This window comes from Stenotrophomonas sp. STEN018 (assembly GCF_056760235.1).
The window spans coordinates 1-57,671 of sequence record NZ_JBRREK010000021.1 but is presented as its reverse complement, the minus strand read 5'-3'; the positions used below and the strand labels follow the sequence as shown (position 1 = coordinate 57,671).

Annotated in this window: 48 protein-coding genes (1 of these 48 running past the window's edge); 25 read left to right on the top strand and 23 right to left on the bottom strand. The window is 63.3% G+C overall.

Going from position 1 to position 57,671, the window contains the following annotated elements; all coding sequences use genetic code 11:
• On the top strand, positions 1–501 hold the 3' portion of the coding sequence (gene rlmF / locus ACVOMB_RS10095) for a 23S rRNA (adenine(1618)-N(6))-methyltransferase RlmF (protein ID WP_481531039.1). Its footprint begins 489 nt before the window's first position; the window shows 501 of its 990 coding nt (coding positions 490–990); its start codon lies off the left edge, out of view; its stop codon occupies positions 499–501.
• 7 nt (positions 502–508) lie between these two features.
• Here the strand turns inward: rlmF and ACVOMB_RS10090 are convergent, their stop codons facing one another.
• From ACVOMB_RS10090 to ACVOMB_RS10080, 3 genes are all read right to left on the bottom strand, one after another.
• Positions 509–1,690, bottom strand: a complete 1,182-nt coding sequence (locus ACVOMB_RS10090; protein ID WP_481531038.1) for a DUF3667 domain-containing protein — start codon at positions 1,688–1,690, stop codon at positions 509–511.
• 176 nt (positions 1,691–1,866) lie between these two features.
• The gene (locus tag ACVOMB_RS10085; protein WP_481531037.1) at positions 1,867–1,974 is read right to left on the bottom strand and encodes a nuclear transport factor 2 family protein; all 108 of its coding nucleotides are present in this window, start codon (positions 1,972–1,974) and stop codon (positions 1,867–1,869) included.
• Positions 1,946–2,197, bottom strand: coding sequence for a nuclear transport factor 2 family protein (locus ACVOMB_RS10080; protein ID WP_481531036.1), 252 nt, complete (start codon positions 2,195–2,197; stop codon positions 1,946–1,948). The genes ACVOMB_RS10085 and ACVOMB_RS10080 overlap by 29 nt, the downstream gene beginning before the upstream one ends.
• Positions 2,198–2,513: 316 nt before the next feature.
• On the opposite strand from ACVOMB_RS10080, the gene ACVOMB_RS10075 reads away from it, so the two are divergent.
• A complete protein-coding gene (locus tag ACVOMB_RS10075; RefSeq protein ID WP_481531035.1) occupies positions 2,514–3,281 on the top strand; it encodes a PIN domain-containing protein in 768 nt (255 codons plus the stop codon).
• Positions 3,282–3,420: 139 nt separating this feature from the next.
• Here the strand turns inward: ACVOMB_RS10075 and ACVOMB_RS10070 are convergent, their stop codons facing one another.
• The 4 genes from ACVOMB_RS10070 to ACVOMB_RS10055 form a co-directional block, all read right to left on the bottom strand.
• Positions 3,421–4,842 carry a short-chain fatty acid transporter gene (locus tag ACVOMB_RS10070; protein WP_481531034.1) on the bottom strand — a complete coding sequence of 474 codons (1,422 nt, stop codon included), beginning with the start codon at positions 4,840–4,842 and terminating at the stop codon, positions 3,421–3,423.
• A gap of 201 nt (positions 4,843–5,043) precedes the next feature.
• Complete coding sequence (locus tag ACVOMB_RS10065) at positions 5,044–5,685, bottom strand: hydrolase (RefSeq protein ID WP_481531033.1); 642 nt, start codon at positions 5,683–5,685, stop codon at positions 5,044–5,046.
• Positions 5,686–5,942: 257 nt separating this feature from the next.
• Positions 5,943–6,632 (bottom strand): isochorismatase family protein, encoded by a 690-nt coding sequence (locus ACVOMB_RS10060; RefSeq protein ID WP_481531032.1) that lies wholly within the window; start codon positions 6,630–6,632, stop codon positions 5,943–5,945.
• A gap of 172 nt (positions 6,633–6,804) precedes the next feature.
• Positions 6,805–7,671 carry a pirin family protein gene (locus ACVOMB_RS10055; protein WP_481531031.1) on the bottom strand — a complete coding sequence of 289 codons (867 nt, stop codon included), beginning with the start codon at positions 7,669–7,671 and terminating at the stop codon, positions 6,805–6,807.
• A gap of 124 nt (positions 7,672–7,795) precedes the next feature.
• Here ACVOMB_RS10055 and ACVOMB_RS10050 point away from each other — a divergent pair, with 124 nt between their 5' ends.
• The 3 genes from ACVOMB_RS10050 (at position 7,796) to ACVOMB_RS10040 (ending at position 12,123) form a co-directional block, all read left to right on the top strand.
• Positions 7,796–8,701, top strand: a complete 906-nt coding sequence (locus tag ACVOMB_RS10050; protein WP_481531030.1) for a LysR family transcriptional regulator — start codon at positions 7,796–7,798, stop codon at positions 8,699–8,701.
• Between the two features lie 87 nt (positions 8,702–8,788).
• The gene (locus ACVOMB_RS10045; protein ID WP_481531029.1) at positions 8,789–9,967 is read left to right on the top strand and encodes an OmpA family protein; all 1,179 of its coding nucleotides are present in this window, start codon (positions 8,789–8,791) and stop codon (positions 9,965–9,967) included.
• A 236-nt stretch (positions 9,968–10,203) separates the two neighbouring features.
• A complete protein-coding gene (locus ACVOMB_RS10040) occupies positions 10,204–12,123 on the top strand; it encodes a M61 family metallopeptidase (RefSeq protein ID WP_481531028.1) in 1,920 nt (639 codons plus the stop codon).
• Positions 12,124–12,538: 415 nt separating this feature from the next.
• On the opposite strand, the gene ACVOMB_RS10035 is transcribed toward ACVOMB_RS10040, so the two are convergent.
• The 10 genes from ACVOMB_RS10035 to ACVOMB_RS09990 form a co-directional block, all read right to left on the bottom strand.
• Positions 12,539–14,476, bottom strand: coding sequence for an N-acetylmuramoyl-L-alanine amidase (locus tag ACVOMB_RS10035; protein WP_481531027.1), 1,938 nt, complete (start codon positions 14,474–14,476; stop codon positions 12,539–12,541).
• 238 nt (positions 14,477–14,714) lie between these two features.
• Positions 14,715–16,442, bottom strand: coding sequence for a carboxypeptidase regulatory-like domain-containing protein (locus ACVOMB_RS10030; RefSeq protein WP_481531026.1), 1,728 nt, complete (start codon positions 16,440–16,442; stop codon positions 14,715–14,717).
• A complete protein-coding gene (locus ACVOMB_RS10025) occupies positions 16,442–18,595 on the bottom strand; it encodes a hypothetical protein (protein WP_481531025.1) in 2,154 nt (717 codons plus the stop codon). The genes ACVOMB_RS10030 and ACVOMB_RS10025 overlap by 1 nt, the downstream gene beginning before the upstream one ends.
• Positions 18,592–19,740, bottom strand: a complete 1,149-nt coding sequence (locus ACVOMB_RS10020) for a BatA domain-containing protein (RefSeq protein WP_481531024.1) — start codon at positions 19,738–19,740, stop codon at positions 18,592–18,594. The genes ACVOMB_RS10025 and ACVOMB_RS10020 overlap by 4 nt, the downstream gene beginning before the upstream one ends.
• Positions 19,737–20,639, bottom strand: a complete 903-nt coding sequence (locus tag ACVOMB_RS10015) for a DUF58 domain-containing protein (protein ID WP_481531023.1) — start codon at positions 20,637–20,639, stop codon at positions 19,737–19,739. Before ACVOMB_RS10015 ends, ACVOMB_RS10020 begins: the two co-directional genes overlap by 4 nt.
• An 18-nt stretch (positions 20,640–20,657) precedes the next feature.
• The gene (locus ACVOMB_RS10010) at positions 20,658–21,653 is read right to left on the bottom strand and encodes an AAA family ATPase (protein ID WP_481531022.1); all 996 of its coding nucleotides are present in this window, start codon (positions 21,651–21,653) and stop codon (positions 20,658–20,660) included.
• Positions 21,654–21,669: 16 nt separating this feature from the next.
• On the bottom strand, positions 21,670–22,308 hold the full coding sequence (locus ACVOMB_RS10005) for a DUF4159 domain-containing protein (protein ID WP_481531055.1): 639 nt from the start codon (positions 22,306–22,308) through the stop codon (positions 21,670–21,672).
• A gap of 349 nt (positions 22,309–22,657) precedes the next feature.
• The gene (locus tag ACVOMB_RS10000) at positions 22,658–23,992 is read right to left on the bottom strand and encodes a TldD/PmbA family protein (protein WP_481531021.1); all 1,335 of its coding nucleotides are present in this window, start codon (positions 23,990–23,992) and stop codon (positions 22,658–22,660) included.
• A gap of 21 nt (positions 23,993–24,013) precedes the next feature.
• Positions 24,014–25,648 (bottom strand): TldD/PmbA family protein, encoded by a 1,635-nt coding sequence (locus tag ACVOMB_RS09995; protein ID WP_481531020.1) that lies wholly within the window; start codon positions 25,646–25,648, stop codon positions 24,014–24,016.
• Between the two features lie 468 nt (positions 25,649–26,116).
• Positions 26,117–27,745, bottom strand: a complete 1,629-nt coding sequence (locus tag ACVOMB_RS09990) for a TldD/PmbA family protein (protein ID WP_481531019.1) — start codon at positions 27,743–27,745, stop codon at positions 26,117–26,119.
• A gap of 154 nt (positions 27,746–27,899) precedes the next feature.
• Here ACVOMB_RS09990 and ACVOMB_RS09985 point away from each other — a divergent pair, with 154 nt between their 5' ends.
• Positions 27,900–28,535, top strand: coding sequence for a DUF938 domain-containing protein (locus ACVOMB_RS09985; RefSeq protein ID WP_481531018.1), 636 nt, complete (start codon positions 27,900–27,902; stop codon positions 28,533–28,535).
• A gap of 48 nt (positions 28,536–28,583) precedes the next feature.
• A complete protein-coding gene (locus tag ACVOMB_RS09980; protein WP_481531017.1) occupies positions 28,584–30,485 on the top strand; it encodes a M61 family metallopeptidase in 1,902 nt (633 codons plus the stop codon).
• A 203-nt stretch (positions 30,486–30,688) separates the two neighbouring features.
• Here ACVOMB_RS09980 and ACVOMB_RS09975 read toward each other — a convergent pair whose 3' ends face one another.
• The gene (locus ACVOMB_RS09975; protein ID WP_481531016.1) at positions 30,689–30,871 is read right to left on the bottom strand and encodes a hypothetical protein; all 183 of its coding nucleotides are present in this window, start codon (positions 30,869–30,871) and stop codon (positions 30,689–30,691) included.
• Between the two features lie 583 nt (positions 30,872–31,454).
• On the opposite strand from ACVOMB_RS09975, the gene ACVOMB_RS09970 reads away from it, so the two are divergent.
• Complete coding sequence (locus tag ACVOMB_RS09970; RefSeq protein WP_481531015.1) at positions 31,455–31,721, top strand: hypothetical protein; 267 nt, start codon at positions 31,455–31,457, stop codon at positions 31,719–31,721.
• Between the two features lie 196 nt (positions 31,722–31,917).
• Positions 31,918–32,541 (top strand): hypothetical protein, encoded by a 624-nt coding sequence (locus ACVOMB_RS09965; RefSeq protein WP_481531014.1) that lies wholly within the window; start codon positions 31,918–31,920, stop codon positions 32,539–32,541.
• Positions 32,542–32,670: 129 nt separating this feature from the next.
• On the opposite strand, the gene ACVOMB_RS09960 is transcribed toward ACVOMB_RS09965, so the two are convergent.
• Positions 32,671–33,564, bottom strand: coding sequence for an NAD-dependent epimerase/dehydratase family protein (locus ACVOMB_RS09960; protein WP_481531013.1), 894 nt, complete (start codon positions 33,562–33,564; stop codon positions 32,671–32,673).
• 680 nt (positions 33,565–34,244) lie between these two features.
• Here ACVOMB_RS09960 and ACVOMB_RS09955 point away from each other — a divergent pair.
• From ACVOMB_RS09955 to ACVOMB_RS09940, 4 genes are all read left to right on the top strand, one after another.
• A complete protein-coding gene (locus tag ACVOMB_RS09955; RefSeq protein ID WP_481531012.1) occupies positions 34,245–34,742 on the top strand; it encodes a hypothetical protein in 498 nt (165 codons plus the stop codon).
• Between the two features lie 453 nt (positions 34,743–35,195).
• On the top strand, positions 35,196–35,498 hold the full coding sequence (locus tag ACVOMB_RS09950; RefSeq protein ID WP_481531011.1) for a hypothetical protein: 303 nt from the start codon (positions 35,196–35,198) through the stop codon (positions 35,496–35,498).
• Positions 35,499–35,590: 92 nt separating this feature from the next.
• A complete protein-coding gene (locus ACVOMB_RS09945) occupies positions 35,591–36,151 on the top strand; it encodes a HEAT repeat domain-containing protein (protein WP_481531010.1) in 561 nt (186 codons plus the stop codon).
• A gap of 173 nt (positions 36,152–36,324) precedes the next feature.
• Positions 36,325–36,729 carry a hypothetical protein gene (locus tag ACVOMB_RS09940; protein ID WP_481531009.1) on the top strand — a complete coding sequence of 135 codons (405 nt, stop codon included), beginning with the start codon at positions 36,325–36,327 and terminating at the stop codon, positions 36,727–36,729.
• Positions 36,730–36,840: 111 nt separating this feature from the next.
• Here ACVOMB_RS09940 and ACVOMB_RS09935 read toward each other — a convergent pair whose 3' ends face one another.
• The gene (locus ACVOMB_RS09935) at positions 36,841–40,551 is read right to left on the bottom strand and encodes an indolepyruvate ferredoxin oxidoreductase family protein (RefSeq protein ID WP_481531008.1); all 3,711 of its coding nucleotides are present in this window, start codon (positions 40,549–40,551) and stop codon (positions 36,841–36,843) included.
• A 169-nt stretch (positions 40,552–40,720) separates the two neighbouring features.
• Between ACVOMB_RS09935 and ACVOMB_RS09930 the strand changes: the two genes are divergently transcribed.
• The 3 genes from ACVOMB_RS09930 (at position 40,721) to ACVOMB_RS09920 (ending at position 43,475) form a co-directional block, all read left to right on the top strand.
• On the top strand, positions 40,721–41,359 hold the full coding sequence (locus ACVOMB_RS09930; RefSeq protein ID WP_481531007.1) for a tetratricopeptide repeat protein: 639 nt from the start codon (positions 40,721–40,723) through the stop codon (positions 41,357–41,359).
• Positions 41,360–41,465: 106 nt separating this feature from the next.
• On the top strand, positions 41,466–42,380 hold the full coding sequence (locus tag ACVOMB_RS09925) for an AEC family transporter (protein ID WP_481531006.1): 915 nt from the start codon (positions 41,466–41,468) through the stop codon (positions 42,378–42,380).
• 42 nt (positions 42,381–42,422) lie between these two features.
• On the top strand, positions 42,423–43,475 hold the full coding sequence (locus tag ACVOMB_RS09920) for a hypothetical protein (protein WP_481531005.1): 1,053 nt from the start codon (positions 42,423–42,425) through the stop codon (positions 43,473–43,475).
• Between the two features lie 168 nt (positions 43,476–43,643).
• On the opposite strand, the gene ACVOMB_RS09915 is transcribed toward ACVOMB_RS09920, so the two are convergent.
• Both ACVOMB_RS09915 and ACVOMB_RS09910 read right to left on the bottom strand, forming a co-directional pair.
• Positions 43,644–44,186 carry a hypothetical protein gene (locus tag ACVOMB_RS09915; RefSeq protein ID WP_481531004.1) on the bottom strand — a complete coding sequence of 181 codons (543 nt, stop codon included), beginning with the start codon at positions 44,184–44,186 and terminating at the stop codon, positions 43,644–43,646.
• Positions 44,187–44,265: 79 nt separating this feature from the next.
• Positions 44,266–45,747 carry an AAA family ATPase gene (locus ACVOMB_RS09910; RefSeq protein WP_481531003.1) on the bottom strand — a complete coding sequence of 494 codons (1,482 nt, stop codon included), beginning with the start codon at positions 45,745–45,747 and terminating at the stop codon, positions 44,266–44,268.
• Between the two features lie 134 nt (positions 45,748–45,881).
• On the opposite strand from ACVOMB_RS09910, the gene ACVOMB_RS09905 reads away from it, so the two are divergent.
• From ACVOMB_RS09905 to ACVOMB_RS09885, 5 genes are read left to right on the top strand one after another with little or no spacing between them, the layout of a single operon-like run.
• Positions 45,882–46,514, top strand: coding sequence for a nucleotide-binding protein (locus ACVOMB_RS09905; protein ID WP_481516977.1), 633 nt, complete (start codon positions 45,882–45,884; stop codon positions 46,512–46,514).
• Positions 46,515–46,533: 19 nt separating this feature from the next.
• Positions 46,534–47,010, top strand: a complete 477-nt coding sequence (locus ACVOMB_RS09900) for a SixA phosphatase family protein (RefSeq protein WP_481531002.1) — start codon at positions 46,534–46,536, stop codon at positions 47,008–47,010.
• Positions 47,011–47,014: 4 nt separating this feature from the next.
• The gene (locus ACVOMB_RS09895) at positions 47,015–47,584 is read left to right on the top strand and encodes a YceI family protein (protein ID WP_481531001.1); all 570 of its coding nucleotides are present in this window, start codon (positions 47,015–47,017) and stop codon (positions 47,582–47,584) included.
• 5 nt (positions 47,585–47,589) lie between these two features.
• On the top strand, positions 47,590–49,557 hold the full coding sequence (locus tag ACVOMB_RS09890; RefSeq protein WP_481531000.1) for a phospholipase D family protein: 1,968 nt from the start codon (positions 47,590–47,592) through the stop codon (positions 49,555–49,557).
• Positions 49,558–49,586: 29 nt separating this feature from the next.
• Complete coding sequence (locus ACVOMB_RS09885; RefSeq protein WP_481530999.1) at positions 49,587–50,015, top strand: hotdog fold thioesterase; 429 nt, start codon at positions 49,587–49,589, stop codon at positions 50,013–50,015.
• A 186-nt stretch (positions 50,016–50,201) separates the two neighbouring features.
• On the opposite strand, the gene ACVOMB_RS09880 is transcribed toward ACVOMB_RS09885, so the two are convergent.
• On the bottom strand, positions 50,202–52,775 hold the full coding sequence (locus tag ACVOMB_RS09880) for an EAL domain-containing protein (RefSeq protein WP_481530998.1): 2,574 nt from the start codon (positions 52,773–52,775) through the stop codon (positions 50,202–50,204).
• A 197-nt stretch (positions 52,776–52,972) separates the two neighbouring features.
• Between ACVOMB_RS09880 and ACVOMB_RS09875 the strand changes: the two genes are divergently transcribed.
• From ACVOMB_RS09875 to ACVOMB_RS09860, 4 genes are read left to right on the top strand one after another with little or no spacing between them, the layout of a single operon-like run.
• Positions 52,973–53,764 (top strand): lysophospholipid acyltransferase family protein, encoded by a 792-nt coding sequence (locus tag ACVOMB_RS09875; RefSeq protein WP_481530997.1) that lies wholly within the window; start codon positions 52,973–52,975, stop codon positions 53,762–53,764.
• 57 nt (positions 53,765–53,821) lie between these two features.
• Complete coding sequence (locus ACVOMB_RS09870) at positions 53,822–54,808, top strand: YheT family hydrolase (RefSeq protein ID WP_481531054.1); 987 nt, start codon at positions 53,822–53,824, stop codon at positions 54,806–54,808.
• Positions 54,809–54,866: 58 nt separating this feature from the next.
• On the top strand, positions 54,867–56,936 hold the full coding sequence (locus ACVOMB_RS09865; protein WP_481530996.1) for a tetratricopeptide repeat protein: 2,070 nt from the start codon (positions 54,867–54,869) through the stop codon (positions 56,934–56,936).
• Positions 56,937–56,949: 13 nt separating this feature from the next.
• A complete protein-coding gene (locus ACVOMB_RS09860; protein WP_481530995.1) occupies positions 56,950–57,561 on the top strand; it encodes a YbhB/YbcL family Raf kinase inhibitor-like protein in 612 nt (203 codons plus the stop codon).
• Positions 57,562–57,671: the final 110 nt, after the last annotated feature.

Below are 57,671 nucleotides of genomic sequence, written 5' to 3'. Positions count from 1 at the left end.
CAGGCCAATGGGCTGGGCCAGATCATCGAGCTGCGCCAGCAGCATGCGCGCGGCAACCTGTTCGCTGGCCTGCTGCAGGCCGATGAGCGTTTCCATCTGACCCTGTGCAACCCGCCGTTCCATGCCTCGGCCAAGGAGGCGGCACAGGGCAGCCAGCGCAAGCTGCGCAACCTTGGTGGCGCGCAAGCACGCACCAGCAAGGTGCCAGCGCTCAACTTCGGCGGCCAGGCCAACGAACTCTGGTGCACCGGTGGTGAAGCGTCGTTCCTGCGCCGGATGATCCGCGAGAGCGTGGATATCCAGAGTCAGGTGCTGTGGTTCAGTTCGCTGGTGGCCAAGAGCGAGCACCTGGCCGATATCCACAAGCAGTTGGCTAAGGTCGGTGCTGCCGAGGTGCGTGAGGTGGCGATGGCGCAGGGCAACAAGCAGAGCCGCTTTGTTGCCTGGAGCTTCCATTCAGCGGTTGCACGCAAGGGCTGGATGCAGGCAATGCAGGCCTAGGCCGGGTTCAAGCGGACACGCCGGCCATTACCGCGTACATCACCACAAAGTTCACCAGGAAAAAATAGATGCCGCCGATGAAGCTGTAGCGCAGCAGCGTCAGAATCGGGTTGCCACCATATACGCGCTGCTGCATCCAGAACAGGTAGACCGGCACCGCAAGCCACAGCAGCACATACAGCCAGATGCAGATCGAACTGACCACCGCGTTGCCGATCGCGCCGCTGATGCCGGCGATGAGGAAGGTGGTCAACAGCACCAACATCAGCCAGCAGTGGCTGTACAACGCCACCACCAGATGCTCCAGGTAGCCCATCGGCCGCCGCATGATGTAAGCGAGGCGCAACACCAGCGCGAAGATCGGCATCAGGAAGAACAGTGCACCGGGCAGTGAGGTCAGGATGGCCTGCACATACAGATCGGTCTTGCTGCCCATGCGGTCGACGTTGGCTTGCCCATTGGCCAGGCGACGGTTGAGCCAGTTGCTGACGAACTTCGGCCAGCCGTCGAGCACGATCGGGTTGGTCTCCGGGTCCCAGGGCTTGCCATTGATCGGGATGTTGACGAAGACGGCTTTGTTCCCAGTGCTGGCTTGCGCTGCAGCTTCGCCGGCACGCGCCAGCGCCGGGTCCGTTGTGCTGCCAGCAGAAGGCTGGGCCTTTGCTTCGAGCTCGGCGCTGCGCTGCGCAGCCGACGTATTGATCGCTGCCATGGCAAGGGCAAGCGCTGGCGCCGCCGCAGGGTTGGTCTTTTGTTTCTGTTCCATCTGCGCCACCTGGGCGGCGCGCACGGCTTCCACCTCGGCTACGGTCTGCGCCTGGGCGAAGGCTGGATCGGCACTGTTGCCAGTGCCGAAGTCGTCGGCGTGCAGGGTCAGCTTGCCGACGAAGAAGGTGAACAGTGTGAGGATGACGAACAACCGCAGCGGCTGCACATAGCCGACGCGCTGGCCCTTGAGGAAATTCACGGCGATCCGGCCCGGCACCAGCAGATCGCGCAGCGTGCGGAAAATGCGCCCATCCAGATGCCAGAACGATTCGAACACCTCTTCGACCGCATGCCCGAAGTTCTTCAACGGGTTATGCGCCGACTGCCCGCAGCCATGGCAGTAGTGGCCCTGCAGCGGCGTGCGGCAGTTCTCGCAGGCACCGTGTTCGGAAGTGGAATGCACGGCTTCGGTCTGGCTCATGGCTGGCGCGGCGGGCTGCGGTTGGAAGCCGCCTACGATAGCTGGGTTTGTCGGCTCTGTTCAGTGTCCGTTACAAAAAACACTCGCCGAAGTAGAGCCCCTCTCCCGTTTACGGGGGAGGGGTTGGGGTGGGGGGAAGCTCTTGGCACGTAGACCCAAAGGCCAAACCACCCAACTCAAGATCCCCGCACCTTCCGGTGCCACAACGCATTGACGATCACCCAGCGCCCATCAAACCGCCCCATCTGCAGGTGATCAATGAACCAAGGGCTCTCCAGCCGCACTGTGGAGATGTCCTGAACCCACCTGCAGCACCGTCACCGTCCGCTGCCATTGCTCGCGCGGCGTCTTCAGCGCGCCCTCGCGGGTGAAACGGATCAACTCATCCGAGCTCATCCGGCCCAAGCCCAGGGTTTCATTCGGATTGGCAACGAGATTGCGCTTGGCCAGATCCCGATGCAGCGCCCGCGTCACCCGTACGACATCGCCTTCCAGCTGGCCGTCCATGTAGTCGTAAGCGGTCGCCTCGATGGCCCGCAGGATGGCCGCGTCCGGGGGGCTGCCACGGCGTTGCCGGCGACGCAGAGCATTCCCACAACAAACACGCGTAGCGCAGCTGACAGCATGGCCGGTTCCTGATGGGTGGTGGCTGGGGAATCGTGGCAGTTACAGCTGGGGAGGCATTGGATGGGAAGTCATTGGCCGTCCTGCTGAAGTTGCATCGGAGGTAACTGGCTGAATGTGTTCAGTTCAAAGATGTGGTTTGGCAAACAGGCAATGCTGGGCGAAGATCCAAAACAGGGCGGAAGGGGAATTGCAGGGAATGCGGATAGAAACTATTGCGACGCTGGCGTCGGTAGAGAACCGGCGCATCAACTACGTGTTGGTTGATCACGAGAACGTCCAGCCGACCGATCTGAATCTGCTTGATCGTGAGGATGTCCGTCTCTGGGTGTTTGTGGGCGCGGCGCAGACCAAACTGTCTTCCGAACTGGCAATCCAGATGCAGGTCATGCGCGAGCGCGCCGACTATGTGCGGATATCTGGCAATGGTTCCAACGCCTTGGACTTTCATATCGCCTTCCATATCGGCCAGTTGGCAGCAGTCGATCCACGTGGGTTCTTCCACATCATCTCCAAAGACACTGGATTTGATCCTCTGGTGCAGCATTTGAAGACGAAGAAGATCCTTGCATGCCGTTCGGCAGCGGTTGGCGACATGCCGCTGTTCAAGCCTGTGCTTGCCGATACTTCGGTCGTCCCAGCGGCAAAGGCTGCTGTGAAAAAAACTGCGAAGGCTGTAACGATCGTAGTTGAGAAAGCGGCACCTTCAGCGAAGAAGGTCGTGGTTGCCGCGCCCAAGAAAGCTGTGCAGGCGAAGGCGATGACCGCTGCAGAAAAGCTCGCTCGAATGAACGAGGTACTGACAAAAGCGAAAAGCGGAAGGCCGGGATCCTTGGCAGCCCTGAAGAAACATATCGCGGCACACTTCCAGAACAATATCGACAGCCAAGAGGTCGACATGCTTATCGCTGGCCTGAAGAAAGTGGGCACGGTGAAGGTTGTCGGTACCAAGGTGGTTTTCAGCTGACTTACGCTTCGAGGGCTCCATTTCTATTGGATGTTTGTGGCTTGGAAAGCTCCTGCCGAGCATGGCTCGGCACTACAGGGGAAAAAGCAGAACGCCACGCATTGCGTGGCGTTCTGCTTTCAACAATTGCTACAAGCCATCAAGGCATTACGGGCGGCGCATACGCCAGCGTCGCACCCAGTGCCCACAACAGCAGCAGCACCAGCGGGGTGTGCACCAGCAGCTGCACGAAGGTGAAGCCGATCAGGTCGCGCGCCTTCAGGCCGAGCACGCCGAGCAGCGGCAGCATGTAGAACGGGTTGATCAGGTTGGGCAGGGCTTCGGCGGCGTTGTAGATCTGCACCGACCAGCCGAGGTGGTAGTGCAGGTCGTTGGCTACCTGCATCACGTACGGGGCTTCGATGATCCACTTGCCGCCGCCGGAGGGGATGAAGAAGCCCAGCACCGCCGAGTAGCTGCCCATCAGCAGCGCGTAGGTGTCGTGGCTGGCGATCTGGGTGAAGAAGGTGGAGATGATGTGGGCCACGCTATGGCCTTCGCTGCCGTTGACCGTGGTCATGATGGCGGCGATGGAGCCGTACAGCGGGAACTGGATCAGCACGCCGGTGGTTGATGGCACCGCACGCGAGACCGCATCGAGAAAGCTGCGCGGGCGCCAATGCAGCAACGCACCAGCCATCAGGAACAGCAGGTTGTAGGTGTTCAAGCCGGAGATCGCCTGGATCGCCGGTTTGGTGCTGAACTCGTGGATCAACCAACCCGCGGCCAGGGCGACCAGCAACAGGATCAGCAGCGGGCTGTGCTCCAGCCATTCGCCGGGGCGGGTCGGCTTGGTTTTGACTGGTGCCGCATCGCTCATGACATCGACGCCGCAATCGGCCGCATCGCGCGCCGAGTTGGCTGTCGGTGCGGTGACATAGGAAATGATCAGCGACACCACCACCAATGCGGCCAGCAATACGCCGGACTGCCACAGGAAGATGGTTTCGGTGAAAGGAATGACGCCGGTGATCGACAGGATGGACGGCGGCAGGCTGGCCGGGTTGGCCTGCAACTGTGCGGCCGATGATGACAGCCCCAAGGCCCAAACCGCACCCAGGCCGAGATACGCCGCGGCACCGGCGGCGCGGTAATCCATCTTCAATTCACTGCGGCGGGCCAGGGCGCGCACCAGCAGGCCGGCGAATACCAGGCTCAGGCCCCAGTTCAACAACGATGCGGTCATCGACACGATGGCGACCAGCGCGACTGCGCTGCGGCCGTTCTTTGGCACGCGGGCCAACCGATCAATCAAGCGCGAGGCCGGGCCGGAAGACGCCACCACATAACCGCCGATCACCACGAAGGCCATCTGCATGGTGAAGGGGATCAGGCTCCAGAAGCCGTCACCGAAGGCCTTGGCGGTGTCGGTAGGCGCGGCGCCAATGGACAGTGCGGCCAGCGAGACCGCGGCCAGGGCGAGGGCGGCGAACACCCAGGAATCGGGGAACCAGCGTTCGGCGAAATTCGCACAGCGGATCGCGAAGCGCGCCGAGGCGGTGTCTTGGGTGGTGGGCTGCATGGGGCGGATACCGTGGGTAAACAACCGGGCGACGGTAGCGCGGCAGCGGTGATGGGTGGAACTGGACCTTTGGATAGTGATGCGTATTCATGCAGGAAGTCACCATCGGCACGATGCCTGTTGAGTTCCTGGATGCCGCAACATGAAGCCCTCGCGCCTCTCCCTCTCCGTATGCCGGAGAGGGAGGGGGGCGTTACCCGCTTACTCGGCAGCGTCGTAGGAGAACTGGATACCAGCGGTACCACCGGTGCTGATGAACAGCTCCATGAACTGTTTGGCGGTGTCGGCGCGGTTCCAGTCGCGCTGCAGTTCGCAGAACAGCTGCGGCACGCTGATCATCTTGCCGCCCGCCTGCTCGATGCGGCGCAATGCCGCATCGTGCGCGGCCAGCGAGGTGCCGCCCACGGCATCCACCGGTACATACACGTCATAGCCTTCGCGCAGTGCGTCCAGCGCCGGGAAGGTGAGGCAGGCCTCGGTCCACAGTGCAGTCATGATCAGCTTCTTGCGGCCGGTGGCTTCCACGGCCTTGCGGAACTCCACGTCCTCCCAGGAGTTGATGGTGGTGCGGTCGTAGGTGGGCTCATCCTTCAGCACGCGGCGCAGCTGCGGGATCGGCGGGTGGTTCAGGCCGGTCTTCACGTTGACCGTGGAGTGCACGATCGGCAGGCCGTAGACCTTGCCGGCCTTGGCCACGCCGACGATGTTGTTGACCAGCAGCTGGCGGTCCATCGAGGCGATGGAGTTCACCTGTACCGGCTGGTAGTCGATGACGATCAGTGCCGCGTTTTCCGGGGTCAGCAGGTCGTCGCGCTTGGGGTCACGCTTGGTTTCACTGGTCATGGCGAATTTCCTTTCTGGGGTGCTGAAGGCGCAGCACGCGCGTGGGCATCGCGCCGCACATGGCGGCGGGGTAAACGGGGGACTTGCTTGACGAGGTCCATGAAGTACGCCGCTTCCGTGCGCTCGACGGCATCGGCGTGGTGCGTTTCGAAGTACTTGATGTGGGGGCCATGGTGATGGTGCTTTTCGCGCTGCTCATGGCTGGCCCAGTGCTCGACGAAGATGAAGCGGCGAGGGTCGCCAGGTCGCGATCCGGCTCAGCTGCGCTGCGAATCCAGCTGCTCGTGGTTGCTCACCACTTCCTGCGCCTTGCTATAGCTCTCGATCAGCAACTGGTAGTTGGGGAAGATGTTGGTGTACGCCTGCGCCCACTCGGCGGCGTCTTCGCGGTTCCAGGTCTTCTGCAGTTCAGAGGCGACCGCAGCCACATCGATGACCACGACGCCGGCCTGCATCATCCGCGCCAAGGTGATTTCCTGTGCCTGCTTGGAATAAGTACCGGAGGCATCAATCACCGCGAACACCTGGTAGCCATCGGCCACCGCCGCAATCGACGGGAACGCCATGCACACGCTGGTGATGGTGCCGGCGATGATCAGTTGCTGCTTGCCGGTGTCCTTCACTGCCTGCACGAAATCCGGGTTGTCCCAGGCGTTGATTTCACCTTTGCGTGCCACGTATTTCGCGTGCGGCGCGTTCTGGTGGATCTCCGGAATCAGCGGGCCATTCGGCCCCTGCGGTACCGAGGCGGTGGTGATCACCGGGATCTTCGCCAGCGAGGCAAGTTTGGCCAACGTCGATGCCAAGCGCCGCAGCGTGGTGAACGGCATGTCGTGCACGGTCTGGAACAGGCCGCTCTGGTGATCGATCAACAGCATCGCGACGTTGTCCGGATCGATGACGGGTTTCGCGCCGTTGAAGTTGGCAACTTGAGGGAAGGAATACATGGCGAGACTCTCTTGGTCTGGATGACATCGCAGCGTGCTCAGAGCAGCGGTGCGGGGAAGAGATGACCGGGATGGGCCCTGTCATCGGGGACTACGCTGTTGTTTGCTTGGTACTGACTTCGTTCGCCCTCACCCCAACCCCTCTCCCGCAGACGGGAGAGGGGCTTGAGCGTTACGCTGCGATCTGGCCGAAGCGGCCGGAGTTGAAGTCATCCATCGCCTGACGGATTTCTTCCTGCGTGTTCATCACGAACGGGCCGTAGCCGGCGATGGGCTCGTCGATCGGTTCACCGGCCAGTACCAGCACGGTGGCGTCGGCATTGGCTTCCAGTTCCACCTCACCGGCAGCGCGGTCGAACAGCACCAGCTGGCCTTCGCGGGCAAGCTGGCTGCCGTTGAGCAACACGGTGCCGTGCATGACCACCATCGCCACGGTGTGGCCTTCGGCGAACTGCAAGGTGGTGTGCTTGTCACGCGACAGGCGCAGGTCCCACACGTCCATCGGTGTATGCGTGCGGGCCGGGCCACGCTGGCCGCCGAACTCACCGGCAATCACCCGTACCTTGCCGGCGTCATCGGCCAGCGGCACCACCGGAATGTCGGCATTGCTGATGTTCTGGTAGCCAGGTGCCGACATCTTGTCCTTGGCCGGCAGGTTGACCCACAGCTGCACCATCTCCAGCTTGCCACCGCGCTGGGTGAAGGCTTCGGAGTGGAACTCCTCATGCAGGATGCCGGAGGCAGCGGTCATCCACTGCACGTCACCCGGGCCGATCTCGCCACCGGCGCCGGTGGAATCGCGGTGCGCCACTTCGCCTTCATAGACGATGGTGACGGTCTCGAAACCACGGTGCGGATGCTGGCCGACGCCGCGCGGGCTGGTGGTGGGGCTGAACTCGGCCGGGCCGGCATGGTCCAGCAGCAGGAACGGACTGAGCTGGCGGCCGTGGGTGTTGTACGAAAACAACGAACGGACCGGGAAGCCATCACCAACCCAGTGCGGGCGGGGCGCGCTGTACAGGCCACTGATCTTCTTCATCTGTCTGCTCCTTGGGCGGCGCGGTGTGCGCCGGCGTTGGAGAAAAGATTAGATTTGGAACAATCACGCCGGTAGATGGCAAAAAATGGTCTGATAGTCCTATTTTGTGAACGCTGGAGCCGCAATGCAGGACCTGAACGACCTGTACTACTTTGCCAAAGTGGTCGAGCACGGCGGCTTTGCCCCGGCCGGGCGCGCGCTGGGCGAGCCCAAATCCAAGCTGAGCCGGCGTATCGCCCTGCTGGAGGAGCGATTGGGCGTGCGCCTGATCCAGCGTTCCACCCGTCACTTCTCGGTCACCGAGGTCGGCCAGACCTTCTACGCGCATTGCCGGGCGATGCTGGTGGAGGCCGAGGCTGCGGCCGAATCCATCGAACTGACCCGCTCGCAGCCGCGTGGCGTGGTGCGGGTGAGCTGCCCGACCATGCTGCTGGATTTCCGGGTGGCGGCGATGGTGGCTGATTTCATGGCGCACTGCCCGGATGTGGAAGTGCATCTGGACGCCACCAATCGCCGCGTCGATGTCATCGCCGAGGGCGTGGATGTGGCCATCCGGGTGCGTCCGCCGCCGCTGGAAGACAGCGAGCTGGTGCTGAAGGTGTTGGCCGAGCGCACCCAGTGCCTGGTGGCTGCACCGTCATTGCTTGAGACGCATGGGCATTCGCATGGTCCCGCCGATCTGCATCTATTGCCCAGCGTTGCCTTGGGTGTGCCGCAGGGTGAACACGTCTGGCGTTTGATCGGCCCGGATGGCGCGACCGCCGAAGTACCGCATCATCCGCGTTTGATCACCCGCGGCATGGTGGCGCTGCGTGCTGCGGCACTGGCGGGTGTCGGCGCGGCGCAGCTGCCGACGATGATCGTGCGCGATGCATTGGAGGCAGGGCAATTGGTTAATGTTGCGCCGGACTGGGCGCCGCCGAAGGAAATCATCCATGCGGTGTTTCCTTCCAGACGCGGCTTATTGCCGTCGGTGCGTTTGTTCATCGACCATCTTGCGGCGTCCTTCGCTGCGCTGGATGAATCCTGAGCGAAGCACCTGAGGTGATGCGCTGGTCACGGCAATTGAACGGTGCTTTGGCAACAATGCCCGTTCTCGCACAAATGGAGTTGCTGCATGCGTGTTGCTGCTGTGTCATTGGCTTGTCTCACCGTATTGGTTGCCGCCTGCGGGCGTACCCCGTCAACCGATCAGGCGTCCACACCCGCATCATCCAGCAGCTCCGAGGCTGCGCAGGTACAGCCGGCTGCTGAAGTGCTCACCGCTGGCAGCATCGAATTCCCGGTGATACCCGCCATCATGGTGCCAAGCATCATCGGCAGCGGCCCGGCGCAGAAGCGCCTTGAGCTGTCGATGCAATCGCTGATCGATCCGGTCGCCGGCATCAGCGTGCGCCCGGCCAACTGCACCACCGATGGTGGCCTGGTCAATGAAAGCGGCTTCACCAACGTCGATGCACAGGGCAACCTTGAGCGCGTTGGCGAGCAAGGCGTGTTCAACATCGGCGCCAATGGCAGTGGCCAGGCGGTGACCGGTGACGGCGTGGTGGAAGTGAAGCCGGACGGTAGCGGTAGCGTGGTCAACGGGGCAGGCACGTTCGAGGTGAATGCCGACGGCTCCGGCACCTATGTGGGGGCGCACGGCAATATCGAGCTGGACGGCAAGGGTGCCGGCAGCTGGGTGGGCGCCTTTGGCACCATCGAGAACCATGGTGATGGCTCGGGTAGCTGGGTAGGCGGTGATGGCAACATCGAGATCAATGCCGATGGCTCCGGCAAGTGGATTGGTGGCCCCGAAGGCATCGTTGAGAACCGCGGTGATGGCACCGGCACCATCGGCGCGGTCCCGCGCGAAGTGAAGATGGCGCCACTGCCGCCGTTGCCGCCGGCCGGCAGGTTCCCACTGCTGGACAAGTTCAAGCCGTCGGGTGCGCCGTGCGGCTACGTCATCACCCTCAACGACAAGGTGCTGTTCGATTTCGACAAGGACGTCATCCGCCCGGATGCCGGCAAGGTGTTGGATGTGTTGGCAACGGCCTTGGGTAAAGTGCCGTCGAGCGCGATGGAGATCCGTGGCCATACCGATGCCAAGGGCAGCGACGACTACAACCAGGCGCTGTCTGAGCGTCGCGCGCAGGCCGTACTTGCGGCATTGCGCGAACGTGGCAGCGCCACGGATGCGGCTGCACATGGCTATGGCGAATCGCAGCCGGTTGCACCGAATGAGGTCAACGGCAAGGACAACCCAAGCGGTAGGCAGCTGAATCGGCGTGTGGAGATATTCGTCCGCACGTAAACCCGCGCTTTGTTTGTGGGAGCGGCGTAAGCCGCGAAGCCACTGCTCCCACCGAAGCAGCAGGTAGCCAGATCCAAACCGAACCAGCAGCAATTGCCACGAATGCCAGAACCGCAGGCATTCGTGGCTTCGCGGCTGACGCCGCTCCCACAAAACCCAGCAGATGACCATCGGCCCGTGTCATGCAGCGCAGGCTTGTCGCATCATGGCCCTCTCAGACAAACGAGAGGTTGGTGATGCATGTGTTCCGTCCTGCAGTACTGGGGTTGGCCCTGATGGCCGCCATGGGTTTGGCCAACGCGGCGCCGGAGGTGGCTGACGTGGACGCGCGCGGTGTGAAGATCAGCGAAGCCGCGTATCCGGGCACCATTCGCCTCGAAGTCGACGCCACCGACCTGGGCCAGCGCGTATTCAAGGTGCGGCAGACGGTGCCGGTGCAGCCGGGCCTGCAGCGCTTCCATTACCCGGCCTGGTTGCCGGGCAGCCATTCGCCCAGCGGCCAGATCGAGAAGCTGGCGGGCTTGGTCATCAATGCCAATGGCCAGCGCCTTGAATGGGTGCGCGACCCGCTCGATGTCTACACCTTCAACGTGCAGGTGCCCGAAGGCGTCAATGAGCTGCGCATGGACTTCCAGTTCCTCAGTCCCACCGATTCGGCCCAGGGCCGCACGGTGATGACGCCGAACATGCTCAACCTGCAGTGGAACGCGATGCTGCTGTACCCGGCCGGTCACGCCGCGCATGCCATCACCTACCAGGCCAGTGCGCGTTACCCACAGGGTTGGGACGCAGCCAGCGCGTTGACGGTGGCCAGTCGCAACGGCGACACCGTCAACTACGAACAGACCAACTTGGAAATCCTGGTTGACTCGCCGGTGTTCGCCGGCCGCTACCACCGCATGTTCGATCTGGCCCCGGCCGGCACCCGCCCGGTGCGCTTGAACGTGTTTGCCGACCGGGCAAAGGATCTGGAAGCCAAACCCGAGCACATCGAACAACACCGCGCGCTGGTGACCCAGGCACGCAAGCTGTTCGGTGCCGAGCATTACGACCATTACGATTTCCTGTTCGCAGTGACCAACCAGCTTGGCGGCATCGGCCTGGAGCACCAGCGTTCCAGCGAGAACAGCGAAGACCGCGATTACTTCAGCGGCTGGGATGCCAAGATCGGCAGCAGCGATCTGCTTGGCCATGAGTACACCCATTCCTGGGACGGCAAGTACCGCCGCCCGGCCGATCTGGCCACACTGAACTACAACGTGCCGATGCAGGGCAGTCTGCTGTGGGTGTATGAAGGGCAGACCCAGTACTGGGGCAATGTGCTGACCGCGCGCGCTGGTATCCGCCCGCAGGACGCCTCACGTGATGCGCTGGCAATAGTTGCTGCGACTTACGCGGACAATCGTCCCGGTCTGGAATGGCGCTCGCTGGGCGACACCACCAACGATCCGGTGATCGCGCGGCGCAAGCCCAAGCCCTATCGCGGCTACCAGATGAGTGAGGACTACTACCAGGGCGGGCAGATGCTGTGGCTGGAAGCTGACGTGCGCTTGCGCACGCTCAGTGGCGGCAAGCGCAGCCTGGATGATTTCGCCAAGGCCTTCTTCGGGCAGAACGACGGTCAGTGGGAACGTCCGGATACCTATACCTACGACGACGTCGCCGCGACCTTGGAGCAGGTGCAGCCGACTGGTGACTGGTCGCAGTTCCTGCGCGATCGCCTCGAACGCAAAACCGGCCTGGTTGGCGGCATTGAAGCGGCTGGCTGGAAGCTGGTCTACAAGGACAAGCCCAGTGCTTACTTCAAGTCGATGATGAAGGGCCGCGGTGCCAACTTCATCTACTCGCTGGGTGTTTCCTTGAGCCCGGCCGGTTACGTCAACGAAGTGCGCTGGGACAGTGCCGCGTTCAACGCGGGCATTGGCACCGGCATGCAGGTGCTGGCGGTGAACGACCTGCAATACAGCTCCGACGAACTGGAGGAAGCCGTACGCGCAGCCAAGGACAGCAAGCAGCCGGTGCGACTGTTGGTGAAGGAAGTGGATGTCTACCGCACGCTGAGCATCGATTACCACGACGGCCTGCGTTACCCCACGCTGGAGCGGATTGAAGGCAGCAGCGACTACCTGACCCCGATTTTCACCGCCCGCAAATAACAGAGCCAATGTAGTGCCGAGCCATGCTCGGCAGGGGCCTTACCAGCAAGATCAAAAGCGCCCCCTCATCCGCCCCTTCGGGGCACCTTCTCCCGCAAGCGGGAGAAGGGAAATGGTCAAGGCCAAGATCGCCGGTAGTGCCGAGCCATGCTCGGCAGAGGCCTTACCGGCAAGATCAAAAGCGCCCCCTCATCCCAACCCTTCTCCCGCAAGCGGGAGAAGGGCTAAAGCAACGGCAAGGGCCAAAGCCAAGGCGAAAAGCAAAAGCCCAAGCCAAAAGCCCAAAGCCAACCGAACAACCGCCGGTAGTGCCGAGCCATGCTCGGCAGGAGCTTCACCGATAAAGCCCCAGCGCAGCATGGCTACGTTCTACAGATGAGGCCGCTGACACCGCGCCAACGGTCCCACTCGCAGATCAATTCGCAATCTGCACATCATCGATATACACGTTGAGGTCATACGCGGTATCAGCGTGGTAAATCCAGATCGCATCAAGCGTGACGCTGCCGCCGGTAATCGTGCCGTCACCATTCACCCACGCATTCCACTGCGCTGCATCGCTCAACGGCCACGACACGTAGGTCCAGGTGTCGGCCGCAATCGCCTTGCTGGTCGAACGCTCGGTACCGTCGCTGTCATCGATGCCAACGGCGACAGTAGTACCAGAGCCACCACTCCACACCCAGAAACCGATCACACCATTGGCGCGTGTCAACGCGGTGTTGCTGGCCGGAGCGCCGCTGCCCGACAACAAGCGGACTGCCCAATCAGCGCTGCTGGCGGTATCGTCCTTCAACAGGACGCGCAGCGAACAGCTGCCATTCTTCTGCGTGGTGCAATCTCGCGTGGCGGTGGATGCGGTGCTGATGCCGCCGGTGCTTCCGGAGTAGCTCGGGCTGGTATCAAAGTGGCCGACGCTGCTCTCGAAGCGATCCAAATACGTGATCGTGCCGCCGCTGCCGGGATTCAACAGGCCGTAGTACTTCGACCAGTTCCAGTTGATGCCCGGGTCGGTATGCGTCTGGCCACTGTAATGCTGGTGGCCTTTGATCTTGACGCTGGTGGCCAGCACGTTGATGCCGCTGCTGGATGCACCGCTATAGGCGCTGGCACAGCTGATCGCGCTGTACGTGGCGCAGAAGCTGCGCACCAGCGCTGCAGACGCGTCGTACATGGCATTGGTATACCAGGAGCTGTTGTCGACATAGCCCTCATGTTCGATGCCCAGGGTGTAGCTGTTCTGGCTGCCTACGTGCCAGGCGGTGTCGGCATTGCGCACCATCTGCGTCACCTGGCCATCGGAGGAGCGGATCACGTAGTGCGCACTGACCTGCGCCGATGCGTTCTTGAACCAGGAGATGGTGCCGGCGTAGCTGCCCTGGGTGGTGTGAATGGTCACCGCGCTGACTGCGGCGGAGCGCGATGTGGCGTAGTTGGAAGTGGAGGCCGCACTCCAGATTGCGGGGCCATAGTCGGTGCTCTGGATGCTGGCATCCAGTGACGGACTGGCGAGGCCGCTGGCCGCAATGGCGCCGCGTGTCTGCAGGGTTTCGCTGGTTGGGTCGATGCGAAACGCGTCGGTCTCTACCCGGTCCCTGCTGATGTCCAAACGCACCATCGGCGCGCGCAGCGTGACCAGTTGCGGCGCATCGAAGGCCTGTTCCCAGGTGATCGCGCGTTCGGGCACGACGATGCCACGGTCATTTATGCCGCGGTCCTGCGCCAACAACACGTCATAGGCAAAACTGGTACGTGCGTAGTCGTCGACTGCGCTGCGTGCGGCCACACCCGCGGTGCGTGGTGCGTAGCCGGCGTAGCGCATGAGGGCAGGGCGGATCGCCTCGGGCTCAGGTGCGCCCGAGGCGCGAACGTTGGGATAATCCTGGCGAATCTGTGCGTCCAGCAGCGCAGCGGCAGCAAGGATGTTGGTGGCAGCATCAGTACGCACTGCAGTGGTGGAGACACCAAGCAGTTTGGCGGCTTCGCCAACCTGATCTTCAAACCCGCCACCGGCGTACAAACCCATCACTCCCCAGGAGGGCGGCATGCGCAGGTGTGCATCATTCTGGTCGTGCGCGTCGGGCCGCAGCGGTGACCAGCGGCTTTGTACAAAGGCCAGCGATTCCAGCGTGCCACGCGGGATTCCGGGGTAGCGGCGATAGGCTTGCTGGAAGTAGCGCGCATACATCGCCCGCAAGGGCAGCATGCGTGCTTCCTCCATCTTCAACTGCATGTCCAGCACCTGTTCGTTGTCAACGACGGGTGCTTTGATGGTGGTCTGAGCGAAAGCGGGAACAACTACGGCACTGGTGATGACGGCAGACAGCAACACGGCGGTATGACGGTGCATCATCGGTAGGACCCCCAAGCTTGGAACCCCCTGCGTGTGTGGTTCTACCGCAGCGACTTTGTCCGCGGGTGAAGGTGATGCTCAATCAGTGATGGGGTTCAAGGAGTTGCTGGGTTGGTTGCATGTGGATACGGCTGGCAGCAAGACGCAGCCCTTCGTTTCCTGCCGCAAAGGGAGCGGTAGGAAGAGGTGTGCAATTGACGTTTCCTTCGCTGCGGCGTGAACCACGCACCAGACCAACTCAGCCTTGCACGGCGGCGCGACCAGGCCGCCTACGCTCCAGCCACCAAAGCAGCGAAGCAACCGGTACAAACCCTAGCAGCCAAGGCCACCGCGGTCCCGGAATTGGTAACGGCTCCGAGCGCGCAGCAACGCCACCCAACGCAAACGTCGCATCACGCATCCGCTGCGTATGCAGCGCAACCGCCTTGCCCGGGTCCAACAACAAGATGCTGCCCTGCTGACTGCCCGCTTCAACCCGGTGCCAACCGGCGCTCTGCGGCCACGCCGCAACGCAGTTGTTGGCCGAAGAGTCCGGCAGCAGCTCGGTACGACCGCCATCCTCGGCGACCATCTGTACTGGGGCAGCCAAGCCGCACAGACTCACACGCTCGCCACTCCACGCCCACGCGGGCAGCTGCATCCTTGCGGCCCCCCCGAGCGGTCGTGCAAGGCTTGCCAACACCGTGCTCCAGAGTTCGGCGTGCGCGTCGGCATGGCCAGCCAGTACCAGGGTGTAGCTGTCAGTGATCGGCAGTACGCCGATGCGGCCGAGTCCAAGTGCACGCCAGCCACCTATCGCGCTGCCATCGCTTGCCTGCAACAAGGGCACTACATCGTTGCCTCCGAGCTCAAGGTTGAAGCGTTCGACTGCGAGCGGGGTCTTGTTCTGCTCAGCATTCATCACCGTGCGCAGGGTTGCCTGTTTGGTTTGGTCGCCAGCACGCGCTTCAAGCCCCCATTCGCGCAATGCGCGGCGCGCGCCGCCATCCAGCGCGCCGCCGGTGCGGACCAGGACGCCCAGTCCGCCCCGCACTGCGTCGGCAACGGCTGCGCGCTGTGCGGTAGACAAGCCAGCGAGGCGGCGCTCGTCCAACAGCAGTAGATCCAGATGCGCAAGACTGGCGGCATCCAATGCTGCAGGCGCATCGCCCAGCTGCAGGCCGCCACCGATCAACATGCTGGTCTGCAGCTTGGCACCGATATCAGTGCCCCAGCGTTGCAGGTACTTCAGTTCGGGTCCGGGAGCACCAGCCAAAATTCGTATCGTCGGCGCGGTGATGGCACGCACGCGTACCGGCACCGGCAGCTGGTCCAGCACCTTGCCGCTGCCATCGAGCACGCGCAGCGCGAAGCTGACATCGCCGGGATCACGGGCGCTGGCATTCAGTGCTACGCGTCCCGTCGTATCCGGGTTGGCGATATCTGCGCGATGGCCGGCAGGGTCCAGCAGTTCCACGCGCACATCGGGCATGCCCTGTACGCGGCTGTAAACAGTGAAGGCAGCACCGGGCGCGAGTAGCGGCGGTGCCTGCAACTCGACCAGACCACGCGGTGCCTTACTGGGCAGGAAACGCAACGGCGGTAGTGCGATATCGCGGTCACGCGCGGGCAGGCCTTGGCCGATGATCACCAGTTCGCGCGTGCCCGGATGCTGGCGCAGCGCAGTGGCCAGATCCGGTACAGCTTCCGCGGACGCCAATGCTGGTGCTTCAGGCAGTCGCACGTAGTTTGCCGCGGGCACGGCCGCCAACTCGGCTGCGCTCGTCCCCGCTGTAGCGATGACCAAGGTGCCGGCGTGTCCCGGACGCGATGGCGGTTGCAGGGTGAAGTACAGCAACACGCCAGCCACAAACTGCAGCAACAGCAATGCGGCAAAGCGTGGTGCGCGTGGCCGTGGTGAAAGCGCGAAGCGCAGGCTGCCCAGCAGCACCGCCAGTGCGATCAATACAAGGGGGAGCCAGGCCATCATCGTGCTGGCTCCTGTGGTGCCGACAGTGCTTCAAGGTAGCGACGACCACTGGCATCGGCTGCATTGCGGCGTGCGGGTGGGCCTTCAGCGCGACGCAGTGCCGGCCATAGCTGTGCACGCAGTTCGTTCCGACATGTGCGGCAGTCGGGCTGCTGTCGTAGTGCGTCGATCGCAGCAACGACATCCAGTGAGTCCGGTACAGCGTTGGGATGTGCGTCCAGCCAACGCGACAAGGCATCAAGGTCCACTATGTCGTCGCTGGATGCCAATGCGTGCCATGCGTTGGCGACATCGGCATCACCTGCAGGGCGTGCGCTCAGCTGTACAGCGCGATTGCCAAGACCCTCGCGCTTGCCGGTCATGCGCCGGGCCATGTCGATCGGCGGCAGCTCGCTGCCCACGCGGGCCAGATAGATGCGCTCGGCCTGTTGTACCTGTTTGATGAAAGCCAGCGCCTTGTAGGCGTAGGGCAGGGCTTGATCGGGATGGCCTTGGCGCAGGTGGCCTTCGGATTGCCACATCTGGTCGAGCGCGGACTTGAGGATGGCGCGGGTTTGCGGATCGAGCAGGGTGGTGGCTTCGGCGTGGTCGTGGGTATGACCGTACTCGGACAGCACGTCGGTGGCGCTACCGAACACCGGTGCGCTCGTGGCATCGCTGCCGGTGCTGCCGCCATGGTCATGGCCGTCATCATCGGCGTGATCGGCATGTGCATCGGCGCTGGCTGCATCGCTGGTAGGCAGGTCACCTGTAGGCGGTGCCTTTGCACCACCTTCGGCTTCCTCGCCGAGGAACTGGCCGTAGCGCAGGCGCAGGATGCGCTGGTCCACGCCGATGGCATCGGAGCGCTTGATGAAGGTGTCCGCATCTAAACTGCCACGCTGCTTGAGCAGGGCTTCGGCGTCGATGATGATCTGCCGCTGGCTGCGGAAGTAGGCGGGCATCACCTTCTTGATCGTGGCTTCCAGATCGCTGGCTTGCACCTGCTGCTCGCTGGGCAGGCGCAGGATCAGGCTGGCGCTGCGTGCTTCCTGCGGCTGCGGGTTGCGGTTGTCACGCACGGTCAGCCGCGCGACTACTTCATCGCCTGGCTCCAGGCCTAGTGCAGCCAAGTCAGCGCTGTAGGCAAAGCGTCGCGCCGTCGCCGGGCCGCTGCCGCTCAGCGTTAGTTGGCGTTGCTGGAAGCTGATGTTCTCGCCGCTGCCCTTTGCCGTGGTGATATCCAGCGTCGCGGCGCTGTTCACGCCGAAATCGTCGCTGGCTTCAAAACGCAGCTGCCACGAGCGCTGGCGTGGTGCGGCTTGACTGAGAGTCTGCGCCGGCTCGATCACTTTGACTTGTGGCGGGCGATCAACCACCACGTCGAGACGATAAGCGCGCCCGGTAGGTGCCATCGCCGGTGCGGTATGGATGCGATACAGACCCGCACGCTGCAACACCTCGCTGCCGCGCCAGTAGTCGCCGTCACGCTGCAGTGCCAGCCGGCGGCCATCGTGGAATTGCAGCCACGCTTGTTGCGGCTGTGGTGCGAACTGCAGGCGCCACTGTAGGCGGCTGCCTTGCAGGGCGCGTGCATCGAGTTTGTCGCTGGACGTCGCTGCCTGGCCGCTGTACGCCGGGGGCGTGACCTGCAGCCAGCTGCCACGTAGTACGGGCGCGCTGTTCGCCGCAACGCTGGTAGTCGGGCTTCCATCAGCGGTAGCTGGTGCGTTGCCCGCACCGTGCGGCCACAGCAGCGCAGCAGCTGCCATCAGCACTGCAGCCAACAGGCATAGCAGCAGTTGTTGCCAAGGCCAGCGAGGACGCAGGTCAGGCGGATTGCTTTGCAGGCGCTGTTCGACTTGGTGGCGCTGGCGTTGTTGTAGCGGGTTGAGCGTTTGGGCAGCGGCGAACAGCAGATCAGCGCTGTCCTCAAAGCGCGGATGATCATTCAGACGTGCGATCAGCCAGTGCGCGTCCAGCCGCCGCGCACGCCAGACCGCGATGCCGGCAACAACCAGCAAGGCAAGTGTGCCGACCATGTAGCCAGCATCGAAGCCGAGCACGCGCGTGGCCAGCAAGCCGACCGCAAGGGCCAGGGGCAGGCCGCCGAACAAGGCAATCAGCAACGTACGGCGACGCGCGGTGCGCAACAGGCTGTGCGCGTTCATGCCTGGCCTCGTCGGCGCGGTGCGCTGGCCAGCCAGCGCTCCAGCAGGAACAGCAGGGCGATTGCCAACAGCAACCAATGGCTCAGCTCGGTTGCAGGCCGTGCGTACGGCGTAGCGCCGGTTTCCGGCTGCATCGTCGCTGCCAGGGCACGTCGCGGCGTGGGTGCAGCTTGCAGCACGGCGCGCAGGTCGCTCGGGAAATCCGCGTCAAGCAACACCGGTAGGCTTGCCGGCTGCAACGGCGCTGCCCAACGCAGCCATTGGCCTTGTGGCGTGCCGATCTGTTCAATGACCAGTGCGCTGTTGGCATCGCGCCATAGCGGTGAGCGCTGTGCATCGGCGGGCACCGGCGTGCGCGCATCTACCAGCAAGCGACCGCCACCTTGCAGCCATGCGCTTGTATCGGCCGGTAGCGGCTTGGCCGACAACCAGACGTGCAGCTTGCCGTCATTGTTGAAGGCGGCGCTGTCGTCTGCCGTCTCTGGTTTGGTTCCATGCCATGCGCTGGCAACCGCATTGAGATAGCGCAAGCCTTGCTTGCCAGCTTCGTCGTGACGGATCTGCAGTTCAGGCGCGGCAATGATGACTGGCTTGGTGTCGGCAGCATTCTGGTCGAGCACCTGCCAGCGCACCGCACGCGAGAGCTGGGGACGTTGTGCGTCCAGTCCATCGAGTACCGACGGGACAACCACGGTGAGCGTGGCATCGGTTGGCAGCGAGGCATCCAGCTCACGCAGCAGACTGGATACCGGCTGCGTGCCCTGTGGCGCTGCGGTCTTGTCGATGCGTGGGAAGCCCGGCGCCAGCCATAACCATTGTGCATCAGCATTGCCCACGATGCGCTGGGCAGCGGTGAGATCAATACCAGGCAATACGGCGATGCGCGGCTGCACATCAACCACGCCGGTCAGCGCCGGGCGCGCCAGCAGGACGGCGAGCAAGGCAAGTAGCAGCAGGCGCAGTAGCAGCAGCGGCCATTCGTCAAAGCGGATGCGACGGCGCGGGCGCGGCTTGGCGGAGAGCCAGCGCAGTGCGGCGAAATCGATGATGCGTTGCTCGCTGCGGCGGGCGAGGTGGATCAGCAGCGGCAGCAACAGTGCCGCCAAGGCGATGAAGCCGGCCGGGAACAGCCACAGCAGGCTCATGCGCCGCTCCCCGCACGGCGCCCGAACAGGCGCTGCAGGGGCGCGTCGATGGCTTCATCAAGATAGGCGGTGTCATGGCGGATGCCGGCGGCCTGCAGGCGCGCATCCAGCACGCGCTGTGCCTCCTTGAAGCGGGTCAGGTACTCGTCACGTACGCTGGCACCGTCGCTGAGCAGCTCGTCGCCCGTCTCCGGATCGCGGAAGCGGTGACCATCACGGAACGGGAAATCGCGTTCTTCCACAGTCAGCATCTGCAGGTGCACCACATCGCGGCCGGCCTTGGCCAGGCGCTCGGCCAGCTCGATGCCTGCCACATCGAAGCCATCGCCGATCATCACCACCAGATCATTGCTGGCGATGCGCTCCCACAGCGGCGATAGGCGTTGCTGCGGTGGCCACTGCCCCTTGGCCTGCAGCGTATGCAATTGCAGATGCAGGCGATCGCGCTGGCGCAGACCATTGCCTGCGGGCAATAGCTGCACGCCATCGCCGCCAAGGGCGATCAGGCCGAAAGCATCACCTTGCTGCATCGCCAATTCGGCGAGACAGGCGACCAGCGCCTTGGCGGCGTTCATACGCTGCCAATCAGGCCGCGCCTGATCGGCCTGCGCCATGGAGGCGCTGGCATCGAGCAGCAGCCATACCGTGATCGGGCTTTCGCGTTCGGACTCGCGCACGAAGAAGCGGTCCGAGCGTGCGTACAGCTTCCAGTCAATCTGGCGCAGCTCATCGCCGGGTTCGTAGGCGCGGTACTGGGCGAACTCCAAGCCGGCGCCGCGGCTGCGGCTGGCGTGCGCGCCGATGCCACGGCTACCGCTGGCCCGCTGCGGCCACAGCCGCAGACTGCGCAGGCGACTGCGCACGTCGGCGGGTATCAGCGGTGGCGTTGGAGCGCTCATGATCTTCAACGTTACGAATCAGGCCGGGAACGGCACCGCACGCAGCAGGGCGGTGATCACATCATCGGCACTCTTGTGCTCGGCCTCGGCGGCGAACGACAGCAGCAGGCGATGGCGCATCACCGGTGCTGCCAGTGCCTGTACATCCTCGCGGGTGGCAGCGAAGCGCCCCTGCAGCAATGCGCGCGCCTTTGCCGCCAGCACCAGCGACTGGCCAGCACGCGGACCGGCACCCCACTTGATCCAGTTGTTCACTTCGGCCGGTGCGCCGTCGCCGGGGCGACTGGCGCGGACCAGGCGGGTGATCCAGCTGAGCAGGTCGGGGCTGATATGTACTTCACGCACCGCCGCCTGCAGTGCCTTCACCGCGTCGGCATCCATCACCTTGGGCACCACGCCGCTCTTGCTGCCGGTGGTCTGGGCGAGGATGTCGCGTTCTTCGGTTTCGCTCGGGTAGTCGACGCGGACATGCAGCAGGAAGCGGTCCAGCTGGGCTTCGGGCAGCGGATAGGTACCGGCCTGCTCGATCGGGTTCTGCGTGGCCAGCACGAAGAACGGCGAGGGCAGGGTGTAGGTGGTACCGGCGTAGCTGACGGTGCGTTCCTGCATCGCTTCCAGCAGCGCAGCCTGGGTCTTGGGCGGGGTGCGGTTGAGCTCGTCGGCCAACAGCAGGTTGGTGAAGATGGGACCTTGCTGGAAGCGGAACGCGCGCTTGCCGGTGCCGTGGTCTTCTTCCAGCAGTTCGGTGCCGAGGATGTCACTGGGCATCAGGTCGGGGGTGAACTGCACGCGCCGGAACTGCAGTTCCAGTGCTTGCCCGAGCGAGCGCACCAGCAGGGTCTTGCCGAGGCCGGGGGCGCCTTCGAGCAGGCAGTGGCCGCCGGCCAGCAGGCCGATCAGCAGTTGTTCGACAACCTCGTGCTGGCCGACCACGGCTTGTGCGAGCGCGCTGCGCAGCTCGTTCAAGCGCGGCAGCAGGGAATCGATATCGTGGCTGGGATCGGGGGCGGTCATGCGGTCACCTGTGGGGTCAATGCGTCAGTGCGTACATCACGATGTTCACGCCGAACTTGGTGTTGTCTTCGGCCAGGAAGCGTTTGTTGCGCCAGTCGTAATCCCATTCGCAACCGTAGTCCTTGTTGCTGTAGAGCACGCCCAGGCGGCCATCGATCTCGATGCCCTTGAGGTAGTCGTGGACCAGGTCGTCGCCCCAGCCATTGAGCTCGAAGCCGGTGGCCGGCGGGCCCTCGGGGAATTTGAAGAAGCTGTTGTAGATGGCGTGGTTGTTGGGCAGTTTCTTCATCGCGGTGTTGCCGAAGATGCTGCGCATCTGTGCCTCGAACGAGGTGGCGAACAGGCCGTCGATGTCGTGGTTGCAGTCGTCGACGAAGACAAAGCCGCCGTTGCGCACGTAGCGCTCGAAGTTGCGGCGCTCTTCCGGGTTGAACTCGACCAGCTTGTGCCCGGCCAGGTAGCAGAACGGCGCGGCCAGCATCTTCGGGTCGGACAACGCGATGACGTGTTCCTTGGGGTCCACGCGCAGGGTGGTGTAATCGACCAGCGAGGTGATCAGGTTGGACGGCATGCGTGCGTCCACGTCCCAGTCACCGGAGTCGTAGCGCAGGCGGGTGAACCAGAAGTCGTAACGGCTGGCCTGTGCCCGCGCCATGCCCGGCAAGGCAGCCGCCACCGCGCCGCCCAGCAGCAGGTGAAGGAATTGCGCTCGCGTCAGACGGGGTGAGGACAAAGGCGAAAATCTCAAGATGCTGAAAGCCCCTCTCCCGCACGCGGGAGAGGGGTTGGGGTGAGGGCGCTCTTAAAGCACGTGGAGCAAAAGGCTTAAAAGCTCCCCTCATCCGCCCTTCGGGCACCTTCTCCCGCAAGCGGGAGAAGGGATAAAGCAACTGCAACTGCAACTGCAACAGCAACAGCTAAAAGCCAAAGCCAAAGCCAAAGCCAGAAGCCAAAGCCAGAAGCCAAAGCTAAAAGCCAAAGCTAAAAGCCAAAGCTAAAAGCCCTTACACAGCATCCGACAACGAGGTAAACGTAAAGTCACGCAGCTTCATCGGCGGGATCATCATCACGAAGCTCGACTCATCACCAGCAACACGCACTGGCTTACCAAGCTCATCAATATTGTTGAGCATGATCACCGGCGATTCGTTGAAGCGGAAATTCTTCACCGGGTGCTTGATCTGCCCGTTCTCGATGTAGAACGTGCCGTCACGGGTCAGGCCGGTCAGCAGCACGGTCTGCGGGTCGACCATGCGGATGTACCAGGTGCGGGTGACCAGGATGCCCTTCTCGGTGCCACGCACCAGTTCGGCAATTGACTTGGTGCCGCCGCCCATCAACAGGTTGCCGGCGCTGGCCTTGGCGGTCTTGCCCTGCTTCTGCGCCCAGTAGCGCGAGTAGTCCAGGTTGGCGATCTTGCCGTCTTCGATGATGGCGATGCGCTCGCGCGGCATGCCTTCGCCATCCCACGGCAGTACCGCCGCATCCGGATGCCACGGGTCAGCGAACAGGTTGACCTTGCTGTCGTAGACCTGCTCGCCCAGCTTGTTGCCGCCGCCCTTCTTGGACAGGAAGCTGCGGCCTTCATCGGCCGAGCGTGCACTGAAGAAATTCATCATGAAGCTGATCAGGCCAGCGGCTGCTGCCGGCTCCAGGATCACCGTGTACTTGCCCGGCTCCAGCGCCTTGGCTTCGGCCGATTCGGTGGCCTTGCGCTTGGCGATCTCGATGTCCTGGTCGGCCTTGAAGTCGGCAGCGTTGGCGAGGTTGCGGCCCACCCAGCCCGAGCCGCGACCGTCCTCGGTGCGCACGGTGCAGGTGTAGTTGAAGTTGGTGGTCTTCTGGTAGCCGAAGTTGCCATTGCTGTTGGCGATGGCGACGAAGCCGTTGCCGTCTTCCAGGAAGCCGGCAGCGATCAGACCGTGGCCGCGGCAGGGAGTGATGGAGTCCGCTGCCACCTGGGCGCGGAATTCCGGGGTGATTGCCGCGGTTGATTCGCTGAAGGTCGGGCTTGAACGGTACTGCTGCTTGCCGATCGCCGGCATGAACTCCGGATTCTCCGGTGCCAGCTTGGCCAGGTCTTCGGCACGGCGCACCACGCGTTCAAGCGAGGCGTCGTCGAACTCGTTGATCGAGGCGGTGCCGACGCGCTTGCCAAAGGCGACCTGCACGGCCAGTTCGGCATTGCTGACGATGCCGCTGGTGGAGACGTTGTTCAGCGCGAAACGGATGTTGCCGTCGACCGAGCCGGCCAGCGTGGCAGTGCATTCATCGGCCTTGGACAGCGCGATGACCTTGTCCAGGATGGCCTTGGCTTCCTGTTCGGTGAAGATGATCATGGTTCAAAAGCTCCTTGACGATCAGCCGAGGCTGCGCGCGGTATTGATGACGTTGATGCCGTCGAAACGGGCGGTGGACGAGCCGTGCGACACGGCCGAGACCTGGCCCGGCTGGCCCTTGCCGTCGAAGAACGAACCGCCCAGGCGGTAGTCGCGCTCGTCGGCGATGGCGCTGCAGGCGTTCCAGAATTCAGGCGTGCGGATCTGGTAGGCCACGTCCTCGAGCATGCGGGTGATCTGGCCGTTCTTGATTTCGTAGAACAGCTGGCCGCCGAACTGTGCGTTGTAACGCTGCTGGTCGATGGAGAACGAACCATCGCCGATGATGTAGATGCCGTTCTCGACGTTCTTGATCATGTCGGCCACCGACAGCGGGGTCTTGCCCGGCGCCAGCGACACATTGGCCATGCGCTGGAACTGCACGCTGGACCAGGAGTCTGCATAGCAGCAGCCGTCGGACTCGGTCTTGCCCAGGATATGGGCTTGATCACGGATGGTCTGGTAGTCGACCAGCTTGCCGTCGCTGATCAGCGGCCAACGCTTGGTCTTCACGCCTTCATCGTCATAGGCGACCGCGCCGAGCGAGCCCGGTTGGGTCTTGTCAGCGAAGATGTTGACCTTGTCGCTGCCGTACTGGAAGCGCTGCTCGCGCTTGTCCAAGGTGGCGAAGCTGGTACCGGCGTAGTTGGCTTCGTAGCCGAGCACGCGGTCCAGCTCCAGCGGGTGACCGACGGCTTCGTGGATGGTCAGCCAGGTGTGCGACGGGTCCAGGATCAGATCGTACTTGCCCGGTTTGACCGACGGTGCTTTCAGCTTTTCCTGGGTCTGCTTGGCGGCGGCGATGGCGTCTTCGCGCATGTCATACGACTGACCGTAGACAGTGACGCCATTGGGCAGCACGGTCTTGCCGGAGGCGTCACCATCCAGGTATTCGTAGCCCAGGCCCATCGGCGAGGACAGGCCGGAACGGGTGCGGAACTTGCCGCTGGCCTTGTCGATGGCGGTGACCGTCATCGGTGCCCAGATGCGATGCACGTCCTGATCGATGTAAGAACCATCGGTGGAGGCGAAGTACTTCTGCTCGTTGACCAGGAACAGCATGGAATTGACGAAACTGGCACCGGCACCGATGGCTGCGGCGTTCACGCCCAGCAGCAGATCGGCCTTGTCCTTGATCGGTACTTCCATCGCGTTTTTCTTGATCGGCGTACGCCAGCTGACTTCGCCGTAGCCCGGTGCCTTGGCGAACTGCACCGGTGCGGTCTGCACCTTGGCATTGGCCTTGGCGATGGCGGCGGCCTGCTGCGCGGCCTTGACCACGCCGGCCGGGCTCAGGTCATTGGTGGCGGCAAAGCCCCAGGCACCGTTGACGATGACGCGGATGCCGGTGCCGGTGGACTCGGTGTTCACCACGTTCTGGACCTTGTCCTCGCGGGTGATCACGAACTGGCGCAGGTAGCGGCCGATGCGTACATCGCAATACGTGGCGCCAGCGGCCCGCGCTGCATTGAGCGCGTCATCGGCCAGGCGCTTCTTGATGGCCGGATCGAGTGCGGTCAACAGTTGTTCGGCGGCGATAGCCTTGCCGAAGAAGGACGGCACCATCAGGCCGCCAGCGGTAAGCCCGGTAAGGGCTAGGAAGTCACGTCTCTGCAAGGCTGCTCTCCACGGGGCAAGGCCCGCAAAGCGGGCACTACGGCAACAAACGACGGTGGCTTCGCGGTGATCTGCGAACTGTTCGATTTTTGCGGTCAGGTGTTTGCAGCGGTAGTGACTTTAGGCATGGAAGAGCCAACATTTTGGGACTTTCTGCGAAAGGCGACCCCTCCCCAGCCCTCCCCTTCGCTGCGCGAAAGGGAGGGGGCACAAACGAAGGTCGTCAGCAGTTCTGCGATTGCACGGACTATTCCCTCCCCTTGCACGGACTGCTCCCTCCCTTTCGCGCAGCGAAGGGGAGGGCTGGGGAGGGGTGTGCCCTGGCTCTGGCTCTGGCTCTCGCTCCGGCTCTCGCTTTGCCCTTGCTTTTGGCGGTAGCGGTTGCTTTGCTTTGAAAGCCCCTCTCCCGCGAGGCGGGAGAGGGGTTGGGGTGAGGGCAAGTTCCTGCTTCTGCCCCTGCTTCAAGCCTTACCCCAACGACCGCGCCGTGTTGATGATGTTCACCCCATCAAAGCGCGTGGTCGCCGAGCCATGCGACACCGCTGATACCTGCCCCGGCTGACCCTTGCCGTCAAAGAACGAACCGCCCATGCGGAAATCGCGCGCATCGCAGATCGCGCTGCAGGCATTCCAGAATTCCGGCGTGCGGATCTGGTAGGCCGCGTCCTCGACCATGCCGGCAATCTCGCCGTTCTTGATCTGGTAGCAGAGCTGCCCACCAAACTGCGCGTTGTAGCGCTGCTGGTCGATCGAATACGAGCCACGGCCGTGGATGTAGATGCCGTTTTCCACGTTCTTGACCATCTGCGCCGGGGTCAGCGGCGTCTTGCCCGGTGCCAGCGACACATTGGCCATGCGCTGGAACTGCACGCTCTTCCACGAGTCGGCATAGCTGCAACCGTGCGAGGCGCTCTCCCCGAGGATATGCACTTCATCACGGGTCGCCTGGTAATTGACCAGGATGCCGTCCTTGACCAGATCCCACTGCTTGGTCTTCACCCCTTCATCGTCATAACCCACCGCGCCCAGGCTGTACGGCACGGTCTTGTCGGCGGTGAAGTTGACGATGTCGCTGCCCCAGCGGAAACCGGCTTCGCGCTTGTCCAGCGTGGCGAAGCTGGTACCGGCGTAGTTGGCTTCGTAGCCGAGCACGCGGTCCAGTTCCAGCGGATGGCCGACGTTCTCGTGGATGGTCAGGAACAGGTTGGACGGGTCCAGCACCAGGTCGTATTTGCCCGGCTTCACCGACGGCGCGGTGAGCTTGGCGCGCGCCTGCTTGGCGGCGGCGATGGCGTCTTCCACCGGATCATAGGAGTGACCGTAGGCAACCACGCCGCCCGGCAGCTGATGCTTGTCGGCGGCATTGCCGTCGAGGAACTCCCAGCCCATGCCGGCCGGTGCCGACAGCCCGGCGCGGGTGCGGAACTTGCCGCTGGCCTTGTCGATGGCGGTGGCGGTGAACGGCAGCCAGATACGGTGCACGTCCTGGTCGATCCACGAACCATCGCTGGAGGCGAAGTACTTCTGCTCGTTGACCAGGAACAACTGTGAATTGATGAAGTTGGCGCCGGCATTGATCGCCGCCGCATTGATCGACAGCAGCAGATCGACCTTGTCCTTGACCGGCACCGCCATCGCGTTCTGGCGGATCGGCGTCTTCCACTGCACCTCGCCCACGCCCGGCGTTGGTGCCAGCTGCACTGGTTTGGTCTGCACCTTGGCGTTGGCACGGGCAATGGCCAGCGCCTGTGCCACAGCAGCCGCAACACCTTGCGCCGTGGACTGGTTGCTGGCGGCGAAGCCCCAGGCGCCATTGACGATCACGCGGATGCCGACGCCGGCTGACTCGCTGTTGGTGACGTTCTGCACCTTGTCTTCGCGGGTGACGATGGCCTGGTTGAGGTAGCGGCCGATGCGCACATCGCAGTAGCTGGCGCCGCCCTGTTTGGCCAGGGCAAGCACGGTATCGGCCAGCAGCTTCTTCTTGGCCACATCGGCCGGCGCAAGCAACTCCTCGGCAGCGATCAGCTGGGCATTGGGCAGTATGAAGCCAGCGAGGCCGAGGCCGGAGAGCGAAAGAAACTGACGGCGTTGCATGACGGGCGGAACTCCAGAGCCAGCGATGCAGCGCATCGCACAAGACCCTTGAATCTCGTTGGCGCGGGGGTTCATGCACAAGTGACCATGGTCATGCATGGCGGTAAACAGGCACTGCGGCACAATCTGCTTCGTGTCCCAAGGCCCCAGAACGATGACCAGCAAGCCGTACTCCGAATCCTGCGAACGCAACAGTGCACCCATCCTGCAGGTGCTGCAGCAGCACCTGGGCCAGGCCTGCATTGTCCTGGAGATCGGCAGCGGCACCGGCCAGCACGCCGTGCATTTCGCCGCTGCGATGCCGTGGCTGCGCTGGCAAGCCAGTGATCACCGCGACTATCTGCCCGGAGTACGCCAGTGGCTGGATGAGGCGGCGCTGCTGAACACGCCCGCGCCGCTGGAACTGCAGGCAGTGATTGGCGAAGGCCTGCAGCCCTTGCCGCCGCTGCCGGTGCATGACGGCGTGGTCGGCTTCGACGCCGTGTTCAGCGCCAACACCCTGCACATCATGGGCTGGGAGGAAGTGCAGGCGCTGTTCGCCGGGTTGCCGGCGCTGATGGCGCCCGATGCCCTGCTCATCGCCTACGGGCCATTCAACTACAACGGCGCATATACCAGCGACAGCAACCGCAACTTCGATGGCTGGCTGAAGGCGCGTGATCCGCGTTCGGGCATCCGCGACTTCGAGGCGGTCGATGCCTTGGCCTGCGCGCAGCAGCTGGCGCTATGCGAAGACGTGGCCATGCCGGCCAACAACCGTTGCCTGGTATGGCGACGGATGCGCGTTTGAAGCCGGGCGGGCTAGGATGCGAAGACTTCAGGCAAGGGGCGGGGCGTGATGCAGGGACGTAAGTGGTTGGTGGCGATGGTGCTGGGCCTTGTTCCGCTGGCATGCGTACAGGCGCAGCCGCTGGACGCGCGGGCAGCGGCGATGCAGGTGCAGGCAAGCTATCCGGGCGTGATCGAGCTGGAGGTGGATGCCAGCGACATCCAGCGTCGTATCCAGCGCGTGCATCAACGCATCCCGGTATCGGCCGGCGTGCTGACCCTGTGGTACCCGCAGTGGATCCCCGGCAACCATGCGCCAACCGGGCCGATCAATCAGATGGCCGGCTTGATCATCCGTGGCAACGGCCAGGCGCTGCAATGGACGCGCGATTCCGGCGACATGTATGCGTTCAAGCTGCAGGTGCCCGAGGGCGTCAGCACGCTCGATATCGAGTTCCAGTACCTGTCGCCGACTGCCAGTGACCAGGGCCGTGTAGCAATGACGCCGAACATGCTCGACCTGCAATGGCACCGGGTGCTGTTGTACCCGGCCGGCTATGACGCACGCGGCATCCAGGTAAAGCCCAGCCTGCGCTTGCCCGACGGCTGGCAGAGCGGCACGGCGCTCGATGTGGCCCAGCGCAGCGGTGGCAGCGAGCAGTACGTGCCGGTGTCGCTGATGACCTTGATCGATTCGCCGGTATTCGCTGGCCAGTATTTCAAGCGCTTCGCACTGGACGAAACATCCAAGCAACCAGTGTGGCTGGACGTGGTTGGCGAGAACCCGCAGGGCCTGCAGGCCGATGCCAAGGTGCTGGATGCGCATCGCGCGCTGGTGCGCGAGGCCGACGCAGTATTCGGTTCGCGCCCGTACACCCGCTACAACTTCCTGCTGGCGGTATCGGACGTGTTCAGTGGCATCGGCCTTGAGCATGCGCAGAGCAGCGAGAACGGCATGCACGACGGCTACCTGCGTGGCGAGCGGCCCTTCCTCGACAACGATCTGCTGCCGCACGAATACGCGCATGCCTGGGTAGGCAAGGCATGGCGTCCGCGCCCGACCTGGGTGCCGCATTACAATGCACCGATGCACAACGACGAGTTGTGGATGTACGAAGGCCAGACCCAGTACTGGGCAGTTGTGTTGGCTGCACGCTCCGGGCTGTGGAAACCGGACTACGCGATGGCGATGCTGGCCCAGCTGCAGGCCAACTACGCAACCCAGCCGGGCCGACAGTGGCGGGACCTGCACGACACCGTGCACCAGGGCATCCTCGACTTCAATTCAAAGCCGCAGGCCTGGGCGGACTGGCAACGTGCGTTCGAGTTCTACAACGAGAGCACCTTGCTGTGGCTGGGCGTGGACGCGCGCCTGCGCAGCCTGTCCAAAGGCAAGCTGACGTTGGACGATTTCGCCAAGCGCTTCCATCAAGGTGGCAAGCAGGGCGAGATTCGCCTGTATGACCGCGCCGATGTGATGAAGGGCTTGGAAGCGGTGCAGCCCGGCAACTGGGATGCCTTCATCGGCAGCCGACTGGATGCCCGTGATGGCAAGGCGCCGGATGGTTTGGCCGCTGCGGGTTGGGAGCTGTATTTCGATGACCAGCCGAATCTGGTGGTTGCCGATGGTGAGGCCGATGGCGCTATCGACTTGCAGTATTCGCTGGGTTTGAAGATCGGCAGTGATGGCGTTCTGCAGGCGGTTGGCTGGGACAGCCCTGCGTTCAAGGCGGGCTTGGCCAAGGACGTGACGATTGTTGCGGTGAATGGCCTGGCCTACAGCGGTGGACGGATCAAGCAGGCGCTGATTGATGGCAAGCAGAATGGCGCGCCGATCGAGTTGATCGTGCGGCAGGCGGACAGCTTCCGTACTGTGCGTATCGATTACCGCGATGGGCTGCGCTATCCGCATCTCCGGCGGATTGATGGGACTGCGGATTTGTTGACGCGGATTTTGGCGGCGCGGAGGTAACGAACTGCTCGCGCTGCTGGCTATCCCTTCTCCCGCTTGCGGGAGAAGGTGGCCCGAAGGGGCGGATGAGGGGAGTTTTTAGAGCTTTTAAAGCTTTTAAAGCTTTTAAAGCGTTGGGTATGCTTGCTAGAAGCTTCCCCTCACCCCAACCCCTCTCCCGCAAGCGGGAGAGGGGCTACTACCGTCGCTGGCGCTTCTAGGCCTCAATACTCGACCCGATACCCAACCCCAAACGTACGCCCCTGCGCCGGCACGCTGGAAATCTTGCCGTAGGTCGCTTCCGCCTGCTGGCCATACACCGTCCTGTAGTCACGATCGGCCAGGTTGTAGACGCCAACACTGAAACGCCCACGAGCCAGCGGCAATTCAACAATCAGATCAAACACCACATAGCGACGGATCTTCGCCGCTGGCGTCGCGCGGATACTCGGGCTGATCGCCGCAACCTGCGCGTCACGCTAGGCATCATCGGTGCAACCCACGGCCTGGCCCTGCAGGGGCAGCAAACTGTCGTTGGCACAACCCCACCGTCCTTGCACGCCCACCTTCAATGACGATACGCGGAACGCATGTAGCTCGCGCCACAGGCCTGCCGCCAGGAAACCAAGGTCAGTCTGCACTTCAGTGATGTGTGGTCGCCCTCCCGCACGTCCGCAGCGAACCGCATTGGCAATTCATGCTGATGAATTGGCAATTCAAAGAGATCACTGCAGATCCATCAGCACAGAACGACTCGCCTGTTCACCCACAAATATTCACCTCGGTTTTGCATAGATAACTGCGCAGACCACGCGTTGGTCTATCAAATTCAGCGACTTTCCGTGAGCTTGCTGAATTCAACCAACAACGCTGCTCATTCAAACACCTTCACAGTTCATCTACCTGTGCAAACCTCAGCTGAAAGCGCATCACGCCCCTCTGCAAAAACGTAGCTATATTCGAGATCCCCCAAACGAAGGAGGAAGTGGAATGTTCATGACCAAGCAAAAAATGGTGATGGCGCGTACGCTCGGCGTGGCAGTCGTCGTCATGAGCCTGGCGTCCTGCGCAACCTATAAAGAAGAGTTTGCAGGGATCAACTCACGCCTCGATCAACTCGACACAAGGGTGCAGGGCGCGGCACAGAGCGCCGAATCTGCCAATCAGTCTGCACAGCAGGCCAACCAACGGCTGGATCAAATTGAAGGTCGCGTCCAGCAACTCGAAAAGGCACCACGTCGCACACCGCGAGGCTGATCGCTCCGTTCGAGTCATGATGAATATCTAAATTCGGGACCCGGTGGCCTTTACCGGCCACTGGTTTCCTCCCCCTCAGTCAGTCTACGTTGCAAGGAACCGTCCCATCCGCACGCACACATACCCTGTAATCCTCGCCGCCATTGGCGTGTTCGCGTTCGCGAGCGTCGACGTGGCCAGTGCCCAGGAAGGCTCCGTGCAGCAAACGGCAAGCGCCGTCGATCAGCTTCCGCCGGACCAGAAGGTGTCCGACACGGTGATTGAACTCGCCGGCTGGGTTGTCGCAAGCAAGGACAACCAGGGTTATCCATTCGCGATCATGGACAAGGCCGCTGCACAGATTCTGGTATTCAGCGGCGACGGCCGACTGCGCGGTGCCACGCCCGGACTGTTTGGCTCGGCAATCGGTGATCACATAGCTCCCGGCGTCGCCGGCCTCGCGCTGCGCGAGATTCCGGGCCGCGACCGCACCACACCTGCCGGCCGTTTCGTCGGCGGCTTCGGCCCCTCGCTCGACGCAGGCCGCGTGCTGTGGGTGGACTACGATTCTGCGGTCTCCATCCATCCCACCGCTACCGGCGTGCCAGCCGAGCGACGTGCAGAGCGCCTCGCATCGCCAACACCGGACGACAACCGTGTCACCCACGGCTGCATCAACATCGCACCGGACTTCTACGAACAGATCGTCAGCCCGACATTCGAACGCGGCGGCCTGTTCTACATCCTGCCGGACAAGGACAGCCTGGAAGAGACCTTCCCGGAATTCGCAAAAAGCCGCGCCGCCGGGAAAGACAGCGAAGGCAAACACGCAGGTCGCTGAAGAAGGTGTCCCGCCTGCGCCTGCGCCTGCGCCTGCGCATCCGCATCAGCAGCGAGAGGCTCCTTCTTTTGTAGGAGCGGCGTAAGCCGCGAAGCAAGCACCGCCTACCGACCTACCAATGCAACCGAATCAATCCACAGTCCTATCAACGAACCCACGCGCATAAGGCAACACCTCCAAACTACGCCGATCCACCTGCGCAAAAACTTCGCTGAAACCATAAGCCGGCTCCCAATCCAACGCCCGCCGGATAGCAGCATTGTCGTAAACCCGATCAATGACCGATGGCAGCGGCCAACCACGCCGCATATGCTCGGCAACCAACTCCGGGCAACGCAGACGCAGTACTTCAACTGCATCACACCCCAACTGTTCAAGGTCTTCGCGCTGGAACGGAGTCGAGCCGCTGACAACAAATCTGCTGAACGAACCAGCCGGCAACGCCAACGCCGCCACATGCGCATCAGCAACATCGCGCACATCAATGCCGCGGTGCAGGCGCAGCACTGACATCTGATCTGCAGGCTGCGGGAAACAACGCGACATGCGGATGACGCTACGTGTCAGCCCTGCACCGGACCACCCGGCCAGAATCTGCTCGGCTTCCAGCTTGGTGCAGTGATACACAGTCTTGGGCTGCGGCACCACGGATTCGTCGATCCAGGTGCAACCCTGCTCGGCGACAGCATCTCCATACAGTGCGGTGGTACTGGTGTAGACCACCTGCTTCACACCTGCCTGCTGTGCAGCCTCCAGCAGCTGATGCACACCGACCACATTGACCCGCTCGAACTCGCGATCAGATACCAGGCCGACATGCGGCGCATGGTACGAAGCGGTGTGGAAGACCACATCCACACCCTGCAATGCCGAGTGCAGCAAGCGGCTATCGGTGAAATCACCAATAAGCGACGAGCAGGAGAAAGGGGAGCGGTCGAGGCCAATGACCTCATGGTCTGCGGCAACCGCGTTGTAGATTGCGCGGCCAATCCGGCCAGAACTACCGGTGATAAGAGCTTTCACGGAAAAGTGCGTCTGGCGCCCGGGATCTGCCGGGATGCAGGCATGGTAAATCCATTGCTACATCTAAGGCTGCGCGAGGGACGCGCGCGCCCCCATTGTTGACCGAAGGCCGCCATCGACCCAAAGCGGGCCAACGCTGTCTAGAAAGAACTGCGCGACTCATCCACACAATTCTGCACACACCCAGAAGGGACAGGGGGATTCAGTAACTGCGATTTCCATTCTCTGCAGATAGCTGGCAACCACGCTGGTGTGTGTTGAGAATGTAGAAGCCATTCTTCTGTCGTGACATGGGCGTGCCCGATGCGTCCAACACGGCCACTATCAAGGAGTGATCGATATGGCTTCACCCAGTCTTGTTGCACTGACCGTTTTCATCCTGTGGGCATTGCTGTTGATCGCGTTGATGGAAATCATCCGCTCAAAGCTTGTCCTGCAGAAGGCCGTTGCTGCGAGCGGGTTCAGGCCTGACAACGCGAAGCGGGCGGGGCTAATCCGCGGGCAATTCACGGACACCTGCGGCTGCGATTTCCGGAGGAGAGCAACATTCTGCATCGAAGGTTCGCAAGGGTCACCGCGAGTCCTACATGGCAACTGCTCGGACTAATCTGAGCTGCTCCAACAGAGAAAGTGCGTCATCGGTGAACTGACAGCCCGCTTTGAAGAGGGAAAAGACCACCATGTGGAAACCGTGCCTGCTTGTCGTGATCTGCGCCCTGATGGCTGGGGCCTGCGACATGGCTGTTGCTTCGCCCGTCCCTGAGTTGCCGCTGCCCAACGAGGCCGAATACACCGCGCAGATCAACGCCTGGCTGGATGAACGGAATGCGGGGAGAGCTGCCGAACAGCTGAGGTGGCAACGGATAGTGGCAGGTGTCTCGTCAGCTTTGGTTCTGGGCTTTGTGGTCTTCGTCTGGCACACCTCGCGCCTGCGTAAACCCTTGGTCTTTCGCATCAGTCGCCTGCTGCTGTGGACCCCCTGCTTCTTGTTGGCAGGGGCATGGTTTTGGCCCCTCCTGCTGGCAGGGACGACCCTGGCGCCCGTGATACTAGGCATATGGTGGAAGCGCGCCCTGTCGTGGTGGGAACTGGGCGTTGGTACGCTCCTATGTCTCGCGATGCTGGCCGTGATCTGGATGGTGTTCAGCGTGCTGGGCGGCTTGGGAAGGGGGTTATGAAGCCGTATCGGGCTTGTTGCCGCAGATGGGCTACCAAGCGGTGACGGCGCCCGCGTGCGGACTGACGGCCGCAGTGATGCCTGTCCTAAATTCTGTGTGAAGGGAGTTCCCACGCAGATGAGCCGCCGCACCGTATGACCAAGTGCACGCCTGAGACCGCACGCGAACCCCTGGTCTAAAACGGCTGAGCCTGACTTTCGATTTGGGACATGTAGGTGATTCATACGACCATCCGCCTCTGGCCGCAGGCCGCCATCGACCCATAGCGGACATTTGTGTCGCCGCCGAGCCTAGCGCTGGGTCTGGGTATACGCCGGCTTGTTAGCCGTACCCAGCCGCCCTAAGATCGACCCGTTTAAAGGGATAGTGCGCCATACGGCGCGTTGTGGGTAAATCGTATAACCGAGTCCAGGGACCCGGCTATTGGATAGTTAGACCGCTAAGGATTGCTCAGTGAACTCTTTGGTCTCTGCTTTTCAGATTGAATTTTTCGTGGCAACGCCATGTGCACTTGTAATTCTTTACATGCAGGTTCGTGGCTATCGCAAGCACAGGAAGCAGTTCTTCGCTACCTTGGCAACCTCAACCGTATTTGCGGTAGCCGCTACCCTTATGAGGGCACTGCCATACTTCGTTCAAATGCCTGAAAGCCAATCGGCCATGCTGTACAGGCTATCTGTCCCGCTGGCTATTCTTGCCACTGCACTTGCCACATGGGGCAGCGTCCAACTCTTTCAGGCATTCGATGATAAATAGCACGCCAGCATCGCGGTCTGACAAAATGTTCAAACCGACGCCGCTTCGCGGCGCGGCTTAATTCCGGCGTTGGGCATCAATGGAGGATTCCCATGTTTAGCTGGTTCAAACCGAAAGCGGCACCTCCACAGCCGGTGAACCTTAGTCCGAGCCTGGATGGCGTGTCTTGGTACCGAGACATCTTGAAGAAGGTTGAGAGCTTCTGGGCTGTGAATCCAATCGAGCCGCCAAAGCGCTCGTCCTTTCTCTTGAACTACCTTCGTAGCGCCATCGAGGCTGGAGACAAGGATCGGGTCTATCTCGCTTTGGAGGTTGCCCTCCGGTCGGAAGGCACGGAAACAGCGGCCTGCCTCTGCGAAATGCTTCTTGTGCGGGAGCACGACCGCCACCAAGAACTTGTGCGAGAGCTCCAGCTAATGGCAGAGCCGTCCGCTGTCCCATATCTCGTCAAAGCGCTCAATTCAAATCTAGACCACATGGTCGAGTACAACGGATCCGGTTCCGGCGTGGTGGCAAAATGGTTCAGCCACGCGCTCTTCGACATCGGCACTCCAGAAGCCATTGAGGCGCTAAAGGCACTCTCAGCTCACTCGAACACTGAGGTTCGTGAAGAGATGGCCTACCGCCTGACCAAACTAGAGGGTTCAAATTGAGGCCCAACAAGTCGTTCCAGTGGGACTTCCCCGCCTTTGGCTGGGACACCCCTGAACGCGGGCGTTGAACGTCCGCTACTGGCCGGTAGCGGACATCGAACAGAATCCGCGCGTATCCAAACTCAGCTCCTAACGAGTTCAGAGGATCCCAAACAATCGGAAGGTTGGAACACATGCTCAAGATCATGGTCTTCGCAGTGGCGCTGCTAGCTGCAAACAGCGCTCAAGCCCATGACCGCCCCATCCGCTCATGCGAGAAAGCACCGCTTCTGGACGAAATCCAGAAGCTGCTTCCCGACCACGTGATCGGCGCAACCGCGGATGTGGAACCGAAGCCAGTAGAGAAGCTACCCTATTTTCCGCACGGCATCTGGATGCGCTCCGGCAGCAGCCTGACCTGCGTCGTGGTTGTCCTGGACGAAACAGGTAAGCCGCAGGACGCCATGGTTTCCTATCCCTCCCGATTGGCTCTGACCGATGAGGAGAAGCAGATGATTCTTTCCGTTCAATGGACGCCGGCACAGCTTGGCGGGCAAGCGCGGCCCTCCTTGGTGTCCATGGATTTCGAGATCCGCTGACGCCGTTTCAGTCGGTAACAATCTGCAGCTTCAACATCAACGCTGAAGCTCAGGCCGCGCAATGCAACCCCCTAGGTTGCATTGCGCATAAGCAACCTATCCGTTGCCTTCTCAGGCCGCCTGCACGATATGCAGCGCCTTCGGGTTGCGCCACGTTGCCAACAGCGTCGCCTCGCGCGCCTTGGCTTCATGCAGGTGCGCTTCCTTGACGTGGCCGTAGCCGCGGATGTGCTCGGGGATGCTGGCGATATCCACTGCCAATGTCAGACGACGTGCGTCGAGTGAGCCGATCAGTTCCTGCAGCGTCTTCTCGTAGTCACTGATCAACTGGCGCTCGCCGCGGCGTTCCTCGGTGTAACCGAACACGTCGAAGCGTCCACCGCGCAGGCCCTTGAACTTGGCCAACAGGCCGAAGGCCTTGAACATCCACGGGCCGTATTCTTTCTTCTGCAGCTGGCCCTGTTCGTCGCGCTTGCCGAACAGCGGCGGTGCCAAGTGGAAACGCACCTGGTAGTCGCCTTCGAACTTCTCTGCAACGCGCTTGGCGAAGTCGCCGCTGGTGTACAGGCGGGCGACTTCGTATTCGTCCTTGTAGGCCATCAGCTTGAAGAAGTAGCGCGCGGCGGCTTCGCTCAATGCGGTGCTGTCCGGGATCGCCTGCTGCTCGGCCTTGCGCACGGCATCGATCAGCGTGCGGTAGCGATTGGCGTAGGCGGCGTCCTGATAATCGGTGAGGAAGCTGCTGCGGCGTGCGATCAGTTCGTCCAGCGAACGCGACAGGTGTGCGTCGTCCAGCGATGCGAACGCAGCTTCACCACTGGTCGGGCTGGCGGCGGGCAGGCCGCGGATATCCGGCTCGTTGCCCGGATTGCGCGGTGCCGACGGTGCGCCGGCCTCGTTGCCTTCCCATTCGCCGGGCGGCAGTTCGCGCAGCGCGGCCGGCTTACGCTCGGCATCGGTGGGCGCGTTGCGCACCAGGCCGGCGGCCTGCTGCACGGCCTGCGGATCGATCGCGGCCAGGCGGCCCCAGGCGAACGCGGTCTGGTTCATGGTCACGGCGGCGCCGTTGAGCTCCACCGCGCGCATCAGCGATTCCAGCGACAGCGGCACCAGGCCCTGCTGCCAGGCGAAGCCGAGGATGAACAGGTTGGAGGCAATCGCGTCGCCGAGCAGGGCGGTGGCCAGCTGGGTGGCGTCGAGCAGGATCGGGTCGCGACCGCCCAGTGCCAGCTTCACCCCGGCAATGATGTCGGCGGCCGGGAACTGCATGTCCGGGTGGGTGGTGAAGGTGCCTGGCATCGCTTCGTAGGTGTTCAACACCACCTGCGAGCGCTCGCCGCGCACCTTGGACAGCGCCCAGTAGTCGTTGACCACCACCATGTCGCAGCCCAGCACCAGGTCGGCTTCACCGGCGGCGATGCGCACCGCGTGGATGTCGGCCGGGCTGTTGGCGATGCGGATATGGGTGGTGACTGCGCCGCCCTTCTGCGCCAGACCGGTCTGGTCGAGCACGCTGGCACCCTTGCCTTCGAGGTGGCCGGCCATGCCGAGCAGTGCGCCAATGGTCACCACGCCGGTGCCGCCGACGCCGGTGATCAGGATGTTCCAGGGCTGCGAGAAATCGGTGCGGAAGGTTGGTGTCGGCAGATTGTCGAGCAGGCTGGCCGAACCGCTCTTGCTGCCCTTGCGCAGCTGGCCACCGTGCACGGTGACGAAGCTCGGACAGAAGCCCGTCGTGCAGGTGAAGTCCTTGTTGCAGTTGGACTGGTCGATGTCGCGCTTGCGCCCGAACTCGGTTTCCTTCGGTAGCACGGAGACGCAGAAGCTCTTCTCGCCGCAGTCACCGCAGCCTTCGCAGACCAGCGAGTTGATCATGGTGCGCTTGGCCGGGTCGACGATCTTGCCGCGCTTGCGGCGGCGGCGCTTCTCGGTGGCGCAGGTCTGTTCGTAGATCAGGATGCTGGTGCCCTTCACCGTGCGCAGCTGTTGCTGCATGGCGTCGAGCTCGGCGCGGTCGTGGAACTCCACATCACTGGGGAATTCGTGGCGACGTGCCTTCCACTTGCCGATGTCGTCGGACAGCAACACGATGGTGTGCACGCCCTCCGAACGCATCTGATGCGCGATCTGCGGCACGGTCAAGGTGCCGTCCACCGGCTGGCCGCCGGTCATCGCCACCGCATCGTTGTAGAGGATCTTGTAGGTGATGTTGACGCCGGAAGCGATCGCCTGACGGATCGCCAGCGAGCCGCTGTGGAAGTAGGTGCCGTCGCCGAGGTTCTGGAACACATGCTCGGTGTCGGTGAACGCAGCTTGCCCGGCCCAGGTGACGCCTTCGCCACCCATGTGGGTGAAGGTGTCGGTGTCGCGGTCCATCCACGTCACCATGTAGTGGCAGCCGATGCCGGCCAGCGCACGCGAGCCTTCCGGCACCTTGGTCGAGGTGTTGTGCGGGCAGCCGGAGCAGTAATGCGGCACGCGCGGGAACTGCGCGCGCGGCAGAGCCATCTCGGCTTCCTTGACGTCCATCCAGCGCAGTCGCTCTTCAATCGATTCGGTATTGAAGAACCGTTGAATGCGACGGCCGATCACGCCGGCAATGGTGGCTGGGGTCAGCTCGCCGGTGGACGGCAGGATCCACTCGCCCTGTTCGTCGTACTTACCGACGATGGACGGGCGCGCGCCCCAGTTGGCCGGCCAGTTGTAGAAGTATTCCTTCATCTGCCGCTCGATGAAGGCCTTCTTCTCCTCCACCACCACGATGTCTTGCAGACCGCGGGAAAATTCACCGATGCCCTGCGGCTCCAGCGGCCAGGTCATGCCGACCTTGTACACGCGGATGCCGATGTCGGCGCAGGCCTTCTCGTCCAGACCCAGGTATTCCAGCGCCTGCAGCACGTCCAGGTAGCTTTTGCCGGTGGTGACGATGCCCAGCCGCGCCTGCGGCGAATCCATCACCACCTTGTCCAGGCCATTGGCGCGGGCGAAGGCCTGCGCGGCCTTCACCGCATAACGGTGCAGGCGCATTTCCTGCTCCATCGGCGGGTCCGGCCAGCGGATGTTGAGGCCGGCGGCCGGCATCTCGAAATCTTCCGGCAAGATGATCTGGCGGGCGAACGGGTTGACGTCCACCGAGGCCGAGGATTCCACCGTCTCGGCAATCGTCTTGAAGCCGATCCAGCGCCCGGTGTAGCGGCTCATCGCCCAGCCGACCAGGCCCATGTCGAGGATGTCCTGCACGCCGGCCGGGTTCAGCACCGGCATCATCGCGCTGACGAACTCTTCTTCGCTGCCGTGGGGCAGGGTAGAGCTGCGGCAGGCATGGTCGTCGGCGGCCAGCGCCAGTACGCCGCCATGCCTGGAAGCACCGGCGGCATTGGCATGCTTGAACACGTCACCGCAGCGGTCCACGCCCGGGCCCTTGCCGTACCACATGCCATACACGCCATCGACGTTGGCACCGGGGAACAGGTTGGTCTGCTGCGTGCCCCAGACCATGGTCGCACCCAGGTCTTCATTCAAACCGGGCACGAACTTCACCTTGGCCGCTTCCAGGTGCTTGCGCGCGCGCCACAGCTCCAGGTCGAAGCCGCCCAGCGGCGAGCCACGGTAGCCGCTGATGAAGCCACCGGTATTCAGGCCGGCCGCAACATCGCGTTGCTGCTGCATCAAGGGCAGGCGTACCAAGGCCTGCACGCCGCTCAGATAGATGCGGCCATCGGTGCGGGTGTACTTGTGCTCCAAGCTGTAATCGGAATCACGCACGCCGATCAGCGGGTCGTTGGCGGAGGCAGGCGAAGTAAGTTCGGCAGTGCTGGTCATGGCTGGCCCATTGCGGAAACGGCTGGCGGATGCCAGCCGGCGGCGCCGGTGGCAGCCGCGGATTGTAGCAGTGGGGCCTTTCATCACCTTGTAACCCGTCGCGCGTAGCGCCCGGAGCGGTTAGGATCGGGGCCGGGTGGGGGATAACTGTTTGATGGGGATTGCAGTCATGGGGGTTACAAAGCGCATGGTCGCTGGCGCACTGCTGCTGGCGGGCCTGTTTGTTGCAAACGTGCAGGCGCAGAGCCTGCCAAAGATCAACGAGTTCTATTTCGACGACGATGTGGCAGCCAAGCCGATCCACGCCGTGCCGCCTGAACAGGCAGATGCGGTTGATCAGCTGATGAAGCTGCGCGAGCGTGGTCGCAAAGGTGTGGAAGCCACCGCGCAGCTTGCCAGCATCGCCTACCGTGATGGACGTACCGAGCTGGGCGGCAAGCTGTACGAGGAGGCCATGGCCGCCGTTGCCGACACCTCCGTGCAGGCCCGCAGCCTGCGCTGGAACCACGGCTGGGATCTGTACCGCCGCGGTAATGCGCAGGACGCATTGAACCTGTGGACCAAGGCGGCCGAGGGTACCCGCGGCAATCCGTCGTGGCTGCCGCCAACGCTGGCGCTGGTGTTGTGGAACCTGGATCGCAAGGACGAAGCCATGGCCTGGTATGCGGCAGCCGTGCGCACCGAGCCGGGGCAATGGACTGAGGCGACCGCTTACCCGCAATTGCTGCCAGCGTGGAGTGATGCAGAACGTTCGCAGCTGGCCCAGGTACAGCAGGCATGGGCGGCCAAGCCGCCGGCATGGCCGTAAGATCGTTGCTGCGGTGCAGCACGCGACTGGCGTGTTGCCACTGCGACGGGAGGTTTTGAGCCAGCGCTGATTGCCCCTGCGGGGCAGTCCTGCACATGCTTGCATCATGGCATTCGACGCATTCGCACTGATCCTGACCATGCTCGCGCTGGGCATGCTGTTTGCCCGTTTGCGGGTGTTCCCGGACAACGCCGCCGACGTGCTCAACAAGGTGGTGCTGTACATCTGCCTGCCAGCAGCGGTGCTCACTTATGTGCCCCGCCTGCAGCTGGATGCCTCGTTGATCGGCATCATGCTCACGCCGTGGCTGTTGATGCTGCTGACCCTGGCCTTGGTAAGCCTGGCCACGCGCCTGTTCGGTTTCCAGCGGCAGGTGCATGCGGTGTTGCTGCTATGCGTGGCGTTGTGCAACTCCAGCTTCATCGGCTACCCGATGGTGCGCGCGCTGTTGGGTGACCATGCCCTGCCGTATGCAGTGGTCTACGACCAGTTTGGCACCTTCGTGATGCTGTCCACCTTTGGCTTGTATGTGCTGGCGCGTTACAGCGGCGACACCCCGCCCAGCACCGGCCAGATCCTGCTGCGCATCGCCAGGTTCCCGCCGCTGTGGGCACTCATCTTCGCCCTGCTGGTGATGCCGGCATCGCCGCCGCCGTGGATCGCCGGCGCATTGAAGAACGTCTCCGACGCGATGCTGCCGCTGGTGATGCTGGCAGTGGGCCTGACCATCCAACTGCGGTTGTCGCGCGCTGAGCTGTCGCCGCTGGGTGTGGGCCTGCTGCTCAAGTTGCTGGTACTGCCGGCGGCAGCACTACCGCTGTCGTGGGCGTTTGGCCTGCAGGGCGAAATGCTGCGGGTCAATGTGCTGGAGACTGCAATGCCGACCATGATCACCGCCGCCGCGTTGGCCATTTCACACCGGCTGGCGCCACGCTTGGCAGCGGCGATGGTGGGCTATGGCATTGTGCTGTCGTTGGTTACCTTGCCGGCTTGGGTCTGGGTGCTTGATCGGCTGGTTTGAGTCAGTATGTAAGCTTGGATGCTCTACAACGAGGAAAGCAGGATGCGTAAACCCTGGTTGATGTTCACTGGCTTGGCCTTGATGGCTGCAACGGCGGGCGTGGTTGCGCAACCGGCAAAAGCTGAAGCCACGCCGGAGCATATGCTTGCGCAGATCGAAGCGATCAACACTGCACGGTTGCAGCTTGGGCGCGAGCTTGCTGCAAGTGGTCAGCCGCGCAAGTTGTATGCGGCGTGGTTGCTGGCACCGATGAGCCTGGATCTGGCACGTGGGAAAACCAGCTACTCGCCGGAGGCTGACACCTGGTTGATGCGCGCGATACGCACCGGCAGCGAGGATCCGGTGATCGCGGCGGCTGCGATTACCCGCTGCCTCCGGGTGGACGAGTGCAACGTGGAACAGGCCCGCGTCACGCTCGCGACCGCAGACGCCGAGGATGCGGGAAGCCAACTGCTGTTGATGCGCTTGGCCGAGCACCGCAAGGATCCAATCGAGGCGGAGCGCGCCTGGCTGCGAGTGGCAAAAGCATCGCGCTACCGCGACCCCGCAGCGACATTGATCGGCGTACTGAATGTGGCCACGCGCGACTATCCCTGGCCGCTGACCGATCCCGCGCAGGCAGCTGAGTGGCAGCGCCACAACAGCGGCAACTATCTTGAACAGGAGCGCACCGTTACTTTGTTCGGCATCGCTGCGATGCATTTTCCAGCGGATTTGAAGCAGGTGATGGAGACTTGCCCCAAGTCCGCGCCTGATGCGGCAAAGCGGGAGCAATGCCGACATCTGTTCAATGTAATGGCCAACAGCAGCTCGCTTCTGCTCGCCGGCTATGGGGTTTCGCGCATGGCAGAGCTGGAGCAAGGGCCGGCGCAGGCACCATGGTTGGCGCGCAAGCGCGAGCTGCAATGGGTCACCACCGAAGCGACGGACATCCTGGGTGACGAAACCAGCAAGGTCACCAAGGTAAGCCCTGCCGAATACACGCGCTGGCTAGCAGAACTGGGCGAGCTGCCAGCCATGCGCCGTTTGCTTGCAGCCTATGGTGTGCAGGTGACGCCGCCCGTTGATTGGCAGCCAAAGTTGGCTGCGCCCTGACCAGCAGCCTCAGGTTCCGCTTACCTGGGATACGGAATCTGAGGCTTCGCTTGGCGAATGGATCCTGTTGCCGTTGCGACTGAAGCCGGGGATCTGATTGGCACGACGCCGTAGCAGGAAAGCGTGGGTGAAAGCTGCAAAAAATCTTCCAGTGTTGAGCTGGAATTTCTATTTATCTGGAAGTGCTCTCATCAAAAAGGCACCATCGGCGTAGATGACGTCACATCCAGCCGCGGCGCATTCTTCCGACATCTCATCCTTGGATGTAATCCTTCGAACAGATTCAATCGAAGGAAATCTTCCACCTATCACTTCCGGGACAGTCACGCCTTCGCCGAATGTGACAGGAGCGGAAGCCTCGAAAAAGCCTTCCACCCGATAATAGCCCGGCATGGAAAATCTACCTGCAATGTCAGGAGAATTTCCGACCATGATTGCTGAGACCAGGTCCGCTACGTCAGCAGCTTCTTTGCTGGCATATAGAAACGTCGAACCCTTTGCCGGGTAATACAGAACAACATCAATGTTTTTGCCTAGGAAAAGGTCCGACTGCGCAAAAAGTTGCAAAGGGGAAATCCGGCAGGCCCCATTGATGGCAGTGATCTTGTTCTGGCAAGCATCGTGCGGCGGTATGGAAGAAGGGGCCGCGCAACCCAGTAGTGAAAATATCGGAATGATCAGTGTGACAAGCCTAAGGGAGGACTTTGGCATTTCGAATGACTCCAATTCGTTCGATATCCAGAGGGTCCGTCTTTCCCCTGTTTAAATGGAATTTACCTTCGGGCTGATTTCAATCCGCCGGCACGGTGCGCTCGCGCGCCCAGTCGCGCAGTGATTGCACCTGCTCGGCCATCAGCACCGACAGCGGTCTTGTATTGCGGATCTCGGCCATCAGCAGCTCGGTATCCAGTGGCTTTTGCTCGGCATGGGCGGCGTACAGGCCGGCGACCACCGCCTGCTCGATCTCGGCACCGGAGAAGCCATCGCTGGCTGCTGCCAAGGCGGGCAGGGCGAACAGGTCCGGCTGCAGCTGGCGGCGCAGCAGATGCAGCTGCAGCAGCTCGACGCGGGCGTCGGGCGAGGGCAGGTCAACAAAGAAGATTTCGTCGAAGCGGCCCTTGCGCAGCAGTTCGGCCGGCAGCTCCTGCACCTGGTTGGCGGTGGCGACGATGAAGACCGGTGCCTTGCGCTCGGCCATCCAGGTCAGCAGGTAGCCGAGCACGCGACGCGACACGCCACCGTCCTCACCACCGCTGGCCAGCCCCTTCTCGACCTCGTCTATCCACAGCACGCAGGGCGCCAGCTGCTCGGCCGAGGCCAGCGCGTCGCGCAGGTTCTTCTCGGTCTCGCCGTGGTACTTGTTGTACAGCGTGCCGAAATCCAGCCGCAAGAGCGGTACGCCGAAGCCGGCGGCGGTGGCCTTGGCCAGCATCGACTTGCCGCAGCCCTGCACGCCGAGCAGCAGCATGCCCTTGGGCGGATCCAGTCCGGGCGGGGCATTGCCGGAGACAAACACCGCGCGGCGCTGCTCGATCCAGCGCTTGAGCCGGCGCGCGCCAGCCACGTCGCTGAAACGGGCCGAGTCGTATTCGTAGTGCAGGTGGCCGCTGCGGTTGAGCAGCTCGAACTTGAGCTTGGCCAGCTGCGGCAGGTCGTCGGCCTGCAGGGCGCCATCGGCGAAGATCAGCTGGCGGGCGATGCGGCGGGCGTCGGTCATGCTCAGCCCGCGCAGGTTGCGCAGGATCTGCTGCACCGCCTCCTGGTCCACCTCGACCCGGCGCCCGCCGTTCTCCTGGGCATAGCTGGCCGCTTCTTCGCGCAGCATCTTCAGCAGCGCGTTGGCATCGGGCAGGCGTGGGTTGAAGCGGGTCGCCAGCGCTTCCAGTTCAGCCGGCAGCTCGACCTTGGCGCCGACCAGCACCACCACGTGTGGCTGGCTGTGGCGGCGCTGGATGATGTCGCGCAGCAGCCGCTGGTGGCTGGCGTAGCCCAGGTAGGGGTGGAAATCGAGCAGCAGGTAGATGCCGCGCTGGTCGGCCTCCTGGATCATGCGCAGGGCGGCGCTGGCGTCGGGCGGGCCGACCGCCTCGTCCTCGCGGTCCATGTCGATGCGGCGCAGGCCCTCGGTGATCGACCAGCGGTACAGCGAGCGCCACACATGCATCAAGGCCTCGCGGAACAGGCCCACGATACGGGTCTCATCCTGCGTTTCGATGACGATCAGCGGCGTGTTGGCGCGGATCAGTGCGGTCAGGTCCTGCAGCTCGCTCATGGTGGTTCCAATGCCGGGGGCGACACGATAGCAAAGCCGCAGGCCTTACCGGGGTGGCGTCCTCACCGGATGACTACCTTTGCTAACGCGGGCCGGTGTACGCTGCAGGCAAGTCCCGCGAAAACGAGGCGTGCATGAAGACGATTCTGGTAGCCGGCTCCAAAGGCGGTGTCGGCAAGACCACCATCGCTACCCATCTGGCCGCACACTCGGCCTTGTCCGGCCAGGCAACGGTGATCGCCGATGCCGACCCGCAGGGCTCCAGCACCCGCTGGGCGCAACGCCGTTCCATTCTGGACAGCGCCGTGCTGCCGGTGGATGTGCACCGCAAGAAGAACTGGGAAAAGCTGATCCCCGACGGGGCCGAGCAGGTCATCATCGATGCTCCGGCCGGTGCCTATGGCGAGGACTTGGAGCGCTTCATCGACATCGCCGATGCGGTGGTGGTGCCGGTGCTGCCCTCGGCGCTGGATATCGAGGCCATCGTCGGCTTCCTCAACAGCCTGTCCAAGATCAAGCGCATCCATTCGCGGGCGGTGCCGGTGGGGCTGGTGCTCAACCGCACCAAGCCGTGGACGCAGACCTCGCAACAGGCCAGGCAGATGCTGGCCGATTGGCCGTATGAGGTTGTCACGCAGCTGCGTGACAGCCAGAGTTATGTGGTGATGGTCGGGCTTGGGCGCAGCCTGTTCGACTATCACTCTGCACAGGTACGCGAGCACCAGCAAGACTGGGAGCCGCTGCTCAAGTGGTTGAACAAGGTCTGATCAGGAGTACTAACCGACCATGCGTGAATTGATCCTGCTGCGACATGCCCATGCCGAACCGGCGGCCAATGGCCAAGCCGATCTCGACCGGCCCCTCTCACCGCATGGCTTGGCCGAGGCCGAGGCGGCCGGCCGTTGGTTACAGGAAAACAAGTTGGTGCCGGACCGGGTGCTGTGCTCGCCGGCGCGGCGCTCCCGCGAAACCCTGGAGGCAGTGCTGGAGCGTACCGGTTACGTCGAGCAGCGTCTGGAAGAACGCATCTATGACGCCGCACCGGGCACCCTGGCGGCACTGCTGGACGAGCACAACGAGGTGGAGCGCGTGCTGGTGGTGGGCCACAACCCCGGGCTGGAGCAGCTGGTGGCGCTGTTGAACAGCGGCCAGACCGGTGATTACCGCGGCATGCCGCCGGCATCGGTCGCGGTATTGTCCTTGCCGAAGGAGTCACCGATCGAACCGGGCATCGCCAATTTGACCGCATTCTGGTGGCCCTGATTCCATGGCGGTGGCGCGGTATGGGCTGCTGCTGATTCTGTTGATGCTGGCTGGCTCGGCCCTTGCGGCCGAGCCATTGCATTTCGACACGGCACATTCCCGGTTCGGTTTTGAAATACGTACCCGCTTCGGGCAGAAGGTAGAGGGGGTTTTTCCACGCTTTGAGGGCTGGATCACGGTGCTGCCCGATGGCCGCCACCAGGTGCGGCTGCGCATGTTCACCGAGTATGTGGAGATCCCGGAGCGGCCGCGTTACACCGGCTGGATCCGCGGCGAGGACTTCTTTGATGCGGCGCGTTACCCGGTGGTGGAGTTCGACTCCGACCCCTATGACCCGCGCTTGACCGAAACCGGCGGCGATGTACTGGGGCGCTTGTCGATCCGTGGCATCAGCCGGCCCGAAGTGATGCGCCTGGCAAAGCCTGAATGCGCGCGGCCCGGCTATGATTGCGACCTCATCAGCCGCGGTACCATCCTGCGCGGCCGATATGGCATGGATAGCTGGCAGATGGCCCTGAGTGATCGAGTGATATTCGTACTGCGTACACGCCTGGTGGGCGCCCCCAAAACGTGAGAGCCGTGATCCGTCTTTTGCCGGTGCTGGCGCTATTGCTGGCCAGCGGTTGTGCCTCGCTGTCCAATCAGCAGCGCGAGCGTGCCGTTGGCATTGCCGTGGCTGCGCGTTCCACCGTGGTGGACTGCGACCAGCCCGATCGCTGTGCGCTGGATTCGCCGCTGCGCGCGCTCGGTGGCAAGGCCATCGCCGAATCCACCGCGCAGGCACCGCGGCACTACGCCACCATCGTCGACGAGGGCGAACTGTCGCTGATAGCGCGGTTGAACCTGATCCGCAGCGCCACCCGCAGCGTGGACCTGCAGACCTATATCTTCGACACCGACGACAGTGCGCGGATGGTGATCGACGAGCTGCTGGCCGCGGCCCGGCGCGGGGTCAAGGTACGGGTGCTGATCGATCAGCTCTCGGCGATCTCCGACCTGCAGATGCTGGGTGCCTTGTCCGGCGCGCATGCCAACTTCGAGCTGCGTGTCTACAACCCGGCGTTCGGCAAGGCCAAGCTCAACTACTTCGACTATGCCGGCAGCGTGCTGTGCTGCTTCCGTCGCTTCAATCAGCGCATGCACAACAAGCTGCTGGTGATCGACGATGTGATCGGCGTGGTGGGTGGCCGCAACTACCAGGATGACTATTACGACTGGGACAAGGAATACAACTTCCGTGACCGTGACGTGGTGGTGGCCGGGCCGGAGGCACGCGAGATGGCCGCGAACTTCCAGGCCTTCTGGGAAGCACGCCGCAGTGTGCCGGCCGAGCGGTTGAACGACGTCGGCAAAACCTTGTTGAACGAAGGCGTGCCGGCATTGCCGCAGGCGGCGTTCCGGCGTCCGGACCGCATCGCGCGGGTGGATGCGGAAGCCTCCGACCCGGACTTCATCGAGCAGGCATTTGTCGCCACCGCTTTGCCGGTAAGTGCGGTCAGCTACGTCGCCGATCTGCCACGCAAACATCGCCGTGAACGCGAGGCGCAGCCGCTCAACGGCCAGCATGTGACCGAGCCGAAGTTGGATGCGTTGATTGCACAGGCGCAGACCGAGGTGTTGTTGCAGACGCCGTATCTGGTGCTGTCCAAGCCCGCGCAGGCGTTGTTCGAGGGCCTGCGCGAGCGCGAGAATCCACCGCGGGTAGTGGTGTCGACCAACAGCCTGGCGGCCACCGACAACCCCATCGTCTATGCGCTGTCCTACAAGTACAAACGCCGCAATCTGCGCGTGCTGGGCTTCAACATCTACGAGTACAAGCCGTTTCCGCTGGACGCGCCGATCGACTACGCGCAGCTGTTGCCGGCGCCACTGGACGGCGAGCCAGCCGTGGCCCCCACCCGCAATCGGGTGATTGGTGGCAGCGCGGCCGGTAGCAATGTGCGCGGCAGCGGTTCCGGGCGCCGTCTCAGTGCCGACGGCAGCGAGGTCGAGCGCGAGGTGCTGCGTACTGAAACCCGGCCCTCGTTCCTGGGCACGCGTGCGGTCAACCGGCCGCTGCCGGTTACCCGCCGCGGCGCGCGTATGGGCCTGCATGCCAAATCGCTGGTGGTGGACCGTCGCATTGGTGTGATCGGCACCCATAACTTCGATCCGCGCAGCGAGAACTACAACACCGAAGGCGCGGTGATCATCGACGACCCGGCGTTTGCCGAGCAGTTGGCGCAGAGCATCCTGCGCGACGTGCACCCGGACAACTCCTGGGTGGTGGCACCGCGCGAAAAACCGCCGGTGCTGTCCGGCCTGAACTACAGTCTTGGCAAGGCTTCCGAGGCGCTGCCGATCCTGGATTTCTGGCCTTGGCGCTACGCCACCGACTATGCCTTCAAACCGGGCCCGGACTGCCCGCAGCCGTTGCGTCGTCAGGACCCGGACTTCCACAACTGCTACACCGCGGTTGGTGACTTCCCGGAGGTCGACGTCGGCCCCAAGTGGGTGCTGGTGCGCATGCTGACGGCCTTCGGTGCGGGACTGGTCCCCATCCTCTGATCGTTCCATTCCCCCGAGAGGTAGCTGCAATGAGCCAAGTATTCCGTGCGCCGGTTGACCTGCAGTTGGTCAACGAATTGAGCCGCAACACGCTGATCGACCACCTGGGCATCGTCTTCACCGCGGCCGGCGATGATTGGTTGCAGGCAACGATGCCGGTGGATGCGCGCACCAAGCAGCCTTACGGTCTGCTGCACGGCGGTGCGTCGGTAGTGCTGGCCGAGACGCTGGGCAGCAGCGCCGGCAACCTCTGCGTGGACCCGGGCCAGCAGGTGTGTGTCGGCCTGGAGATCAATGCCAACCATCTGCGTGCAGCGCGTAGTGGGGTGGTTACCGGGACTGCGCGCGCGCTGCATGTGGGCCGCACCACCCAGGTGTGGGAGATCCGCATCGAGGATGAGGCTGGCAAGCCGGTGTGTATTTCGCGGCTGACCTTGGCGGTTGTGGCTGTTGGGTGAGTGAATGGCGCTTAGGGCTAAGCGCTAGGAGCTAAAGGGCACCCCTCCCCAGCCCTCCCCTTGCCTGCGGCAAAGGGAGGGGGCGCAGCTTTACCCCCTCCCTTTCGCGTAGCGAAGGAGAGGGTTGGGGAGGGGTAGCTTTTGCTCCTGCCTCTGCTCCCCGCCCGTACCCGCAGCAACCTCCAACTAAACCAACACCGCCACCGGCAGATGCTCGCGCACCCAATCGGCCAAGGCTGGTGCCGGCAGTGCCGGGGTGAAGTGAAATCCCTGCGCGATCTGGTAGCCCTGCGCACCGAGCAGGCGTAATTGCTCCAGGCTTTCCACGCCTTCGGCAACAACTTTCAGCTGCAGGCTCTGGCCAATGTGGGCGATGGCCTGGGTCAGTGCGCTGGCGACCTTGTCGCCTTCTATGCCGCGCACGAAACTGCGGTCCAGCTTGAGTTCGCTGATCGGCAGCTGGCGCAGGTAGCTGAGGCTGGAATAGCCAGTGCCGAAGTCGTCCATCGACAGCCGCACACCCAGTGCATGCACCTGCCGCAGCGTCTGCAGGGTGATCGGGTCGCCATCCAGCAAGACGTCTTCGGTGATCTCCAGGGTCAAGTCGCTGGCGCTAAGTGATTCGTGTTGCAGGATCTGGCTGATGGTGTCCGGTAGCGCGGCGCTGTGGAAGTTGGTTGGTGACAGGTTCACCGATACCGACGGCACCTCCAGGCCTTCCTGACGCCAGCGGGCCAGCTGCCGGCAGGCCTCGCGCAATGCCCATTGGCCGAGATCACCGATCAGCCCGGCCTCTTCGGCCAAGGGGATGAAGCGGATCGGTGGCACGCTGCCCAGGCGCGGATGCTGCCAGCGCGCCAGCGCCTCTACGCTGTGCAGGTGTCCGCTGCGAATATCGATCTGCGGTTGGTAGTGCAGCTGCAGTTGGCCTTGTTCAAGCGCTTCACGCAGGGCCGTTTCCAGCGCCAGGCGTTCCTGTGCGCATTCGTCCATCTCGCTGCTGTAGAAACGCACCCGGTTGCGGCCGTTGTGCTTGGCCTGGTACATGGCGACGTCGGCATGGTGCAGCAGTGAGTCCATGTCGTTGCCGTCATGCGGAAAGATGCTGATGCCGATGCTGGCCGAGGGCCGGATCTCCAAGTCGCCCAGCGCCAGCGGCAAGCCCAGCGTGCGCAGGATGCGCTCACTGCGCTCACTGGCGGCAGGCACATCGCAGCGGTTGAGGATGACCACGAATTCATCGCCGGAGAGCCGGCCGACGATGTCCATCGGTCCGGTTTCTTCCTGCAGGCGTCGCGCCACCGTGCGCAGCAGTTCGTCACCGCCGGGGTGGCCGAAGGAGTCGTTGATCTGCTTGAAGCGATCCAGATCGATGAACATCACCGCCATTGTCTGCCCGTGATGGTTGGCGGCGGTGATGGCCTGGTCGGCCTGCGCATGCAGCAGGCTGCGGTTGGGCAGGCCGGTGAGGTCGTCGTAGAACGCCAGCCGGCGGATCCGGTTGCGCGCTTCCTCGCGCTCCAGTGCCAGCGCGCAGAGATGCACGATCACTTCGACCAGCCGGTGATGGAAGCTGTCCGGGTCGTAGGGCTGCCGATAGTAGAAGGCGAAGGTGCCAAGCACGCGGCCATCGTTGGCCTTGATCGGGGTGGACCAGCAGGCGGCCAGGCCGTGTTGCAGGGCCAGATGGCTGATGCCTTCCCAGTTGGGGTCGCTGGCGATGTCGCGGCTGAGCACGGTCTGGCCGCAGTACGCGGCGGTGCCGCAGGCGCCGGTTTTCGGCCCTACCGGCACGCCGTCCACCAGCCGGGTGTAGGCTTCGGGCAGGCTGGGCGCAGCCAGGTGGCGCAGCCGCCCGTCTTCCACCCGCAGCACCGAGCACAGCACCTGCGGGGCGATCTTCTCCACCTCCAGGCACATCATCTGCATGACCTCGGCGGTGGGTACTTCGCGCACCATCGCGTCGAGCATCTTGTGCTGCAGGACTTCGTGCACCTTGGTGCGGGTGATGTCCATCAGCACGATGACCAGGTTCACCAGCGTGCCGTAGTCATCGAAGATGGGGTTGGTGCTGACCGAGCACCATAGCGGCTGCCCGTTCTTGCGGTAGAGCCGCTCGTCGGCGCGGATCGGCTGCCCGGCCAGCAGGCGCGCGGTATAGGCGCTCAACTGCTCGGGCGAAAAATTCTCCGGCGCCAACAGCGCCGGCACGTACTGGCCCATCGCCTCGGCGTCGAGGAAGCCGAACAGGCGCCGGAAGCCCTTGTTCAGATGCACGATGCGGCCTTCGGCATCGGTGATCAGCACCGCGCTCTGGGTTTCATCGAAGCCCAATGACAGCAAGCGCTCACGGGCCTGTGCCAGGCGACGTGCAGTGACGTCGCTGACCAGTACCATGCGGATGTTGCGCTCACCGTCGGCAATCTGTGACAGGGTCACGCTGATCCAGCAGGTGCTCTGGTCCTTGCGGATCATCTGGATGTCGTGCGGATCGGCGACCAGCTCCTGCACGCGGTTGCTGTCGCCTGGGTACAGGCGGGTGTTGTAGCGCTCGCGCATGCTGGCTGGTGCCAGCGTGCCCAGGTTCTTGCCCTGCAGTTCGGTGCGGGACCAGCCGGAGATGTTTTCCATGGCATGGTTGACGTACAGGATGGTATTGGCGTCATCGAACAGGATCACGCCATTGCCGATTTGTTCCAACGCCGCCGAGAACAAATGCAGCATGTCTTCTGTCGATGACAGCAGCTGCCGGTCCATCATGCCGTCCCCCTGAACGATAGTGTTGTTGTACACATTTCATGCCGGGAAAGCTGCCGGCGTACCCTTAAAACCCGAGCCGACCGGTACTTCGTGCCGATAGTGTGGCACGGCGCACTCTTTGGCAGCGTCTTCGGGAGTGCCTATCAGCATGGTCCTCATGCTGGCGGAAGCCGGACCGCATCCGGTATCGTGCGGGGATGACTTCCCCCCGTCCCGCCCGCCAGGGCGGTGTGGCCCGCGTGTTCCGTTACTTGTACCGCGCCCCGCTGCTACTGGTTCACATTGTCCTGTTCCTGCCGCTGATCCTGCTGCTGATGACGCAGCCGTTGGGGCGTATCGGCCCCGCCAGCAACCCGCTGGAAGAGCGGGTGGTGCGCTGGTGGTCGGGCGGTTTGATGTGGATCTTCGGCTTCCGCCTGCAGCGCTATGGCCAGCCCTTGCCGGGTGCGGTGCTGTTTGTCGCCAACCACGTGGGTTGGGTCGATATCTGCGTGATCCACAGCCAGAAGATGGTTGGCTTTGTCGCCAAGCGCGAAATCGCCGGCTGGCCGGTGGTCGGCTGGGTCGCCAGCCGTGGCCACACCATCTTCCACCAGCGCGGCAACACCGAGTCGCTGGGCGGGGTGATGGAAGAGATGGTCAAGCGTCTGCACGAGCAGCGGCCGGTAGCGGTATTCCCGGAGGGCCGTACCCGCGGTGGCACGGACGTGGGGCCGTTCCACGCGCGCATCTTCCAGGCCGCGGTGGAAGCCGGTGTGCCGGTGCAGCCGATCGCGCTGCGTTATGGCGTGTATGGTGATGCGCAGACCACGGTGGCATTTGGCCCGGGTGAAAGTTTCTTCGGTAATTTCCTGCGTCTGCTCGGTGAGCCTGCACGGCGTGGCGAGGTGCATTTCCTCGAACCCATCGCCATCCAGGATCTGGAAGGCCGCCGGCGCATCGCCGAGACCTCGCGCGCGCGCATCGTGGCGGTGATGGAAGGACCGTAAGGTGCAGATTGCGGCCAACGCTGAGTTGGGCAGTCAACGCCCACCGGGCCGGTCATGCTGAGCGCCTGCAACTACCTGCCGCCGCGCTGGCTGCGTAATCCGCATCTGCAGTCGATGCTGGCATCCAGCCGGCTGCGCTTGCGCCGAGGCCGCCAGCTGCTGGCCGCCAGTGGCGCAATCACCCAGGAGCTGCTGCTCGACGGCGGCGATGGCGTGCGTCTGCAGGCTTGGCACAGCCGCCCGCAGGGCGCGCCGCCAAAGGCGCTGGCGCTGCTGTTGCACGGCTGGGAAGGCAGTGCCGAATCCAGTTATATGCGCATGACCGCTGCGCGCCTGTTGGAGCAGGGCTTTGACGTGGTGCGGTTGAACTTCCGTGACCATGGCAATACCCATCACCTCAATCCGGGCATCTTTCATTCCTGCCGTATCGATGAAGTGGTGCATGCCGCTGCCGATGTGGCGCAGCGCTTTGCCGGTTTGCCGATGGTGGCCGCCGGTTACTCGCTGGGCGGCAATTTCGTGCTGCGGCTGGCACTGCGTGCGCCTGCCGCCGGGGTGCCGCTGCGGCATGTTGCCTCGGTATGCCCGGTCCTGGATCCGGCCGTCACCATGGACAGCATCGAGCGTGGCCCGGCGATGTACGACTGGTACTTCCGCCGCAAATGGACCGGCTCGCTGCGCCGCAAGCGCGCCTTGTTCCCGGAGCTGGCCGACTGCGATGACAGCGTACTGAAGCTGGACATCCGCGCACTGACCGGCTGGCTGGTGGACCGGCATACCGATTTCGGCTCGCTGCAGGAGTACTTCGATGGTTACTCCATTGCCGGTGACAAGCTGGCTGGGCTGCAGGTGCCGGCCGACATCCTGATGGCCGCCGATGACCCGGTGATTCCCTTCACCACCTTCGATCACTGGCGGCTGCCGACCGATGCCCACCTGGAGATCGCGCGCTGGGGCGGTCACTGCGGTTTCATTGAAAACCTGCGCGGCGATGGTTTCTCCGAGCGCTGGGTGGCGCAGCGCCTGCTCGCTGCCGTCAGCTGAACCCAGCAGCAGCGGTCGAGGCCGCTACAATGCGGGTTTGCGCTAACGCTGGACCGCCATGCAAGACAAAATCATTGATGCCCTGCGCCGTAATGCCACCGACGAGGGCGTGACCCTGGCCCAGGCATGGGTTGGCGCAGAACCGCAGCAGGCCCAGGCCCACCGCTGGCTGGCGCTGGCGCTGCAGCAGCAAGGCCAGCTGGAGCCGGCCCAGGCCAGCCTGGATCAAGCGCTTGCGCTGGCCCCGGATGACGCCGCCCTGCATCTGCAGCACGCCGGTCTGTTGTTGGCGCAGCGTCAGATCGACGCCGCCGGTCAGGCGCTGGACCGCAGCACCACGCTGAATCCCAACGAATTCTCCGCCTACCTGATGCAGGCGCATCTGGCGTTGGGCCGTGACGATATCGACGAGGCCGACCGCCTGGGCCGCATGGCCGCACGTGTCGATCCGGACAGCCCCGAGCTGGGCGCAATTGAAGGCATGGTCGCACTGCGCCGTGGCGACGCCGACCGCGCGCTGGCGATTCTGTCGGCCGCCAGCGCCAAGCTGCCGGGCGATGTCCGCGTGCTGTATGCACTGGGCTTCGCCTACCTGGGCAAGGACATGGTCGCTTTCGCCGAGCAGGCATTCCGCCGCGTGATCGAATTGAACCCCAGCAACCATGCATTGCGCGGTTTGGTGGTGCAGCTGGCGCTGCGTCAGGGACATCTGGACCGCGCGGCGGAAATGATGCGCGAAGTATTGGCCACACCGGAGGGTGACAACCCGGGCATGCGTCGTCTGGCCGGTGAACTGGAACTGGCCTCGGACCAGCCGCTGCAGGCGCTGGAACACCTGCGCCCCTTGCTGCAGCAGGTGCCGGGCGACCGGCCGACGCTGCAGATGCTGTTGATGGCGTGGCAGCGCCTGGGCCGCGAGGAAGAAGCGCGCAGCGAGCTGGAAGCTGCCGTGCAGGCGCATACGCAACATCACGATCTGTGGATGGCGCGCTTGGCCGTGGCTCAGGTGGGCAGCGAAGAAGCCGTCGATGTCGTCGAGCGCTGGCTGAGCGCGATGCCCGAGCACCTGCCGGCGTTGGAAGCGCGGATGAGCCTGCATGACATGAACGAGCAGGCCGAAGAGGCCGAAGCCGTGGCGCATCACATCATCGCGCTGGAGCCGGGCCGGGTCAGTGGCGAACAGCGTATTGTCGAAGCGCTGTTGCAGCGTGAGCCGAGCGCGGCGATCGCGCATGTGCAAGCGCTGATGGACAACGCGCCGGAGCAGGCGCGCATCGGTGTACGCAGCTGGCTGGGTGCAACCCAGGACCGTGCTGGCGACCGCGCTGGCGCCTTGGCGACGTGGCTGCGTGTGCACGAAGAAATGGTACCTAACCGTCTACCGCTGCCGCAGCAGGCACGTGCACCGGCCGAGTGGCCGGCGATGGGCGAGGTGGCTGGCGACAATCCGGTGCGGCCGATGTTCCTGTGGGGCGCGCCGGGTTCGGGCGTGGAACGTGTAGCAATGGTGATGGCCGCCGGTAGCCGCGTGCTGCGTGACGACCGTTTCGGACCGACTCCGCCCGATGACGCGTTCCAGAATTTCTTGACCCTGCAGCGTCTGGCCACCGACGTGCTGACGCCGGAACAGCTGGTGCAGCAATGGCGCGAAGCGCTGCCGGCGCGCGGCATCGAAGACGGCAACGTGATCGACTGGCTGCTGTGGTGGGACAACGCCCTGCTATGGGCGTTGCGCCCGCAGCTGCCGGAAGGCCGCTTGGTCATCGCCCTGCGTGACCCGCGCGACATGCTGGTGGAATGGTTGGCGCTGGGTGCGCCGGCACCGTTGGCGGTGACCTCGTCCAGCGAGGCTGCGCAGTGGCTGGCACGCGCGCTGGCGCAGGTTGCGCTGCTGCATGAGCAGGATCTGTATACCCACATGATCATTCGTACCGACGATGCGGTGAATGATCCGGCGGCGATGGGAGCATTGTTGGAGCAGGCCTTTGGTCTGCGTTTCCCGCCGGTGCGCAGTCTTGGCCCGGGCACCATCCCGGCTGGCCACTGGCGTAACTACGCGCAGGTGTTGGCATCGGAGTTTGCAGTGCTGACCCCGGTCGCAGTGCGTCTGGGTTACCCCGAAGCCTGATCAAGGAGCAATGATGAAACTGGACAGTCAGAGTTTTCAGAACGGGCAGCCGATTGCGGCCGAGTTTGCTGCCGGCGATGCCAATGGCTTCGCCGGCAACCGCAACCCGCAGCTGGGCTGGAGCGATGTACCGGCCGGCACGCGCTCGTTCGCGTTGATCTGCGTGGACCCGGACGTGCCGACCGTGGCTGAGCTGGTCGGTCGTGATGACGTCAGCATTCCGCTGGACCAGCCGCGTGCCGACTTCGTGCATTGGGTGATGGTGGATGTACCCGCCGAGCTGCGCGAAATCGCTGCTGGCAGCTGCAGCGATGGCTTCACCGCGCATGGCAAGACGCAGCCCGCCGGTCCGCTGGGTGCACGTCAGGGCATCAACGATTACACCGGCTGGTTTGCCGGCAACGCACAGATGAGCGGCACCTACTACGGCTACGACGGCCCGTACCCGCCGTTCAACGACGAACGCCTGCACCGCTATTTCTTCCGGCTGTTCGCGCTGGATGTGGAGCATCTGCCGGTCGATGGTGCGTTCACCGCCGCCGATGTGCATCGTGCCATGCAGGGCCACGTGCTGGCCGAAGCATTGGTGCATGGCACGTATACGTTGAACCCGAAGCTGGGTTGAACGCGATGCATGTTTTGTAGGAGCGGCGTAAGCCCCGAACCAGGAGATATGAAAAGTTTTAGGGATGGGGGGGGGGGGGCCCGCCAAAAAACAAAAAAAAAAAAAAAACG

Excerpts from the sequence above, each read along its gene's own strand:
- ACVOMB_RS09955 (WP_481531012.1), top strand. The coding sequence starts at position 34,245 with ATGTGGAAACCGTGCCTGCTTGTCGTGATCTGCGCCCTGATGGCTGGG.
- ACVOMB_RS10035 (WP_481531027.1), bottom strand. The coding sequence starts at position 14,476 with ATGATGCACCGTCATACCGCCGTGTTGCTGTCTGCCGTCATCACCAGT.
- ACVOMB_RS10050 (WP_481531030.1), top strand. The coding sequence starts at position 7,796 with ATGCAGGACCTGAACGACCTGTACTACTTTGCCAAAGTGGTCGAGCAC.
- ACVOMB_RS09895 (WP_481531001.1), top strand. The coding sequence starts at position 47,015 with ATGGCGGTGGCGCGGTATGGGCTGCTGCTGATTCTGTTGATGCTGGCT.
- ACVOMB_RS10055 (WP_481531031.1), bottom strand. The coding sequence starts at position 7,671 with ATGAAGAAGATCAGTGGCCTGTACAGCGCGCCCCGCCCGCACTGGGTT.
- ACVOMB_RS10065 (WP_481531033.1), bottom strand. The coding sequence starts at position 5,685 with ATGACCAGTGAAACCAAGCGTGACCCCAAGCGCGACGACCTGCTGACC.
- ACVOMB_RS09910 (WP_481531003.1), bottom strand. The coding sequence starts at position 45,747 with ATGAGCGAGCTGCAGGACCTGACCGCACTGATCCGCGCCAACACGCCG.
- ACVOMB_RS10025 (WP_481531025.1), bottom strand. The coding sequence starts at position 18,595 with ATGAACGCGCACAGCCTGTTGCGCACCGCGCGTCGCCGTACGTTGCTG.
- ACVOMB_RS10075 (WP_481531035.1), top strand. The coding sequence starts at position 2,514 with ATGCGGATAGAAACTATTGCGACGCTGGCGTCGGTAGAGAACCGGCGC.
- ACVOMB_RS09985 (WP_481531018.1), top strand. The coding sequence starts at position 27,900 with ATGACCAGCAAGCCGTACTCCGAATCCTGCGAACGCAACAGTGCACCC.
- ACVOMB_RS10000 (WP_481531021.1), bottom strand. The coding sequence starts at position 23,992 with ATGATCATCTTCACCGAACAGGAAGCCAAGGCCATCCTGGACAAGGTC.
- ACVOMB_RS09885 (WP_481530999.1), top strand. The coding sequence starts at position 49,587 with ATGAGCCAAGTATTCCGTGCGCCGGTTGACCTGCAGTTGGTCAACGAA.
- ACVOMB_RS10030 (WP_481531026.1), bottom strand. The coding sequence starts at position 16,442 with ATGGCCTGGCTCCCCCTTGTATTGATCGCACTGGCGGTGCTGCTGGGC.
- ACVOMB_RS09900 (WP_481531002.1), top strand. The coding sequence starts at position 46,534 with ATGCGTGAATTGATCCTGCTGCGACATGCCCATGCCGAACCGGCGGCC.
- ACVOMB_RS10040 (WP_481531028.1), top strand. The coding sequence starts at position 10,204 with ATGCATGTGTTCCGTCCTGCAGTACTGGGGTTGGCCCTGATGGCCGCC.
- ACVOMB_RS09925 (WP_481531006.1), top strand. The coding sequence starts at position 41,466 with ATGGCATTCGACGCATTCGCACTGATCCTGACCATGCTCGCGCTGGGC.
- ACVOMB_RS10090 (WP_481531038.1), bottom strand. The coding sequence starts at position 1,690 with ATGAGCCAGACCGAAGCCGTGCATTCCACTTCCGAACACGGTGCCTGC.
- ACVOMB_RS09935 (WP_481531008.1), bottom strand. The coding sequence starts at position 40,551 with ATGACCAGCACTGCCGAACTTACTTCGCCTGCCTCCGCCAACGACCCG.
- ACVOMB_RS10005 (WP_481531055.1), bottom strand. The coding sequence starts at position 22,308 with ATGGCGCGGGCACAGGCCAGCCGTTACGACTTCTGGTTCACCCGCCTG.
- ACVOMB_RS09980 (WP_481531017.1), top strand. The coding sequence starts at position 28,584 with ATGCAGGGACGTAAGTGGTTGGTGGCGATGGTGCTGGGCCTTGTTCCG.
- ACVOMB_RS10045 (WP_481531029.1), top strand. The coding sequence starts at position 8,789 with ATGCGTGTTGCTGCTGTGTCATTGGCTTGTCTCACCGTATTGGTTGCC.
- ACVOMB_RS09915 (WP_481531004.1), bottom strand. The coding sequence starts at position 44,186 with ATGCCAAAGTCCTCCCTTAGGCTTGTCACACTGATCATTCCGATATTT.
- ACVOMB_RS09865 (WP_481530996.1), top strand. The coding sequence starts at position 54,867 with ATGCAAGACAAAATCATTGATGCCCTGCGCCGTAATGCCACCGACGAG.
- ACVOMB_RS10020 (WP_481531024.1), bottom strand. The coding sequence starts at position 19,740 with ATGAGCCTGCTGTGGCTGTTCCCGGCCGGCTTCATCGCCTTGGCGGCA.
- ACVOMB_RS09920 (WP_481531005.1), top strand. The coding sequence starts at position 42,423 with ATGCGTAAACCCTGGTTGATGTTCACTGGCTTGGCCTTGATGGCTGCA.
- ACVOMB_RS09940 (WP_481531009.1), top strand. The coding sequence starts at position 36,325 with ATGCTCAAGATCATGGTCTTCGCAGTGGCGCTGCTAGCTGCAAACAGC.
- ACVOMB_RS09875 (WP_481530997.1), top strand. The coding sequence starts at position 52,973 with ATGACTTCCCCCCGTCCCGCCCGCCAGGGCGGTGTGGCCCGCGTGTTC.
- ACVOMB_RS10010 (WP_481531022.1), bottom strand. The coding sequence starts at position 21,653 with ATGACCGCCCCCGATCCCAGCCACGATATCGATTCCCTGCTGCCGCGC.
- ACVOMB_RS09860 (WP_481530995.1), top strand. The coding sequence starts at position 56,950 with ATGAAACTGGACAGTCAGAGTTTTCAGAACGGGCAGCCGATTGCGGCC.
- ACVOMB_RS09970 (WP_481531015.1), top strand. The coding sequence starts at position 31,455 with ATGTTCATGACCAAGCAAAAAATGGTGATGGCGCGTACGCTCGGCGTG.
- ACVOMB_RS10060 (WP_481531032.1), bottom strand. The coding sequence starts at position 6,632 with ATGTATTCCTTCCCTCAAGTTGCCAACTTCAACGGCGCGAAACCCGTC.
- ACVOMB_RS09905 (WP_481516977.1), top strand. The coding sequence starts at position 45,882 with ATGAAGACGATTCTGGTAGCCGGCTCCAAAGGCGGTGTCGGCAAGACC.
- ACVOMB_RS09945 (WP_481531010.1), top strand. The coding sequence starts at position 35,591 with ATGTTTAGCTGGTTCAAACCGAAAGCGGCACCTCCACAGCCGGTGAAC.
- ACVOMB_RS10015 (WP_481531023.1), bottom strand. The coding sequence starts at position 20,639 with ATGAGCGCTCCAACGCCACCGCTGATACCCGCCGACGTGCGCAGTCGC.
- ACVOMB_RS09930 (WP_481531007.1), top strand. The coding sequence starts at position 40,721 with ATGGGGGTTACAAAGCGCATGGTCGCTGGCGCACTGCTGCTGGCGGGC.
- ACVOMB_RS10080 (WP_481531036.1), bottom strand. The coding sequence starts at position 2,197 with ATGGACGGCCAGCTGGAAGGCGATGTCGTACGGGTGACGCGGGCGCTG.
- ACVOMB_RS10070 (WP_481531034.1), bottom strand. The coding sequence starts at position 4,842 with ATGCAGCCCACCACCCAAGACACCGCCTCGGCGCGCTTCGCGATCCGC.
- ACVOMB_RS09990 (WP_481531019.1), bottom strand. The coding sequence starts at position 27,745 with ATGCAACGCCGTCAGTTTCTTTCGCTCTCCGGCCTCGGCCTCGCTGGC.
- ACVOMB_RS09880 (WP_481530998.1), bottom strand. The coding sequence starts at position 52,775 with ATGATGGACCGGCAGCTGCTGTCATCGACAGAAGACATGCTGCATTTG.